Source organism: Streptomyces sp. NPDC006463 (genome assembly GCF_042870715.1).
GTDB lineage: Bacteria > Actinomycetota > Actinomycetes > Streptomycetales > Streptomycetaceae > Streptomyces.
Map to the genome: position 1 here is coordinate 1 of NZ_JBIAHP010000001.1, position 55,138 is coordinate 55,138.

Sequence of the window (55,138 nt, forward strand, 5' to 3'; positions counted from 1 at the left end):
CGCCCCGACCCCCTGGCAACGACCCCGCCTACTAGACACCCTCGCAGTCGGCCACCCGCACCGCTCCAAAGGGCCCGAACGGATCCGTGCAGGTGAGAACCGGTACATGGAGGCGATATCGGGCCTTTTGCAGGCTACTAGCCCGGCTCGTATGTGGCGTGGACCCTATGGGGCGAGTCACCACCAAGGGCCCCGAATCTCACGCCGTGTGACCACGCATACCCCTTCTGCGGGGTGGTCGAAATCGGACTAAACGCCTGAATCAAAGGAAACTGGGCATCATGGGCACCTTTTCGAGCGCCCCCTCGACCCGGCGAAGCGCCTGAGGTTCAGTGTTCGGCCCATCGTGCAGCCAATTCGGTTCGGTTGGCGTAGCCGAGCTTGGCGAGGACCTTGCGGACGTGGCTTTCCACCGTGCGTTCGGAAATGAACAGGTCGGCGGCGATCTGGCGGTTCGTACGGGCCCGGGAGGCAAGCTCGGCGATCTGGCGTTCGCGCGGCGTGAGCGGGTCGGTGTTGTCTCGCTGGGCGGCGATTTCGCCGATGAGGCGTACCGCGGCGGCGGAGGTGCCGGGCAGGTCGAGCTGGTCGGCGATCGACAGGGCCTCCCCGGCGAATGCGGCCGCATCCGCGAGGGCTCCCTTGTCGCGTTCGACTGCGGCGAGGTCCAGGCAGGTCAGCGCCACGTACGGCCGCGCGCCGAGGGCCCGGTTACGGATCAGCGCCTCGCGGAGCAGTTCCTCTGCTTGTGACAGCCGACCGGCGGTCAGGGCAAGACGGCCGAGGTCGCGGCTGACCGTGCCGGAGAAGTACGCCGTGGGCGTGCCGAGCGCTCCTGGGTACGGCTGGAACAGCGCGAGCTGGCCGTACACCAGCCGCGCGGCCTCCGCATCGCCGGCCAGGCCGATCAGGTCGACCAGGTTCAGCAGCACCGCAGGCCACGGCGGGTTCGTCATCGGGAAGGGAAGCAGCGGGCGCAGCCGGTCGTAGGCCTCCAGCGCCTCGTCCCGCCGCCCGGCGAGGAACAGCGCCCGTGCCCGCGCGGACAGGATCAGCGGGTGCCTCGGCGCCCGGTCGAGGTCAGGCCACATCTCCTCGGACAGTTCTGCCGCGTCGCCGCGCACCAGGGCCAGCTGTTGCTGCAGTACGTAGCTCAAGGCGGTCGCGGACTGGTCTCCGCCGGCCCGGGCGAGCTCGGTGGCCTCCTCGTTCCAGCGGCGGGCCTCGGCGAACCGTCCTTCCTGTACGGCCCGGGCCGCGCTGACGCGCAGCAGGTGCCAGCGGGTCAGCGGCAGCGGGGAACGGGCCACGACGGCCTCGATGCCGCGGATCGCGTCATCCACCAGGTCCAGCCGGCCCAGCAGGTATCCGGCCTGGACGCGCCACTGGTGGCCCAGAACGGCGGCGAGCGGGTCGCAGAGTCGCTCGGCGTGGGACACGGCCAGTTCGCCCAGGCGCAGGCGTTCGCCGGTGTCGTCCGGATGCGCCAGGGTCATCTGCACCGCCCGGGCGGCGTCGAGTCCGGCCCGCAGGTCACCGGTGGTCTCGGCCAGTTCGAGGGCGGCGCGGGCGTGCTCGGCCGCCTCCTCGGGTGCGTCGAGTTCGGCGGAGGCGGTGGCGAGCTGGGCGAGGAGCCGGGCACGCATCGCGTCCGGCAGGTCCTTGACTGCCAGGGCCACCCTGCACAGCCGGGTGACGGCCTGTGCGGCCTGGGGGAACGTGACGCCCTGCAGGACCAGGGCGACCTCGGCGAGCAGGGCCGGCCGGCCGTTCGCCCTCGCCGCGTCGGATGCCTCGTCGCAGTGGCGCAGGCTGGCGTCGTAGCGCCCGGCAAGGTATTCGGCGCGGGCCAGGTCGATGAGGGCCGGGGCGCGCTGCGGGTCCGCCGCATCGAGTACGGCGGCGGCGTCCGCCAGGTGGCGGGCGGCATCCGCGTAGGCGTGCCGTTCGCGGGCCAGGTCCGCGGCGATCCGTGACCAGTGCGCGGCGGCGGCGCGGTGCCCGGGCTCCGTGCCGGACCGTCGCCAGTGTGCCGCGATACGGGCCGCCTCGGCAGGGTTCCCGGCCTGCTCCAGCGCCCGCGCGGCGGCCCGGTGCAGGGCGCGGGCGGTCGCAGGGGTGGTTTGGCCCAGCACCTCATCGCGTACCAGATCGTGGGTGAAGCGGTAGGTGCGACCGGCATCGGTGGCCCTCGCCGCGGTGAGGACGCCGGCGTGCCATGCCGCTTCCAGCGCCTGCGCGACAGCTGTCTCGCCCGGTTCCGGCAGGACCGCGGCGAGCTGAGCGGCGTCCAGTCGCTCGCCGAGCACGGCCGCGGCCCGTATGACGTCGCGCTGCTCGGCGGTGAGCCCGGCCAGCAAGCCGCTGACGACCGTGTCGAGATTGCTCGCGTGTGTGCGCAGCGCGGTGACGAGAAGGGGCAGACCACCGGTCCGCCGGTATGACTCCGCCGCGTCCGCCTCGCCGACGCACCGTGCGACTTCCTCCCGAGTGAAGGGCGCCAGGCGCAGTGTGGCCGCCCCGTAGCGGCCCAGGTCCGCGAGCGCGCCGGCGTTTTCCTCGGGCACTGGTTCCCGGAAGGTGCCGAGGACGAACAGTCCCGACTCTGCGATCTCGCCGGTCAGTTGTCGCAGCAGGTCGAGGCTGGCGGCGTCGGCCCAGTGCAGGTCCTCCAGCAGGACGGCCAGGGGGCGTTCGGCGGCTGCCGTGGTCAGCGCCTCACTCATCCGGGCCAGCTCCAGGAAGCGCACCGCCGCCGCGTCGGCCGGCACCATCGCACCCCACGGCTGCTGTCTTCCCGTGCCCCCGGCCCCCGGCGGCTCGGCTGTCCGGGGGCCGGGGACCCCGGCGGTGACCCCCGCGAGGCGCAGCGCGCGCTGCCATGGCCACAGTGGCGGCGCCACGGCGTCCCTCGGGCAATTGCCCCGTACGACGGTGAAACGCGGGGCGGCGGCATGGCGGCGCAGCGCCTCGGCCGCAAGGGTGCTCTTGCCGATGCCCGCCGGTCCCGCGAGCAGCACCACGGATCCGGAGCCCCGCGCGGCGGCCCCGATCTCTTGGGCGAGGATCGCCAACTCGGCCGCCCGACCGACGAATTCGCTTTCCACCTCGGCAGTATCCCGCAGCGCGCCCCGTGCGGCCGACGGCTTCTGCGTACCACGGTTCAGTGGCAGTACTGATGTGCCGGGCGGTCTGCGGGGGCCACCGTTGGCGGTACGCACCTCACGGAACGCACCCGAAGGAGAACACCATGGTGAGGAACACCGTGCGGCGGACGGCCCGCGCGGCGGCAGGCCTCGGCGCCACACAGGCCGGTGCCCTCCGGGGTTTCACGGGCCCGGCCCGGGCAGCCGCAGTACCCGACGGCGTCACCTGCCTGATCAAGCCCGATCGCGCTCGGGGCCCCGTGTGCCTCGACGTCGCGAACCGGACCACGGCCCACGGCACGGACGTCCTCCAGGGCACGTGCTGGAACGGCCCCGACCGGCTGCGGCACGTCGACGTGCCGCGTTAGGAGGAGACACCACGATGCGAGCACACCTGACCGCCGTCCTCGCGGCAGCCGTCACGGCCCTCGTCCTGACCGTGGCCGGTTGTCAGATCACGGTCGAGGACGACAAGGCCCCGAAGGACCCGGTGCCCTCCGCCCCTCGCCCCGAAGGCCCGAAGAACCCCATCCCGAACAACCCCGTCCCCAAGGTCCCCACACCCAAGCCGACGTCCCCGCGGCCGTGGGTCCCGAAGGGGCCCGCCACCCTCATCGGGTGCGGCACCCACGCCTCGGGCTACCAGTGCTCGTTCCACGGGTACAACTTCAAGCCCGGAGAGAAGGTCCGCCTCACCCTGGGTTTCGGAAACGTCGGAGGTCACGTCTTCACCGCCGACGAGGACGGCGAGTTCAGCACCAACCCGGCCTCCAACACCCACTCGGGCACCTACACGTACGTCGCCCTGGGCCAGCAGTCGAATCGGCAAGCCAGCACCACGGTCCGGATCACCCCGGGCCTGTGGGGCTGAGCCCGGGCAGGCAGGAGGGGCGCGGGTCGCCCTGACCGTCCTCGTGCGCACCCTCGCCCGGCACCGGCAGGAATCCGCTCCCCCGGGTCGGCGAGGGTGAGTAGCCGTGTCGAGCACAGGATGTGAGGCACGATCAACTGCCTCTCGCGGCCAAGTCCCGAAACCGAGACCTCGCAGATCCTGCATAGCACCTTGCCCGGAAAGTATGATCCAGCAATGTCTGACACGACCGAGACCACGCCCGGCTGGCTGTCCACTGATGAGTTGGAGACGGCCCGGGCCCGGATGCCGATCCTGTACGTGGAGGCCGTGCCCGTACGCGTGGATGACAGCGGCCAAGTCATCAGCATCGGACTGCTGCTGCGCATCGGTCCGGACGGAACGGTCAGCCGGACCCTGGTGTCCGGCCGCGTCCTGCATCACGAGCGGATCCGTGACGCGCTGCTGCGGCACCTGGAAAAGGATCTCGGTCCGGTCGCCCTGCCCCGCGTTCCCCCCTCCCTGCAGCCCTTCACCGTCGCCGAGTACTTCCCCACGGTGGGTATCACCTCGTACCACGATCCGCGCCAGCACGCCGTGTCCCTCGCCTACATCGTGCCCGTGGCCGGCGACTGCCAGCCCAGGCAGGACGCGCTCGATCTGGTCTGGTTCAGTCCGCAGGAGGCGGCCTCCCAAGTCGTGCAGAGCGAAATGCCTGGCGGGCACGGGGTGCTGCTGAAGCAGGCACTGGCGCATGTGGGGCATACGTACTGAGGAACCGGCGGTCCGGGGGCTCTTCCGGAGTCCCCGTACAGCGGGGCGGCGACGCGTGGACGGCGCCGACGGACGGGTCGCGGGCACTTGGCGTGGCCCCGCCATCGTGACGGGGCGCGACGGTAGGGTGCCGCCCGTGTCCGAGCATCAGCGCGACCTCGTCGGCTACGGCGCCGAGCCGCCGCATGCCGCCTGGCCCGGCGGCGCCCGCGTCGCCGTCAGCCTCGTCCTCAACTACGAGGAAGGCGGCGAGCACAACGTCCTCCAGGGCGACCCCGCCTCCGAGGGCTTCCTACACGAGCTCGTTGGCACGCCTCCCGTGGTGGGGGGTCGCGACCTGAACGTCGAATCCATGTTCGCGTACGGGTCGCGCGCCGGGTTCTGGCGCATCCATCGCACGCTCGCGGCGCACGGCTCGCCGCTCACCGTCTACGCCGTGGGGCAGGCGCTCGAACGCAACCCGGACGCGGCGCGAGCGATGGCCGCCGCCGGGTGGGAGGTGGCGAGCCACGGCTGGCGCTGGATCGACTACCGCCACATGCCCGAGGACGCCGAACGTGCCGACATCGCGCGCTCGATCGCGACGATCCAGCGGCTCGTCGGACGCCGGCCCGTCGGCTGGTACACCGGCCGGACGAGCCTCAACACGCGGCGTCTCGTCGCCGAGGAAGGCGGCTTCCTCTACGACTCCGACGACTACTCGGACGACCTGCCGTTCTACGTCGAAGCGGCCGGCCGGCCGCACCTCGTACTGCCGTACGGCCTCGACGCGAACGACTTCAAGTTCCTGATCGTCCACGGCTTCACGACCGCCGACGACATGCTCGCGTACCTCGTGGACACGTTCGACACGCTCCACACCGAGGGCGCCGACCGCCCCCGCATGATGAGCCTCGGCATGCACTGCCGGATCATCGGACGGCCCGGCCGCATCCGCGCGCTCGACGGCTTCTTGAGACACGTGGCGCAGCGCGGCGGGGCGTGGGTCGCCACGCGCGAACAGATCGCGCGTCACTGGCTCGCCACGCACCCGCCGCTGCGCTGAGCCCTGGCCGTACCCACGTCACTGCGCCCGGTAGGGGCTGTCCATGGTGAGAAGGCTGACGTCGAGGCCGTCTTCCCCGCACGTGGCCTCCCGTACGGCTGCCAGCCTCGCCGCCCGACCTCATACCGCCGCTGAACAGCGGTTTCCAGGTTGGAAGGATTCGGAGCAGCTGCTCCGGGCGACAGACCCCGGCCTGGCCATCGCGCTGGAGAACCTCTTCCCGCCGCTACCCAGCGAGGTGACCTGCCGCTGACCGGCTTCGCCGCGGGACAGGGCGTACTGTCCGCACCACGCACGGCGATCCTCCGGCCCGGCTCACGCCGCGCGAGCGCAGTGTGCTGGAGGCGCTGGCTCAGCGGCACACGAACGCCGCCAACGAGTCGGCGGCCGCGCCGCACCGCGGGCCGGCCGAGGGGTCCCGGCCCGAAAGGGGCTCAACGAGCGAAGGTCTCGCGCGGTTTCACCCTCTGTGCGCGAAATACACCTATCATGTCACGCTGAGTGAGGATATGTCCGGTGTCCGTGCCTGTGTCCGTCACGAGGGAGCCGCTCGTCATGCCCATGCTGCTGATCAAGGGTTCGTACCATCTCATCGGAGGCCGCTCGGACGGGGACACCGTCCACTTCCAGCCGGACAAGAAGGAGGAGTGGAAGCTCGTCCCCGGCCCCCACGAAGTTCAGCGCAACGGGTCCGGTAAGGCCAAGCTGCGGCTGGACGCCATCGACGCGCTGGAGACCCACTACTCGCGCACCGGCCCCGAAGTCCACCAGCCGTTGCTCCACGCCCACGCCGCCCGGGACGAGTTGACGCGGTGGCTCGGCTTCACCGACGTACAGCGCGCGGCGGACGAGACGGTCACCGCGGCCACACCCATGACCGTGCCCGGCTGGATCCTCACCCGCGGCGCGGCCTCCGACCACCGCTGCGTGGCCCTCGCCGGCCGGGGCACGCCCCCGGGAACCAGCGGCACCCAGATCCAGGTCGACGAGGCGCTGCTGCGGACCACGTTCAACCACCACGTGCTGGCGGCGGGCCTGGCGTACCCGACGTACTACACCAACCTCTTCCCCGAACTGCGCAACGAGTTGACCGCCGCCGTGCACCAGGCACAGGCGGCCGTACCCAAGAAGGGTTTGTGGCCGGACGACGACACGCTGGACGGCGCGAGCGTCACCGGGATGTCCTCGCTCCAGGACGATGTGGTGATCCTGCCCAAGCTGTTCCGGCGGCTGGTGGACTACTTGAACCTCGGCGACAGGGACCTGGCCGGCTTCCCGGCTTTCCTGGCCCAGGCCGCGGACGAGTTCTGGATCATCTCCACCGGCCACTCCACCACCGGCCTCGACGCCGTCGTCGAAGTGATCGACAGCAAGGTGCGGATGACCCATCCGGCCGAGGACCTCGTCTTCGTCGAGAACTGAGCGGGACACGCCATGACCCACGCCGACGACTTCCTCGCCCTGTCCGAACTGCTCACCGGCGAGCAGCAGCTCCTCCCCGCCACCGCGGACGCCCACCGGCAGCGGCTGGCCCGCGCCTTCCCGAACGACCTGGACCGGTTGATCGACGCCTACCGGGACGCCGCGACCCAGCCCGATCCGGTCACGGCCCTGCGTACCGCCCTCGACGGTGATCCGACGCTGGCCCGGGTCGCCCGGGAGACCCTCGCGATCTGGTTCACGGCCCAGTTCACGCGGCCCGACAACACCCAGGACGCACCGGACACCCCGGCGAGCTTCCGCTCCGGACTCGTCTGGAAGGTCATCAAGGCCCATCCCCCCGCCACCGCCCCGCTTCCCGGCGGTTACGGCCACTGGGCCCGGCACCCCTGAGGCGAGGAGATACGCATGGACAAGTACGACGTCATCATCATCGGAGCCGGCGTGGCCGGGGCGCTGTGCGCCTGCCGGATCAAGGCGGCCAGGCCACAGGCCCGCATCCTCCTGCTGGAAGCGGGCAACAACACGCTCGACAAACCCCAGCGGGCCGCCTTCGTGGACGCCTACCAGGTCTCCTCGACCAAGAGCACGCCCTCCCCCTACGCCGACCTGCCCAACAACAAGGACGGCTACGCGCCCTCTTCGGACAACACCGGTGACCCGGTAGCGATGAACCGGTACTACGTGGAGACCGGCCCCGACCTGTACAAGAGCGGCTTCACGCGCATGGTCGGCGGCAGCACATGGGCATGGCGCGGCAACACCCCGCGTTTCCTGCCGAGCGACTTCGAACTCGCCACCCGGTACAAGCGGGGCGTGGACTGGCCGTTCGGCTACGACGAGCTGGAGCCTTACTACGGCAGCGCCGAGGTCGAGCTGGGCGTGTCCGGCAACGATGCCGAATGGACGGAGCTCACGCCGCGTAGCACCCCTTACCCGATGCCCGGCATCGTCGCGAGCTACGGCGACGAACGGGTCCGCGCCGCCCTCGCGTCCATCGCACCCATCGACGGCATCCCCGTCACCCTCCTGACCACCCCGCAGGCCCGCAACTCCGAGCCGTACGAGGAACGCCGCGCCTGCCAGGGGAACTCCAGCTGCATTCCCATCTGCCCGTCGGGAGCCAAGTACGACGCCTCCGTCCACGTCCGCAAGGCCCGCGACGAACTCGACGTGGAGGTGCGCACCGCGTGCACCGTCACCCGCCTCGTTCCCCGGCCCGGCAACACCTCCCCGACGGTGGTCCTCCGCGACTGGACGACCCCCGACAAGGCCGAGCAGCAGGTGAACGGCAACCACGTGGTGCTGGCCCTCAACGGAATCGAGACGCCCAAGCTCTGGCTCCTCTCCGAGCTGGACAACCGCAGCGACCAGGTCGGCCGCAACCTCATGGACCACCTCACCGAGGAGGTCGTGGGCCTGTTCGGCGAGCCCGTCTTCCCCTTCCGCGGCCCGCAGTCCACCCTCAGTATCGAGACCTTCCAACGACGGCCCGTTCCGCAAGGACACCGGAGCCTTCCGGTTGACCATCGGCAACGACGGCTGGGGCCGCTTCGAATCCCCGTCCGCGGCCCTCGACAAACTCATGTGGGATCCGAAGGCGAAGAAGCTCGGGCTCATCGGTGCGGAGCTGCAGGAGGCCCTCGCACACCGGGTCACCCGCATGGCGCGCATCGGCTACTCCACCGAGCAGCTCCCCGACCCCGCCAACCGGGTCACGCTCTCCGACCAGCGCGACGGTCTCGACGTACCGCGGCCCAAGATCGCGTACAAGATCGACGACTACTCCAAGCGGGCCCTGGCGTACGGCCATTCCGTCGCCCGCCGCATCTGGCAGCATCTGGAGAACACCGCCGGTGCCACGGAGGTCGCACCGCTGCAGCCGACGCTGAAGTTCAACGGCGCCGGCCACCCCATGGGCACCATGCGGATGGGCACCGAACGGGCCACCTCGGTCGTGGACGGCGACGGCCAGTCCCACGCGCACCCGAACCTCTGGGTCGTGGGCGCCTCCGTCTTCCCCACGGGAAGTACGGCCAATCCCGCGCTCACCCTGGCCGCGCTCGCCTGCGTACGGCCGACAAACTGGCCGCAGTGCTCTGAGCCGCACCGTGACCGTCACCACCCGGCTGGTCATCGCCCGGCACGGCGAGGCCCGGTGCAACACCGCCGGGCGCGTCGGTGGCCCGAAAACCTGCACCGGACTCACCGACGCCGGGCGGTTCCAGATCGAACGACTGGCCGCCCGGCTCGCCGCCGAGCAGGACGCCGGGAACCCGGTCGACACCGTGTACGCGGGGCCCCGCCGACGCCTACAGGAGAGCGGCCGCCTCCTGGCGGCCGGCCTCGGTCTGCCCCTCCTGACCGATCCCGGCCTGGACGGCCCCCGGCACGGCCAGGCGGACGGCATGCTCTGGCGTGAGGTCGAGGCCTCGTTCCGGGGAGCCCCGTACGCCCACCCGAACCGGCCGTACGCCCCGGACGCCGAACCCTGGAACAGCTATCTGACCCGAGCCACCCGCCACCTGGCCGGCCTCCTCGAACGCCACGACGGCAGGCACGTCCTCCTCGCCGCGCACGGCGAAACCCTCCACGCGGCCTGCCATCTCCTCCTCGGGATCCCCGTCAGCCGGAGCCCGGTCATGGGCTTCGGAACCTCCCACGCCGGCCTCACCCGCTTCGAACTGCGTCACGACGGTTACGGCAATGCGCGCTGGATCCTCGCTGTCCTCAACGACACGGCGCACCTGCGCGGGCCCGGCTGAGGACCCGTACGGCAGCACCAGGCACGCGCCAAGGGTCGGTGACGGCCCGATTGCGGCCTAGAAGGCCGAGTGGGCGAACCAGTGGGCGAGCAGGTCCTGGTCGCCGAGCAGGTGGAAGGAGTCGCTCCGGCGGTCCAGGCGGCCGTAGAGGAGCAGCAGGAGATCGGCGGCCGTTCCCCGGACCGTGGCGTCCGCAGCGCGGGGTTCGGCGCCGGCAGCCAGCAGGCCGAAGCCGTCGGGGCGCAGGCCGACCAGCCAGTCGCCGTCGCCGTCCGTGCAGCTGAAGCGGATGGTCCGGTCAGGGGCGCGCAGTTGGGCGGTCAGCGGCGCGAAGGAGGATGCGAACGGCAGGTTGGTGAGGAACTCGTCGATGCCGTCGACCGCCAGTACGCGGTCGACGTGCGGCGAGACCCCGAGTGCGAGTTGGGCGTCGGCCCGGTGGACGAGGGTCTCGAAGAGCATGCGCCGGACCCAGAACCGGGCGTGCTGGTCGACTCCCCAGGCCCACATCGGCGCGTCCAGGTCGGTGGCGGCGAACACCTCGGCGGCCTGCGCTGCGCTCGCGGAAAGCCAGTCCGGGAGGCCTCCGGGGTGCTCCGGCAGGCGCAGGTCCACCTCACGGCTGGTCGGCGGTTGCTGGATGCCCCGGCGAAGCAGTTCGCTGAACCACCGGTGCACGCTGCCGACGTGCTGTGTGAGGTCCCCGAGGGTCCAGCCGGGGCAGGTCGGCACCGGGGTGGAGAGGTCGGCTGCCGTGACCGTGGCGACGAATGCGGCGGTCTCGGCTGCGACGGCAGCTCCGTGCTGGGCGGGGTTCATGTCGGTGCCCTTCCTCTGATGGTCTGCCCCAGGCGGCGAGAATACTTAAGAGTATAGATGGTTAACATCCTTAAGTAATGGTGAAGGTAATTCGCAAGCGCCGAGGATGTCAACTTCCGGATGGTGAGAATCCGCCCGCGCAGCAGTACGTAGGTACGCACTGCCACCTGCCATGCATGCCCTTGTTGATCAGCTGGTTGGCCGGTGCGCTTCAGCGGCTGCTTCGGCTTCGGCCTTCCACACGGAGCGCAGCCGTTCGGCGGTGGCGGTCGCTTGGCCAAGGCCCGCCCGGTACGCCGGTTCCCAGTTCGCGAGGTCCTCCAGGTCGGAACCGAAGGCCCGCACCGCATCCGGATCCGGACCGACGGTCACGACAGTCTGCGCCCCGATCGCCGCCAGCTGCTGCTCAAGCGGCTCCCGGGGAAACATGTGGGCCAACGGCTCGATGACGACCAGCGTGCGGGCACCGGCCGCGAGGTCCGCGTTCGTCCCCGCGCGCAGGGCTCCGTCCATGTACCGCCGCCCCTGGATGGCGACGGGCGGCTCGGCCCCGGGAAAGGCACTGCTCGCGGCCACCGCGTGCACCAGCGGCACACCGCTCGCGCGGTCCCACACAACGGGCTCACCCGTGGCCACGTCCACGGCGGTGAGCATCAACTGCCGGTCCGGCCAGGCGATCGAGCCGATCAGGGCGCCCCGCCTCGCGAGCAGCGCCTGTTCGGCGTCGGAATCGGCGTGGTCGAGGGCGATCCGGCCGACCCGGCGCCGGGCTTCCCCGGGATCCAGCCCCTCTTCGCCGAGCACGGCGAACACGGAACCGAGCACGGCGGCATCCACTTCACTCCGTGGCGCCGCCGGACCCGGCCGGCCCGCCGGGGCGGCAAGCCGGTCGAGGTCCTGACCGGTAGCCAGCAGAGCCCCGACGATCGCACCGGCCGACGTGCCGATGGTCAGATCGGCTTCGCCGAGATCCACCCCACCGCGGCGCAGTCCAGCGGCCAGCCCGGCCATCCATGCCGTACCGACCGGGCCTCCTGGGCCCAGTACGAGTGCCCGGCCGAAAGTGGCTCCGGTACCGAGGTTCACGAGCTCGTCCCCTGTCATCAGGTGGTGATCAACATGATCAACGGTAGGACCTCAACCGGACTTCAGGTCAAGCAGGTTGCGGGGACAGCGCTTTACCGGCCGGCTGCTTCGAGCAGCAGTTTCGCGGCCACCGTCGCCCCGTCGGTGCGGATCGTGCCGGCCACGGCCCTCGCCCGTACTCGGGTCGCGGGGGTCAGGGCCGTGGTGAGCGCGGCGGACAGGGAGTCGAAGGTCGGCGTCAGGCCTTCGTGAGCCGAGCCGATGCCCAGCTCGGCCACCCGGGTGGCCCAGTAGGGCTGGTCCGCGATCCGGGGGACGACCACCTGGGGCGCGCCTGCCCGGGCCGCCGTCGTCGTGGTGCCCGCGCCGCCGTGGTGCACGACGGCGGCCACCCGGCGGAAGAGTTCCTGCTGGTTGACCTCGCCGACGACGAAGCAGTCGTCGGCGTCGTCGATGGGGGCCAGGTCCGCCCAGCCGCGGGCGAGGAGTACGCGGCGGCCTTGTGCACGGCTCGCTTCAATGGCCACCCGGGCAATGCCCTTCGGGGCGTGTGCGGCCATGCTGCCGAAACCCACGTACACCGGTGGTGCGCCCGCGCCCAGGAACGCCTCCAGCCCCTCCGGGAGCGGACGTTCGTCGGGCAGGATCCACGCCCCGGTCTGCACGATGTCGAGGTCCGTCATGCCCTGCGACGGGCACAGCGTCGCGTCTGCCGCCAGCCACGGCCGGCCGGTGAAGACGTGGTCGCGGACGCTGTCCACCGGCGGCAGGCCGATCGCCGCCCGATGACTGCCCAGCGCCTCGCCGTACAACGCGTTCACCCTCTGGGCGTCCTGCTCCCACAGCACCCGGGTGTCGGTCTCGTCCTGCGGGGACGGCTTGCCCGGCCGCGCCCCGGGACGGAAGTGCCGCGACGGCAGTCCGAAGATGTGGAAGCACGCGAACACGTAGGGGATGCCCAGTTTCTCGGCCACGTCCCGTGCGCCGGCGGGCATCAGGCCGGTTGCCAGCAGCGCGTCACAACCTTCCGCCGCCGCGGTGAGCGTGTCGAACCGCGCGGCGACCAGCTCGGGAGCGAGCCGGAACGCATCTTCCGCCGTCGGCGGCTTCGTGCCGGCGACCACCGAGCGCACCGTCGGGCCGAGCGGCACCAGCGGCACGCCGACACGCGCCAGCAACGCCGCGAACTCCTCGTCCGGCGGCGCGCACACCAGCGCTTCCGCACCGAGCTCCCGCAACGCCACCGCCAGTCCGGCCAGCGGTTCGACGTCCCCTCGCGACCCCCACGTCGACAACAGCACACGCACTGCGCATCTCCCCATTTCTGCAGATTCCGGCTCTGGGCCGACGATTCTGCGGTACAACCAGGGTCTTGCCGCAAGCCCCCCGGTGCGCTATAGGTTGATAGTGGCGAGGAGTTGGTTCTCCTTGCCCTTTCCTTTTGTCGTCCTCCGAGGAAGGCCGGAGGGGTCTGTACGGGGTCAGGGCTGATTCCAGGGCGTGGGGTCCGGGCGGCGATGCCACCACCAGCCGGCTGGGGTCGTGTCCGCGGGCGCGCCGGTCAGTTCCCTGCGCAGGTTCCCCGACGGATCTGCCTCTGTTGCCGCGGCGAATCGCCTGTCCAATTCCTCCAACGCTCCGTCGAGCAGCTCGGTGACGCTGCGTGGCAGGCGGGCACCGATACCGGCGAGTTCGTCCCGGGCTTCCAGCCGTTCGCGATAGAGGTCGGCCGGATACCAGCCCGATGGCGCCCATCCGGATTCCAGCTGCCTGATGACTCGCTCCCACACGACCATGTTGTCCCTCGCCGACCAGATGGGGCTGCCGGTGCCGTCGTCGAGGGACAGCCGTGCCAGGTCCGAGGCGGCCTGCCGCAGCTGTTCCACCGACGCCGCGAAGGCTTCGGCCACGGGGGTGTCCGGCCGCTGCTCCCGCACGATCTCGGCAAATCTCGTCACGTTCGCCCGGGGCAGCTGCGGGACCGGAGCCTCGACGGCGGTGACCTCGTAGAGAGGGGGCTCGTCGTCGGAGAGTTCGAGGCGGGCACGCGTGAGAAGCCCCTCCGGCGTCACTGCCCAATAGGCACTCGGAAGTGCTTCGACAGCGGGGAAGAGGGCTGCCGTCGTGGCGGCCTTCGCGAACCTTGCGGCGAACTCGGACTCACACGGCCGGTCAGCCACCTCGTTCTGGAGGTAGATGTCCAGCGACCACGCGATATCGCCATGGACTGCCCGGTGTTCGCATGAGACGGGCGCATCCCGGTTACGTAGGCCGGGGTCGCCGTCAGAATCGGCCACGTTTACATCACCCACCGCGACACCAAGGCTGCCGGCAACGGCGACGGCCATGGTCTCGGGGCTGACGGCGGCGACGGTAAGCAGGTTGTACGTCAAGGATCCGTCCCGTCTGTTCGGCACAGCTCCCCCGAAGGGACATCCGGGCGGATGCCCCGGCCCGCGAGACGGCTCACCCAGGATCGTCTACGAGGGCCGAAAAAGATTCGGCCGAAGATGTCGAGAACCCGTGGCTGGCTCCGTCCCAGCAGTGAACGCGACCAAGATGGGTCGCACCAGCACCGAGGAGAAACACCATGGCCAAGTACTTGCTGCTCAAGCACTACCGCGGCGCCCCGGCTCCGGTCAACGACGTGCCGATGGAGAAGTGGACGCCGGAGGAGATCTCGGCGCACATGCAGTACATGCGCGACTTCGCGACCCGGCTCGAAGGGACCGGCGAGTTCGTCGACGGTCAGGCGCTCGCCCCCGAAGGGACGTTCGTCCGGTACGACGGTGAGGGGCGCCCGCCGGTCACCGACGGCCCGTTCGCCGAGACGAAGGACCTCATCGCCGGCTGGATGGTGATCGACGTCGACAGCTACGAACGCGCCGTCGAGCTTGCCGGGGAGCTGTCCGCCGCCCCCGGGGCGGGCGGGAAGCCGATCCACGAGTGGCTAGAGTTGCGGCCCTTCCTCGCCGCGCCGCCCACCATCACGGAGTGACCCCTCCGATGAACGAGGCCCTGCTCCGGAGCCTCACGCCGAGCGTGCTCGGGATCCTCGTCCGCCGCGGAGCCGACTTCGCGGCGGCCGAGGACGCCGTGCAGGACGCACTGGTCGAAGCGGTCCGTGTCTGGCCGGCCGACCAGCCGCGGGACCCGAAGGGCTGGCTGGTCACCATGGCCTGGCGCCGGTTCCTCGACGCGACCCGTGCTGACGCCGCCCGCCGCCGGCGTGAGGACCTCGTCGACGAGGAGCCGACGCCCGGGCCCGCGCCCGCGGTGGACGACACGCTCCAGCTCTACTTCCTGTGCGCCCACCCGTCGCTGACACCGTCGTCCGCGGTCGCACTCACGCTGCGCGCCGTCGGCGGGCTGACCACCCGCCAGATCGCCCAGGCATACCTGGTGCCCGAGGCGACCATGGCGCAGCGCATCAGTCGGGCCAAGCGCACCGTCTCCGGCATCCGGTTCGACCAGCCCGGCGACGTCGCCACCGTGCTGCGCGTCCTCTACCTGGTCTTCAACGAGGGCTACTCCGGCGACGTCGACCTCGCTGCCGAGGCCATCCGGCTCACGCGGCAGCTCGCGGCCGCCATCGACCACCCCGAGGTGTCGGGGCTGCTAGCCCTCATGCTGCTCCACAACGCCCGGCGCGCCACCCGGATCGCGCCCGACGGCAGCCTGGTACCGCTCGCCGAGCAGGACCGCACCCGGTGGGACACCGAGTCGATCACCGAGGGTGTCGAGATCCTGCGGGCGGCCCTCGCCCGCGACCGGCTGGGCGAGTTCCAGGCCCAGGCCGCCATCGCGGCCCTCCACGCCGACGCGCCCACCGCCGAGGACACCGACTGGGTGCAGATCGTCGAGTGGTACGACGAGCTCGCGCGCCTGACCGACAGCCCGGTCGTCCGGCTCAACCGCGCGGTGGCCGTCGGCGAGGCCGACGGACCGCGCGCCGGCCTGGCGGCGCTCGCGGAGCTGGACGACTCACTGCCCCGCCACGCCGCGGTGGCCGCATACCTCCACGAACGCGACGGTGACCTGGCGACGGCGGCACGGCTGTACGCGGAGGCTGCCCAAAAGGCACCCAACCTCGCCGAGCGTGACCACCTGACGCGCCAGGCCGCCCGCCTCAACGCCCGCCGGCGTCCCTGACGGGTCCCGCTTGGACTTCTCCCCCAGGCCCCCAGACCCCCTGCTGCTCGCCGCGGCGCTCGGGCTCAGGACGGCCCTCAGCCGACGGCCGCGCGAAGCTCGTCGGCCAGGAGTGTGGCCGTGGCGTTCGCGGGGTCGACCAGCCGGGTGCGGGTGAGGGCGAAGGACAGGCCGCGCTCACGGTCGGCGAAGGCGATGCTGCCGCCGCTGCCGTGGTGGCCGAAGGCGGTCGGCACGCCGGCCATCGCCGGCATGCCCAGGAAGTAGCCGAGCCCCTTCATGTGGTGCCTGACCAGCATCCGGTCCTTGCCTTCCACCACGATCGCCGCGGCTTGCGCCAGCCGCTCCGGCGACAGCAACCGGACCCCGTCGACCTCGCCCAACAGCGCCGCGTACATGCGTGCGGCGGCGCGGGCGGTCATGGTCCCGCAGGCGGGGAGGTCGGCCCGCAGGTAGGCGGGGCGGTTGGCGAGGGCGGCGGTGGTCCACACTCCCCGGTTCGGCGCCACGAGCCGAGTGAAGGGCGCGCCCAGCGGGAGGCTGGCCAGGTACGCCTCCCAGTCGCCCTCCACCAGCGGTGCGACGCGGGGCAGTTCGGACTCCGGCAGGCCGAAGTACACCTCGTCGGCGATCCCGAGGGGCTCGGCGATGAACTGGCGCAGGGCTTGCCCGGGAGTCAGGCCTGTGACGCGGCGGATGGTCTCCCCGAGGATCCACCCGAACGTCCAGCCGTGGTAGCCACTGCCGGAGCCCGGCTCCCACAGAGGCCGCGCCCCGGCAACGATCCCGCACATGGTGTCCCAGTCGCACAGCTCGGTAACGGTGAGCGAGCGCGGGAGCTGAGGGATCCCGGCGGTGTGGGTCAGGGCGTGCCGGACGGTGATCCCCCTCTTTCCGTGCGCCCCGAACTCCGGCCAGTACCGCGCGACCGGAGCCTCGTAGTCGATCAGTCCGCGCTCCGCGAGCATGTGCACCAGGGTCGCCGTGCAGCCCTTGCCGGTGGAGAAGCTGTGGATCAGCGTCCCGGGCCCGGGCACGCCCGCGTACGCCTCGGCGAGCGGCTCGCCGTGCAGGTACGCGGCGACCTGGAGCCCGCTCTCTGCGCCGGACGCGACGAGCGCGTCGACCGCCTTCTGAAGATCCATGCGGGCCCCGCTTCCGGTAGAGCGCCCACGCTAACTACCGCCCCACCCTGCGCATTCGAACGGCGCGGCGGAACAGGGAGGGCGGGTGGCAGGTTCCGCCCTTCGGCGGGCATGAACCGGTCCGCCGGTGGCTCTTGAGCGGGCGGCTCGTGTTCGATGCCCTGACGGCCGACAAGACCCTGCCTCGCCCCGACATCTCCTCCGCCGACCCGCGCGGCTGTGACCGGTACGCGCAGCCGAGGGGCCCGGGTCGCCGGGGGTCAGGGCGCCCACTCGCGTGAGATCACCCAGCCCGCGAAGGCCTCGACCCCGTCCACGACCGCCTCGAAGCGCAGCGAGTGGAAGAGGTCGAAGGCGTGCTGGGCGCCCGGGAGTTCCGCGTACACCACGGTGCCGACGGAGACCTCCCGCAGGTCGGCGGCGAAGCGTCGGGCGATGTCGACGTGCACCATGGTGTCCCGATCGCCGTGCACCAAGAGGAAGGGCGGCGCGTCCGCGGTGATGTGCGCCGAAGGCGAGGACTCCGGTCCCTGGCCGTAGTAGGGGCCGTAGTAGCCGTTCAGTCCGATCACCGCGGTGACCGAAGTGTCGGCGGTCTCGAAGCCCGGTTGGAGAGACGGGTCGCCGGGGGTGAGGGCGGCCAGCGCCGCCAGATGACCACCGGCCGAGCTGCCCGCCATGAACAGTGTCGAGGGGTCGGCTCCGTAAGCATGGCCGTGCTCGCGAACCCAGGCGATCACGCGCTTGGCGTCGATCAGGTGCTCGGGGTGCCGGACTTCCGGCCGTAGGCGGTAGTTGGCGCTGACGCACACCCAGCCGCGGCTCGCGAGCCGGTGCAGCAGCGGCAGGGACTGGCTGCTCTTGCGGCCCCCGCGGTAGCTGCCGCCGTGCAGGTGGACCAGGACGGGGGCGCCCGCAGGCCGCACGCGGTGGTGGTAGACGTCCAGCCGGTGGCGCCGGCCGCCGGCACCGTACCGCAGGTCCGCCACCCGAACCACGCCGCGGGGGCGGAAGGCGAACGGCCGGAACAGGATGCGGGCCAGCGGCCTGCGACCGCGCAGCCCGACAGTCACGTCGGAGGCGATCGCAGCCCGCCAGTCGATGCCCAAGCCCTCGGCCAAGGCCCGCTCGACCTCAGTCCGGCCGCGCAGCCCGCGCCGGACGACCAGTACGAGCCCTGCTGCGGTGATCGCAGCCAGCGCGACGGCCGCCCAGCTGCCGGGCGTGTCGATGTCTCCCTGAGCTAAGGCCACCGCCGTCCAGAGCAGGAGCCAGGTCAGGGCGACGAACGGCAGCTCGCCGATCACCAGGCCGATGCGGAAGCTCAGGCCGGCAAGCGGCCGTGGTCGGCGCACCGGGGCGAGGGCAAACAGCGTGCCCGCGGCAACGAACACCACGGTCCACAGGTAGCCGACAGGCACGGGCTCCCCCTCCGCATCACAGCCGCCACGGACCACGCCCGCGACGGTGGTACCCCATCCGTGGTACCCCAACTGTGGTACCACGGATGGGGTGCAACGGCAACACGAGGAGGGTCCCGAGGCACTCGTGCAAGTCTCCGCAGAGGAGCTCGTCCAGCAGCGCGGACGGTTCGTCACGCCGTGCGGTCGGACACGCGAACAAGTCGCTCCGGAAGAGGCGCCCGCGACGAATGGCGCTCTTATCGCGCCGGCATGGCCGGCCCCGCCGAGAACAGGCCCGCCCGGCACTGTCAGTGTCGGGTGCAACGATCTTCCGCATGAACCTCGGAACCATCGACCTACGACAGGTCACAGCCCCAGGTCACGTCACTCCGGAGCTGAGGCAGGCACTCATCGAATGCTGGATCGAGATCACCAACGCCGGCGGGGCAGCGGGATTCCCCTTCCCTCCCATCGACGCGAGCCAGGCCGCCCCTGCGGTCGACTCGCTCGTCTCGGCCCTTGCTCCTGAGACGAGTCGTCTGGTGGTCGCGTCGATCGACGGCCACCTCGTCGGGTGGCTGAATGTTCGGCGTGACCCCTTCGAGCTCATCACGCACTGGGGAACGCTCCACCACGTCCAAACGCGGACCGGCCTGCGCGGCCGGGGCATCGGGGCTGCTCTCATGAATCACGTTCGTGAGATCGCCCGAGACGAGATGGGGCTGGAGCAACTCCGCTTGGCCGCGCGGGGCGGCGTTGGGCTGGAGGACTTCTACAGCCGCCTCGGCTGGCAGGAAATCGGCCGCTGGCCGGGTGCCCTTCGTCTCGCCCCCGGAGACGATCGCGACGAAGTCCTGATGATCCTGGCTCCGCTTTGACGACGGGCGAGTGACCATCTGAAGTCCGTACACGCGGCGCCGCCGTCGTGACCCTGGCGGCCGCCGTAACGGATCCGCAGGCGTCGTCCAGGACCGCCCGAGGAAGTGACCCGGCAGGTCTCACTGACCTGCCGGTATTACGCGATCAGCCAGCTCGTGTGACCAAGTTCCGGCAGATAAGGATCTGGAACAGGCCGACAGCGAGAGTCTCGACCTCCGCGACGTACTCGCCCGGCGAGGCTCGTCACGGCAGGAGCCGCCCGCCTGAACCAGCGGAAAGGGAGTGGCGGCAGGTCCGCGTGGTGCCGGAGGATCAGCATCGTAGAAACAGTGATGCAGTGGGTTCGCACGTCTTGGACCAAACAGTCCCGTGGAGGGATTGAAGCCTCCCGCGCAACGCGGCCCCCATCGCTTTCCCCCTGCCGCCCATCTCACCGCCGTTCGTACACGAGGTCCTGCTGCACGAAGCTGACGGGTTCAGGCCTCGGTTCGAAACCCACGATGTCCTGCCCGACTCCGTTGCAGGCACCTCCGTACTGCTCCAGGAGGAAGACGGCCTGGTGCGGATCCAACTGGCCCTGACGCCATTCGGTATGCCGCGCAGATGGCGGCGTCCACCAGCAGTCCGGCTCGCCTGCGGCGAATGGCTGCGTTGGCAGGTGAACCACCGCTTCGCGGGCTCACACGGCGATGCGTGGACCTACCGCCTCGACACCTTCAACATCGCCCACGGCCCGGCGCAGACCGAACTCTTCATGGGCACTCCAACCCACTACGTCAACGAACTCGCCGCATTGCGCTGACGCCACCCGCAGCTTGGCTCGTGCAGCTCCGGGTGGCCATGGACACGATCTCCGCGAGCATCGCCCGGTCATCGCAGCGACGCCGACCGACACCCCTCGCACGCACGCGCCTCGGGTGCCGCGCGCTGAAACAGCCCCACGACTCGTCCGGCACCGGCCGCTCGGCCACTCCCATGCCCGAGACAACGAGCAGCCGCCAGTCAAGCCACCGTCTCGTCGTGCTGTCGGCGCACCATCTCGGTGATCCAGACGGGCGCGTAGGGAGACGTGCAGCCCGGGGAAGTCGGGTAGTCCTTGAGCACCTCCAGGCGCTCACCGATGTCGATCGCACGGGCACGGTACTCGGCGTGCTCGATACCGATCTGAGCCAGGCAGTGGTTCATCGCCCACTGCAGGCGGTCCGGGGCGTCTTTCATCTCCGCCTCGATGACATCGAGCAGCCCCGCGAGGTCGAGGCCCTCGGGCTTCTTCGTCACGCGTTCGGTGGTCAGTGCCCAGCCGGCACTGGCGACCACCGGATCCGGATCCGCGGACCAGGCCACGCGCAGCTCTTCGGAGTGCGGGCTCTTCTTCACCACGTAGTTCACGAGCCAGTCGTGCACCTTGGGTGTGCGTGCCTCGCGCACCATGGAGTCCAACTCGTCACGCTCGAACGCCTTGGGGCGGCAGATCAGGAGCGCCAGGAGTCTCGCCGCGGTGTCATCCGTCTCCCAGAGCCGGCACGCGAGCTCCTGCTGCGTCTTCAGCCGCTTCGCGAGGGCACGCAGCTTGCCGAGGTTCACACCGTGATCGTCACCGTGCTTCTCGTTCACCTCGCGTGCCTTCGGGTCCTCGAGTTCGGCGAGCTCGGCCATCACCTCGGCCACCGTCGTCCCGGCCACCTCAGCCTCCTGTCCATCACGTGCGGGATTCAGCCTACGACGGACGTCAGCCTCCTGCCGTACACGCCGGTTCGGCGGGATCCAGGCGCGATGTCCACTCGCTCATGGTTGTGCGGGCTCCAACTCATCACCCGGCCAAGCCGCCTGCTCCGAAGCGGCTGCGATCCAGCGCACGGACACCACGATCAGCGGGCCGCCCGGCACTGCCGATCGAAACGTCTCTTCAGCCCTTGCCCTCGTGGGCGCCGACCTTCTGGGAGACCGCGTCCTGGAGCGGTTTCATGCGGTCCACGAGCTTCTGGAAGTCGGCGGTCCGGCCATCGGACCACTGGCCCATGGCGACCACCATGACCCGGCCGTGGCCCGTGAAAGCCTGCACCAGCCCGCTGTCCGCGGGCAGAGGCGGCAGACCGGATCCGGCAGGCGGGGCCTGCACAGCGACCTGGTAGTCGTCGAAGGCCATCGCCAGCTCGGTCACCAGCTTCAGAGTGTCCTGCGGGTCCTTCATCGTGAAGACGGCCACGTTGAACTGATTGTTCCGGTCATCCTTGTAGAAGGCGATCTGCTCGCCGACGCAGCCCGCACTGTCCTCGATCATGGCAGCCAGCCGGGGTCCGACCCCGTCCGGCTCCGTGCAGGACTCCATCACGGTCGAGCCCAGCCGGGTGAAGGTGGCGCCGGATGCGCCCTTGACGTCGGCCGGGAAGAGTTCGGCGAGCGGCATCATCGGCCGAGTGCCGCCGGCCGCGGCCACCGTGCCCCGCGACGGCGCGATCGACGGCGCGGCGGAGGTAGTAGCCCTGGCGGGCGCGGACGCGGCCGGAGCAGGCGCGGCGGTGCCGTCGTCGGCTGACGCTCCGGTGTACTTCAGCACGACGAAGGCGGCGCCCGCCGCCATCAGCGCCAGCCCCAGGTTCAGCGGCCAGACCCGCCGGGCCCGGGGCGGGGGCTGCAGACCGGACTCTTCCGCTTCGAACCGCCGGACGAAATCATTCCACTCATCGTCCGGACCGCTCGGGCCCGCGGGTATCTCATGGTTGTTCGGCACGCTCGAACCCTAATGATCAGCGCCGCTCAACTGAATAGCCGCAGGTCACAGCCTCATTACTCTGTCAGTCAAAAGGGGTTCGGGCCGAGGTGTCCGGGCGTGTGGCGGCTTTCAGCGGGCACGCCTGGGGCCGCCGCGGTGCGGGCGGCGCCGGGATACGGCTTCGGGCGCGGCCTCGGGGGACGAAAAGCCGCCCGCCACGGCCGCACGCGCCGGAACCGGTGAGGCGGGGACCGGCGTAGCGGGGCCCGATGCCTCAGCGGTACGAGAAGCCGACGGCCGCTGGGCGCGACCGAGGACTGCAGTGTGGGAGATGAGAGGTGCGCAGGCCTGGCAGATCTCGGCGAGGGTCCAGACCTGCCCGATGGCCGGGTTGTGGATGAGGACCAGCAGCGGAGTACCGGTGCAGGAGGCCCTGGTGTCCTCGTGGAATCCGCACTCGGCTGCCCGGCAGGCGCACGCGGCGTGGGGGCGGACAGTGGCGAGCCGGGCGTGCGCGCGGGCGTGCTCGGCTGCGAACCGCCGCATGGCGGCCGTGTCCTTGGACCGGGGCGGCATGCGGCACGCCTCGGTGCTGCATGTGACGGAGACGGTGTGGTCGCCGTGGCCGGTCAGACGGACCGTCCAGGTCCGCCCCGGAACACGGGATCCGGGAATCGTGGTCAAAGGAGAGTTGTCCGTTCGCGTATACGGTGTTGTGCCTACTGTTCGACAGTCTCACGTGTGGCGACAGTGAATTTCACGCGGCCAAGCGCCGGCGCGGGCAGGCATTGGACGGCCGGTCACGAGGAGAACCGCACCTCAGACGAGGCGACAGTGGCCGAACACGCCCTGCAGCTCTTTTTCGCACGCCGTTCGGCAAGTGTCAACGACATGGCGCCACACCTAGGCCGTCGGAACAATCCCGGGGCCATACGCCCCACTGCAGATGGACTGCGACCGCGCCATCCACCCCTTAGGCGTTTCGGGTTGAAACCGGACTTTCCGGGACGGCCACAACCGGGCAGGGTGCCAAGGCCTGCTGCCTGTCTGCCTGCTTGCCTGCTTGCCTGCTTCATGGCGGAACGGCTCCGTGTCGCGGCCGGCTGTGTGTGAGGCGACGCCACCCCCGGAATCGGCAGACATGCGCGGGCCGAGCATCGGGCGTCCGGCAGTATGACCCCGTGGCCCTCATACCCGGAAGCTGTGACCGTGCCGCCGCCGACGACCCGGTACGGACCCGTCTGGCGGCAGCGGGTGCCGCAGTGGTGATCGTCGGCGTGGGGCTGGGCCTCAGGGCCGTGACGGCGGGGAGCGTGGCCAAGTACGGCGGAGACGCGCTGTACACCGCCCTGATCCTCGCTCTTGTCGTTGTCGCCGCGCCACGGGTGACACCCCTGAGAGCCGCCGCAAGTGCACTGACCATCAGCTGGGTGATCGAGTTCTTCCAGGTCAGCGGAGTCCCGGCGGAGCTCTCCCGGCGCAGTACCGTCGCCCGCCTCGTGCTCGGTTCCACCTTCAACCCACCCGACCTGTTCTGGTACGCAGTCGGCGCGGCCGCCGGATGGCTCATCCAGGCCACAGTCACGACCCGACATGGCCGAGGAAGCGGATCCTCCACCCGACGCGCGGCCGGGCACCGTACGCCGAGTGCCACCTCGGCCCTCCGGCGAGGCACAGCCGGTCCGGCCGGCGCACCGCACGACGAGCAGCACCAGAACCTCAGCTGACCTGACATCACACCCGCCCTGCGAGGCGCATTCAGCTTGCGAGCGGGGCCGCGCCCTGGGCATCTTCACTGCGAAGGGGGCTGGCATCGTACGGGACATGGGAGAAGCAGGAACGACACGGGAACGGGAAGCCCCGAGGCAGGGCGGCGGCATGTCCCTGCGTGAGGCGGCCTGGCGCTATCAGGCGGACGAGATCTATCCGGAAGACCTGCCGATGATCGCCGCTGAGGCGCTCGCCGCCGGGCCGGACACCCCGATGCTGTGCGAGCTCGCCGGTCTGCCGCGCAACGCTGATGCCCGCGATATCCACGATGCCTTCGAGGAAGCTCTCTGCGAGTCGGGAATCGAGTTGCCCGATCCCGTCCTGGCGCGGCGCCACGCTCTGCGCCGGCTGGCGGCGAAGTTCGTTGACGGGGAAATCGCTCTCGCCGAACTGGCAGCGGGCAACTGGTGGGAGACGGAGGTCGAAACCGACGAGGAGCGAGCGTTCGTGTCGCTGATCCCGCAATGCGAGTGCTGCATCGAGTACACGTTGGGGTTCGACCAGCGGACGTGGGCAGCAAGGATGCGGATCGCCGCACTCGCCCTGACATCATCTCCACCACTGGGATCCAGCTGGTGACCCGGCCGCGAAGGCATGACGCTCACCCGACCGCCTACTCACCGCAGCAGGGCAAGATCCGTCGGCGGCCTGCGGCCCACGGCCCCGATCAGGAACCCGGACGCATCGAGCGCAGCCGGGCCGGCCACGTCATAGACGGTCAGGCGCAGGGCGCGGACGTCGGTGATCAGGTCGGGCCACGGCTCGAACGCCGTGTCGACGTCCTTGCTGCCCGCCAGTAGGCATCGAGGTCGTCGGTCACCGGCGCCGGGGTGTTGACGCGGTGGGGGGGGCGACCACGGCGACCACGGCGACCAGGCCCGAGTAGTCCGACTTCCAGCTCTTTGCCGAACAGTTCCTCCTGGCGGTCCAGGAGCCACCGGATGTCGATGCGCAGCTCCGAGGTCCGGCCGCCCGGTTCGTGCCCGCAGACGTCGGCAGCCGCTGAGCTCACGGTCGAAGGCCTCCGCGATACCCGGCTGGGCGACGACCTCACGGAACACGGCGGTCGCCCTGCCCGGGGAGCCGGTTCTCTTCTTCGATGCCAGCTCCGCCAGATGATCGTGCACCTGAAGGACTGGAGCGTCCTTCACCTGCCCGACAAGGGACTCCGACCTTGCGGTGCGATGGCTGACGCCGACCAGCTCAAGATCCAGACCGCGCTCGGCGCAGTCAGTGATGTCGTCGCCGCGGCCCTGCGGGAACACGCCCTGCGCACCCGGCTGGCCGCCGTCGATGACGGCGCCGGCTTCAGCGCCTTCACCAACCTGGGTCGCGGTACCCCCTCAACCCGAGGTCATCCGCCGGATGGTCGTCAGGACCCGGCCGGTCCCGTCGTCGGCCGCCATCCGCCGCGAGATCGACTCGGCGGCGCGGGCGTACGACTGCTGCTGGGTGACACGGACCAGCGCGTCGGCGAGCCGTTCGGCTGTCAGAGAACGGAACGGGATCGGATCCGCCGCGGCTCCGGCCGCTGCGAGCCGCGCGGCCCAGAAGGGCTGGTCCGCGGCCACCGGCACGGGGACCGCGGGAACCCCGGCGCGCAGCGCGGCCGCAGCGGTACCGGCGCCCGCATGGTGGACCACCGCGGCCAGCCGCGGGAAGAGCAGGCTGTGCGGGACGTCTCCGACGGTGAGGACGTCGTCCCCCTCGGCCGCGAGGCCGAGGTTGCCGGCCTGGAGGATGCCGCGCAGGCCGGCACGCCGCAGGGCCTGTACGGCGATGCCGCTGACGCGCTCCGCGTCGCCGGCCGCCATGCTCCCGAAGCCGACGAAGACGGGGCGGGGACCAGCCCGCAGGAAGCCCTCCACCTGGGCCGGAAGGTGCTCGTCAGCGCCCTGGTGGGGCCACCACGTGCCCACGACCTCCAGTCCCGGACGCCAGTCGGACGGGCGGGGAACCAGTGCCGTGCTGAAGCCGTACAGGACGGGCCAGTTCGCCCGTTCCTGTCGTCTGCGCGTAGCGGAGGCGGAGAGCGGGGGCAGCCGGAGTCGGCGGCGCAGCCCCTCGACCGCCCCCTCGTACACCCGGTCGGTCATGGCCAGGGCGAAGCGCCCTGCCGCGCGGTTGCCGATGCGGCCCAGCGAGCGCCCTGCCGTGACCGTGGGCGGGAAGTCGCCGGTGGGTTCGGTGGGCTGGAGGTACACGCCCAGGCTCGGGATGCCCGCGGCCTCGGCCAGGTGCCAGCCGAGCGGGGCGGTGGTGGCCGACAGCAGCAGCAGGTCCGGTCCGTCGTCCACGACTTCGGCGAACCCTTGGCCCATCTCGGTGACGAACGCGGCAGCGGCACGCATCAGCTCCCGCCTGCCGCCGACCTCGCGGTGGGCCCGGGTGTCGCCGTGGAGCCTCCGGAATTCCAGCCCGGCGGCGCGGACGAGCGGCGCGAACGCCTCCGTGGTGGCCAGGGCGACGTCGTAGCCCGCGCGGCGCAGCTCCGCGCCCAGGCCGGTGTACGGCGCGACGTCTCCGCGCGACCCGGCCGCAGCCAGCAGAATTCTCATCGTTCTTCCCCGGAGTCGGTACGGAGGGTGATGGGGCGAGCCGCGTTGGCGTGGATCGCCGCGCACAGGTGGGCGGCAAGGCCCGGGCGTTGCTGGGACGGCGGTACGACGAGAGCGAAGGCCCGGCGATCGGCGACGAAGTCGTCCGCGATGCGCTGGTGCATGGCGGGCGGGCAGTCGGTGAACCAGCGTGTGAGGTGCCGGCGGTGTTCCTCGGCGAGGTCCATCAGCCGTTCGCCGTCGGCCGGCTCTCCGTCGTCGAAGGCAGCCAGTAGCTCGGCACGCCAGACCGCCGCCTCGCGCATGAGCTGCCGCCAGTCCTCCTTGCTGTAGGCGTCCGCGCGCCCCATGGCCTCCTGGTGCGCTGCCGAGTGCCGCCACTTGACCTGTGCTTCGGTCGCGTAACTGAGATCGAAGGTGACCTCGCCGAAGACCTCGAAGCGCTCCTCGGGAGTGAGCGACACCCCGGTCTGCTGCACCTCGATCGCCCGCTCCGCGACGTCGGCCAGCTGCTGCAGCCTGACGATCTCCTGGCTCAACTGCTGCTGTCGTGCTCGCAGGTGCTCCAGAGCGTTCGCGTTGGGATCCTGGAGTATCGCGGCGATCTCGTCGAGGGGAAAGCCCAGTTCCCGGTAGAAGAGGACCTGTTGCAGACGGGTCAGGTCCGCCTCGTCATAGAAGCGGTAGCCCGCGTGGCTGCGGCCGCTGGGTGAGAGCAGCCCCACCTTGTCGTAGTGGTGCAACGTGCGTACGGTCACCCCGGCGTACGCGGCCACTTGTCCTACGGAATACCCCATGTTCCCGTTCCTGCCTTTCGTCCGGCAAGCCACATCCTGTGGCCTGACGTAAGGGGAGGGTCAACACACGCATCGTGCACCTCTGGGGAGAGGTCGTGGTGGGGCGCCGGCAGGACCGCAGAGCGTCCTGCGGGAGGTAGCCGCCAGGGCCCGGCATCCGGCCGGGCTGGCCGTTGTGAGAGGGTCGGGCCCGGTTCAGGGCGGCCGGCCGGGACCGGGGCCACGAGGAGGGCAGTGTGGGAGGCAGCACGACCACGGCAGTGGTGCTGGTGGCGGACGACGACGCCGCCATCCGGCGCTCGCTGGAGCGCGGGCTGCGGCTGAGCGGTTTCACCGTGGTCCTCGCCGAGGACGGACCCGGCGCCCTCGCCGCGCTCGCCGCACGAATACCCGACCTTCTCGTCCTGGACGTGTCCATGCCGGGACTGACAGGTACGGAGGTGTGCCGGATCCTGCGGGATCGCGGGGACGAGACCCCCGTCCTGATGCTGTCGGCCCTGGACGAAGTGGCCGATCGGGTCGCCGGGCTCCAGGCCGGCGCCGACGACTACCTCGTCAAACCCTTCGCCCTGGAGGAACTGGTGCTGCGCCTGCACGCCCTGCTGCGGCGCAGCCCGGCGCGCAGCGCACAGGACGTACTGCGCGCCGGACCGCTGGAGATGGATCAGGCGACCCGCCAGGTGCGCCACGGCGGGACGGAGGTCCACCTCACCCGGCGGGAGTTCGAACTGCTGGCCACGCTGGTGCGCAACGCGGGCATCGTCCTGACCCGGGACCAGCTGCTGGACCGGGTGTGGGGATACGACTTCGAGGTGCGCACCGATGCGGTCGACACCTTCGTCAGCTACCTGCGCCGCAAGCTGGAGGAGGGCGGACGCCCCCGGCTGATCCACACGGTGCGCGGGGTGGGCTTCGTGCTGCGCGTGCCCGACGGGAGCGGATCGTGAAGCTCGCCACCCGGATCGCGCTCTCGGTCACCGTGGTCACGCCCTTGCTGGTGGTCGCCGCGGGGCTGCTGGTGCTCGGGCTCGTCGGCCGCGACCTGCGCCAGCAGCAGGACGTACGGCTGAACGACCGGGCCTCGGCCGTCCTGCCCGACGTACGGGCCCTGCTCACCGCCGACCGCAACGGCCGGGCGAAAGCGGAGCAGAACCAGCACCGCAAGGTGCTGGGCGACGTCCTCGACGCCGGGATCCGTGTGCAGAGTGCGGACGGGGCGACCGTCCTGCAGGGAGGGCCGCAGCCGGCCGAGGCGGCGCAGCTGCCCGAACGGACCCCGGACGGCCCGGTCACGGTCCACGTCAAGGGCCATGCCTGGCGGGTGCTGAGCGTGTCCGTGAGCGGCCCCGCGCCCGGGAACCTGTGGATCTACACCCCGGCCTCGGCCACCGACCCGCAGCTCGCCGCCGTGCGGCGCCGGGTGCTGCTGGTTGCCCTGCTGGCCGCCCCGGTCTCCGGGCTCCTCGCGTACGGGCTGGCGGGGCGCGCCACCGCCTCCGTGCGGCGGCTGAGCCGCCGGGCCGCCGAACTCGACCCGGCAGCCGGGGCCGCGGCCTTCGTCGGCACGCCGGTGAACATCGCCGAGGTGGACGAACTGTCCGCGGCGATCGGCCAGCTCCTCGCCCGCTACGACGAGCAGGCCGCCCGGACCGCGCAGGCGCTGGACACCGCCCGCTCCTTCTCCTCCGCCGCCTCGCACGAGCTGCGTACGCCGCTGATGAGCATGCAGACCGACCTGGACGTCCTCGCCGCCCACCCCGACCTCTCCCCCGCTGAAAGGGCCGAGGTGGTGCGGGACCTGCGAAGCGACCACGCCCGGCTGCTGGAACTGCTGACGGCGCTGCGGATGCTCGGGCTCGGTGACCTGGTGGAGGTGTCCGCGTTCGCGCCGCTCGACCTCTGCGAGCTGGTGGACGCGGCCGTCGGGGAGGCGGCGCGCCGGCACGGGGAGGCGGAACTGGACGTGGAGCTGCCGACGGAACTGCGGGTGTTCGGCTGGGACTCCGGGCTGAAGATCATGCTCGCCAATCTGCTGCGCAATGCGGTGGTGCACGGTCACCGGCCGGGAGTGCCGCCTCGGATCGCGGTCCGGCTGCGCACGCAGGGCGCTTTCGCGGTGCTCACCGTGGACGACGAGGGGCCCGGCGTGCCGCCCGCCGAACGCGAGGCCGTCTTCCGGCGGTTCCACCACCGGGCCGGCAGCCCGGGCTCCGGCCTCGGGCTCACGCTGGTGGCCCAGCAGGCCGCACTGCACCGGGGCACGGTCACCCTCGGCGACGCCCCCGGCGGGGCGGGTGCGCGTTTCGAGGTGCGCCTGCCGCTGGCCTCGGCGGACGAGCCGACGCTGCGCCTGCCCGCACGGCGCGACTGGATCTCCCGGGGCGACTGAGCGGGGCCCGGGGCCGGGATCGGAATCGGCGGCCGTGCGGCAGGGCGGAGTGCGGCAGGTCGCACGGTCACAAGGAATCCACAAAAACGCTCCCTAGCGTCCTGTCCGGCCGGCACGCCGTTGCACCGGCCCGTCGCACCGAAAGGGATACCACCATGTTCCGCAACCGCAGGACCGCCGCTGCGATCGGCGCCGTCGCCCTGGCCGGCGCACTGCTGTCCGCCGGCCCCGCGCAGGCCGACGGCGCTTCGCCGGCCCCCGCCGCGTCGGCCAAGTCCGCGCCGAAGGGCGACGGGGCGAAGGCGATCTGCAAGCGCCTGCCGAAGACCGAGGCCCGGATCAGCGCCGCTCTCACCCGGCTGAACGGCGACGCCACCGTCGCGGGATCGGTCGCCCGGCTCGAGCAGCGCGTCGCCGAAGCCAAGAGCGCCGGCCACACCGAGATCCACACCTACCTCAACGGCCGCCTGGCCTTCCGCAAGAGCCTGGTGCCGACCCTCCAGCAGCGCCAGACGGACCTGAAGGCCGTCTCCACCTGGTGCGCCGCGCAGGGGTCCAAGTGATCTCCACCCGCCGCGGCGCCACCGCGCTCGCCGCCCTGGCCGCGGCAGCGGTCCTGCTGCTGACCGGCTGTGGGGGCGGCGCCGACGCCCACCCCAAGGCGGAGCAGTCCGCGGGCGCAGACAGCCAGGCCGAGGAGATGCAGGCGAAGCTGGACGCCGCCGAGAGCGCGGCCTCGCAGGCGGACGCGGACGCCTCGCAGAACAACTGACCGCCCTCTGTCTCGACGGCCCGCCCGGTCCCCCGGGGCGGGCCGTCGCCTCGTGCGCGTCCGCCGCCCACGAGGAGGCCCGGGCCGGTGGCGCGCCCATACGGAACCAGCCTCATATACTGACAACAGGTTCACGGACTGACATCACATTGTCGGTTGGGAGGGGATGGGTCGCATGCCGGACGAGATGGCCTTGCTGGTGGCTGACGTGTTCGAGGCGGCGGGACTGCTGCGCAGGTCAGGGGAGGCGATCGCCGCGACCGAGGGGCAGACTCAGGCCCGCTGGCAGCTACTGAGCGTGGTCTCAGAGGAGTCCCTGACCGTCGCCCAGGCGGCCCGCCGCCTGGGCATCTCACGCCAGGGGGTGCAGCGCGTCGCCAACGATCTCGTCCGCGAGAACCTGGCCGCCTTCGAGCCCAACCCCGAGCACCGCGGCTCCCCACTCCTGGCACTCAGCCCCAGCGGGCACCGCGTCCTGAAGAAGATCACCGCCCGCGCCACCGAAACCCATCGCGCCCTGACCGTCGGCATCCACGGCGACGACATCGCCCAGACCCGCGACCTTCTGCACCGCCTCATGGAACAGCTGCGCCACCACGAAGCCGACGGGCAGACCCCCTCCGGGTAAGCCCCGCTGCGAGGGTCGACCGGCAGGCCACGGATGGGACGGACGACCACTCGTCCAGGCGATGTGAGCAGCCTCAGATTTCTTGCTGCCCAGCGCGCCGAAACCGTGCCGCTCGTAGAAGCGCCGTGCCGACTCGTTGACCTGGAACGTCCGCAGCGCCAACCCGGCCTGACGACGCTGCTTCGCCGAGTGCACGAGGCGGCCACCCAGCGGCAGAGGTGCTGGCGGAGACGCTCGCGGTGGCATCCGGGACGGGGGCCCGGGACCGGGTTCACCGGTGGCAGTTCGGGCTTGCCGTGTGCGCTGATGATGTGGTCGTACATGGGAGCCCTGGACGGCCTGGGCGTCTTCTTCCTCTCGGTGCCCCTGATGTGGCTGGCCGCTTTTGCCGACCCGCGCCGCAGGCCCGCGTCCGCGGCCGTCATGGGCGGCGCCGGAGCGCTTGTGATGGCGGCGATGGCAACCGTGCCCGGCTTCTGGTGGCGCGCCTGACCCGGACAGGGCCCCGGCCTGTGCCGTCGTCCCGGGTGGCCCGCACGGGCAGGGTGGACGCGAGTGTGGGGCCCGAACTCGTCGAGTTCGGGCCCCGCACTTGCTTCCTGCCTGCTGATCAGGCGGGGCGGCCGCCGAAGGGAACGTCCGGGCCGTAGTACGTACCCAGTTCCTCGCGGTACCCGGCGTCGCCGAGGTGCTTGTCGCGATGGAACTCGGGGGCGTTCTTGATCTGTTCCTTGGTCCGGTCGACGTAGATCTTCTCGTCGTTCGGTTCGATCCGGATCACCGTGCTCGCGGGCAGGAGGACCTCCTTGCCGAAGATCCACACCCCGGTGTCCACGACCAGGTAGGCGTCACCGACCTCATCGGAGTGCTTGTCGACCTTGCCGATGCTCCCGTCGACCGCCTCGACCTTGTAGCCGGTCAGGTCGGTACCGGCCAGGTGGCCCGAGGTCGACTTGTAACTCCACACATGCTCAGTCACGCGAAAACAACTCCTCCGGTAATCAGAGGGCGACAGGATTTCCCGCCGACCTTCCTTTTTCCGTATCGTGCCCGGCGGTCTTCGTGTTCCGCCTCAACTCCGCCTGCCCCGCCGTCGGCTCCTCATGCACGTGCTCCGGAACCGTGCAGAGGGAAACGTGGCGGTGGCCCGCCCGGCACCGGGCAGGCCACCAACTCCTCCGCCCCGCACCAAGGCGAAGACCGCTGCTACCAGCGGTACCAGCGGCCGCTGCCGCTCTTCGGGCGAGCGACGAAACCGAGCAGCCAGATCACCAGAACGGCGATCGCGGCCCACCAGAGAATCTTCAGCGCGAAACCCGCACCGAAAAGAACCAGGACCAGCAGCAGAACAAGAAGCAGGGGAACCATAGTTATCAACCTCCGAACAGACGTGTGCCCCAATAGCTCCCGCACACACCTGCGCCCGTCCGGTCCACAGCGATCCGAAAGGGCGGAATGCGGACCGCACCTGCGATTAGGCGGAAATCATGGACACTACAGAAAAGGCGCGGGTCGAGACCTGGCCGACCGGCGCAGCGTGCGCTCCCCGTCCACGCCATCGCCTCACGCCGGGCGAAGAGATGCGCCCAGTCGCGGTCCCGCTGTCGTGTCGCACGGCACGGCACGGCCGTGAGCGGGCAGTGCCGAGAAGGGGTGGGCGGGGTGATCTCCTGGTAGCCCCCCGCGGTGATCGTCCGCGGCCGTTCGGGGGACCCGTGATCCACCCCGGCGGTTTTCCCACACAGCGCGGGCATCGCTTGATGAAACGAGGGAGAGACACGATGCCGCTCTATCTGTCGCGATTCAGCTACACGCCGGAGACTTGGGCCAGGCTGATCAACCACCCCGAGGACCGCGCAAAGGCCGCGCAGTCGTACATCGAGTCCGTCGGTGGGAAGCTGCACGGCTTCTGGTACGCCTTCGGCACCCACGACGGCTACAACCTGTGGGAGGCTCCGGACAACGTCTCCATGGCCGCGGTTGCTCTGGCCATCAGTCAAGGCGGTGCGCTCAGCTCGTTCGAGACGACGGTTCTCCTGAGCATCGACGAAACGCTGGATGCACTGCGCACAGCCCAACAAGTCCAGTACCGGGCTCCCGGCACACAGCGGTGAGGCGCGCTGGTCAACCGTGTCGGACCGTAATCCGCAGGCGCGGGGCAACGAGGATGGGCGCATCAAGGCGGTGGGTGAGGATCGAGGTGCGCGCGGTGGAACGTGAGGGTGCGGGAGCGGGCCGGCGGTGACGGCGGACGAGGCGGCCGGCGCGTCGGCGCCGGAGGGGCTGGGGCCTGTTCTGGCGTGGCTGCTCGAGCGGTCCCACGGAGCGTCCGCGGTGGAGTTGGCCGATCTGATCGGTCAGGCCGCCCGCCGGCTCGGCATCACGCGGACCCGCCTGTATCTGACGGACATCCAGCAACGGCGGCTGGCGCCGCTGCCCCAGTCCGACCTCACGGTGGAGGAGCAGGACGGTCTCGACGTCGACGGGTCCCTGGCCGGCCTGGCCTACCGGACTCAGCACGTCCAGCAGTCGCGTGGCGAGGACACCGTCTGGTTTCCGATGGTTGACGGCGTCGAGCGGATCGGGGTCATGCAGACCACCGGCTCTAGGCTGGACGCCAGTCTGCTGGAGGGGGGCCGGGCGCTGGCCAGTCTGGCCACGCTGCTGGTGGTATCCAAGTCCTCGCACCACGAACTGCTCATCCAAGGCGAGCGGGGGCGGCCGATGAGCCTGCAGGCCGAATTGCTGTGGGGGTTCCTGCCGCCGCGGACCATCGGCACCGACCGGGCGACGTCGGCCGCTGTGACGGAGCCGGCCTATGACATCGGTGGTGATGCCTTCGACCACAGTTTCATAGACGGCGTCCTGCACCTGACGCTGCTGGACGCGATGGGTCACGACCTCGCCTCCGGAGGAGCGAGCGCCGTCGGCCTGGCCGCCTGCCGCTCCACCCGACGCTCCGGCGGCACCCTCCGCGAGATCGCCAGCACCATCGACCGCACCCTGGCGAAGTGGATCCCTGAGCGGCTCATGACCGCGGTCATCGCCGAACTCGACACCCTCCACGGGGACTTCACCTGGATCAACTGCGGCCACCCGCCACCGCTCCTCATCCGCGACGGCCACGTCCTGCCCGGCGCCCTCGAACGAGCCGCCCGCCTCCCCCTCGGTTACGGGTTCCACACACCCCACCCGCCGGCCGAGCACCACATCCGGCTCCAGCCCGGCGACCGTGTCCTGATCTACAGCGACGGCATCACCGAAGCCCGCTCCCCCGATGGGGACCTCTTCGGAGAGCAGCGCCTGGCCGACACGGTCATCCGCTCCACCGCCACGGGCGACAATGCCCCCGAAGCACTACGCCGCCTCATCCAGAACCTGATCATCCACCAGGACCACCGCCTGCGCGACGACGCGACCATCCTCTTGGCGGAATGGCACCCCACGCCCTGACCGCCCCCGCGGCTTCCCGGCGGGAACGGGTCGGCATCAGCCGGGCCGTGAGCGACCGGGGACGGCCAGCCCGACGGGCCCAAGCCACCGGGACCGACCAGGCGCCCCGCTGCCCGGAGCGGTGCCTACCTCACCAGGGCTCAGGCGGCGCGGCCGTACGACCCCGATCATCCGCTCGATCCCAGCCCGGCCCTTTCCCAGCTGGGGAGGTCGTGGCAGACGGACGGCCGCGTGGTCGGCATCGTCACCAACGCCACCGCCGAGGTGGAAGACGTACGGAGCGCGCGCCAGGCCGTGCTGGACGCGGGGATGCGGCCACTGGTCATCGCACCCGGTCGCCGTCCAGCGGGCCTTCGCCAAGGCGCGGTCCGTCGAGTACGACGCACTCATGGTCGTCGGCGCGCCCGCGCAGGGATGCGACACCGACGGCGCCCGGGACGGCCGACCGCCACGGCAAGGCCATCGGCGCGTGGAACGGTGCTCGGCGACTCGGCGACTCCTCCAGATCACCGGGGCCTGGCGGATGCGGTCCGGACGTTAGGCCCTCGCGCGACCGGGCAGGCGCTGGGAGACGAAACGTTCTGGGACGCGAGGGAGGCACATCTGATGACCACTGCCCGCGAGATCATGACGGAAGGCGCCGAGTGTATCGGCGCCGAGGAGACCATCCTCGAAGCGGCGGAGAAGATGAAGAGGCTGGGTGTCGGGGCGCTGCCCATCTGCGGCACCGACAACAGGCTGAAGGGCATGCTCACCGACCGCGACATCGTGGTGAAGGTCCTGGCGGAGGGCAAGGACCCCGCTCAGTGCAAGGCCGGGGAGTTCGCCCAGCGCGAGGCCGTGACCATCGGGGCGGACGACGACGCCGCGGAGATCCTGCGCACGATGGCCCGGCACAAGGTACGCCGGCTGCCGGTCATCGACGGCCACGACCTCATCGGCATGGTGACCCAGGCCGACGTGGCACGCGCCCTGCCCGACGCCAAGGTCGGCGACCTGCTGGAGACCCTGTCCAGCTGATCCGTCCGGGCCCGCCCGGGAGGCCGCTGCGGTGGCTTTCGGGACGTGCCCGGAACGCTCGCCTGCTCCCCCGTCAGACTTCGAGACGTTCGAGGAGCAGCGGGCGGTGGAGTTCCGCGACCGGGGCCAGCAGGTCCGGATGCCGGAGCAGTGCGGCCGCCCGGTGGTCGTCCGGGCCGGGCTGGGTCAGCCGGCGGAACGCGACGGGCACCGTACCCGCGTGGTCGGTCCCGTTCACGGCCAGCGCCGCCTGCACGGCGAGGGCCGGCGCGCTCAGCAGGCACGCGGCCCAGCTGGCGACGACCTCGTCCACCCAGGTGCGCCACGCGTGGTCCGGCGAGTCCGCGGTCACCTCCGGGTGGTCCGCGTCGGATCCGGCGATCCAGTCGAGGCGGTCCGACCCTCCGGGCCCGGTCAGCGCGACCAGCTGTACGTCGAGGGCCGTCGGGTACCGAAGCCAGGCGGCGAGGGTGACGGCCTGGTGGGACTGCGCTTCGGCGAGGCTGCGCTCCAGAGCACCGCGACCGGAAGGGTAGGCGCGGGTGAGCCACTGCGCCGTGGCCGCGATGAGCGGAGACAAGGAGATGTCCGTGGGCACGGCAGCCCTCCAGGGCGGGACGGGAGACGGGACATCACCGTAACGGCGCTATGACCGGTATTGGAATGGAAAGGCGTGTCCTGTCCTGGTGGCATCGGCCACAGCGGGACCGACACGCGGACCACGAATCGAGGAGGACACCATGGGACACGGCGGCGACGTCATCGCAGAGCTGACCACCGACCACCGCGAAGTGGAAGAGATCTTCGGCAAGATCGAGGCACTCCCCGCCGGAGACGCCCGCAGGAAGGTCAAGGCAGACCAGGCGATCATGGAACTGGTCCGTCACTCCGTCGCGGAGGAGTCGTACCTGTATCCGGCCGTACGGAAGTACCTGCCGGAGGGCGACAGCCTGGCAGACAAGGAACTCGAAGACCACGCAGCGGCCGAGCGCACCATGAAGGATGTGGAGGGCTGCGACGCCGACGACCCCCGCTTCGACGCGCTGATGACGAAGCTGATGGCGGAGATCCGCGAGCACGTCGCCGACGAGGAGGGCAACCTCTTCCCGAGGCTCCGTGCCGCATGCACCGCCGAGGTCCTCGGCGAGCTGGGCGACAAGGTCCGAACCGCGAAGAAGACGGCTCCGACCCGTCCGCACCCCTCGGCCCCGGACACCCCGCCCGCCAACAAGCTCCTCGCCCCCGGGGTGGGCCTCGTCGACCGTCTGCGCGACGCGATGAGCGGGCGCGGCAAGGAATCCTGACGGATCCCGGCCCCTCCGGCGCCGGTGGCGCGCCAGGGGTACCGAGCACGGCAGCCCGAGCCCCCTGCTAACTGCCCGGCCGGGCCGGCGACGATCGGGGACGCCGCTGACCCGGCCGTGAGGATCCGTCGGGCGGGGCCATGAGCGCGGCCGTCGTGGGTAGGCGCGGGACAGCGACGGCACCACACCGGGGCGCGACAAGAACATCGCACCGGCAGAAAGCGGCCCCAGTTCTCCCGTCCCCTGGAGGCACGAGACCCATGACGTCCTTCGGTTACTTCCTGGCATGCGAGGAATTCACCCCCAGCCAGCTCTTGGACCAGGCTCGCCGAGCCGCCGACGCCGGGTTCACCCGCCTGGCGATCTCCGATCACTTCCACCCCTGGAACGACGCACAAGGCAACAGCCCGCTGGTCTGGTCCATGATCGGAGCCCTCTCACAGACGGTCGACCTGCCCGTCACCACGTTGGTCACCTGCCCCACCACGCGCCTGCACCCCGCTGTCACGGCCCAGGCCGCGGCCACCTCCAGCAGGCTGCTCGACGGCAGGTTCACCCTGGGCGTGGGAACCGGCGAGGCGCTGAACGAACACGTCCTCGGCGACCGCTGGCCGCCCTTCGCGGTACGCGCCGAGATGCTCGAGGAAGCCGTCGAAGTGATGCGCGAGCTGTTCACCGGCCGCCAGGTCAGCCACCACGGGCGCCACTACACGGTGGAGACCGCCCGCCTCTACACCACCCCGCACGGGCCGCTTCCCGTATACGTGTCGGCCTTCGGACCGAAGGCGGCGGAGCTCGCCGGACGGATCGGGGACGGATGTGTCCTCATGGGCCCCGACGAGGAGGCCATAGAGACGTTCCGGGCCGCGGGCGGCGAAGGCAAGCCCGTCATCGGCGGCCTCAAGGTGTGCTGGGGAGCGGACCGGCAGAAGGCCGTGGAGACCGCGCACCGGCTGTGGCCCACGGAACAGCTGCCCGGTGAACTCAACCAGATCCTGCCGACCCCCGCGCACTTCGAGCAGGCGAGCACCCTCGTCACCCCCGGTCAGGTGTCCGAGAACGTTCCCTGCGGTGACGACGCCGAGGAGCACGTGGCAGCCGTACGGGCGTACGTGGACGCGGGCTTCGAGGAGGTGTACATCGGGCAGATCGGCCCCGACGACGAGGCGTTCTTCGCGGGATACCGCGAGAAGGTGCTACCGGCCCTCAGTGGATGAGGGCCCCGCATACGAGGAGTGGTCATGAGCGACGACAGCGGGCCGAGCATGCGGGCCCAGGAGATGCGCGACAAGGCTCAAGAGCTGGAACAGGCTGCACAGCGGGCAACCGACCCTGCGGAGCGGCAGCGGCTCACGGAGAAGGCCCTGCACATACGTGAGAAGAGCGAACAGGAGAACGGCCCCGGCAGCGGAACCATGGACCCCATGTAATTGGCCTCAGGTGTAATTGGCCTCAGGGCCTGCGCCTCAAGGCACCGGTGGTCGTGACTGCGCGCCGGCCGCACAGCGACGGCCCCACAATCCACAATCACCGTTTCGTGCCCGGCGCAGGCTTCCTGGCCCGCCACACCGACACTGCGAGCCCGCCAGCGGCGAGCAGTAGGAGGCCTCGGAGGACCATCGGCTGTTCCAGGAGGGCCTGCCCCGGTGGCGCTCCGGTCGTGCTCCAGGGCGGCCTACCAGCGGCACCGGTCAGCTGGTCGGTGACGAGCAAGGCTTTCAAACGCGCGGATTGAGCCGTCGTGGTCGTGTCCTTGCCGGCCATGTCCTGGCTCCTCTCGTGCACGCGCGGAGGGTGCCACGGCCGGGCAGGGCGCGATCACGGCTTTCCCTTCGTGAGCCGGCCCTGTCCTGCCGGTGGCGCTGGGTTCCTGTTGCCACGAGGTCAGCCGACCCTCCGCTTACCGGGAGGGTCCTGCGGATCGACGCCGGTGACCGCCGATGCATCCCGCGTACCACTGGGACGACGCGACGCACCCTGCGGCCCCAGATCACGCATTCCCTTCTCGCTCTTCGAGCCCGAGGCCTGCCGCTCTCCTCTGCGGCCTTCGCTCTTGCCCACGTCGACGCCGGAACCCTCGGATTCCTCCTTGGACACCTTCCGTCCGGGACCCGGGGCGGGAGCATGCTTTTCCGCCTCGAAGGAACGCTTGGCACTGGGGTTCTCCTGCTGACGTGTAGCGTCCACGTCCGGCGACCAGCCGTGCTGCTGACCGGAGTGCCTACTGATCGCTTCTTCTTGGGTCGGCTTGCGCTGTTTCGCCATGGCCTGTCTGCCCTTCCTCAGCCGCCCGGGCCGACCGGCCCGGCGGACTCTTCCATGCTTGATGCCCCTACCCACCTATATCCGGACAACCCAACAGGCTGGACCGGACTCCCGGAGGCATGTCGGCGGGGAAACGGACGTGGGCGCGGGCCGGGACCGGGTGGACCGCGGCCCGAACTGTGTTCCGCGGCCCCCGACATGTGGATCGAGGTCTCCGCCGCCGATGCTGCGGCGGCCGGCATCGAGGAAGGGGACCTCGCGCGGGTTTCCACGCGGCGGGGGAACGTCCGGGCGCGGGTCCGCATCGCCTTGGCCGCCCGCCCGTTCCGGCCCCCCGCACCCGCGAGCGCCGCGTCGTAACCGGTCGCACCCGTCCGTGGGGAAGCGGCGGCGGCCCGCCCTTCTCAGCCACCGGCGTGCGCCATGAAACACCCGGAGCCGGGTAGGCGCGGCGCATGAACCCCTCTCCTCAGCTCGCAGCTTCCGGTTCGGCGTCCCTCTTCTTGATCCTGGCTGGTGTCGTCGTGGTCGTTCTCCTGATCGCGGCGTTCTGGTACGGAAGCCGACGCGCCGCAGCCCGCAGGGACCCCGGTGCCCAGCCGGCGGACCAGAGCCCACAGGCGCGTACCCGGCAGGAGTCCTGGCAGACCCCCGACGAACCCGACGGGCCGCCCCGTCGGTGACCGCTGATTCGCGGCGCCCTGAGGCGGGCAGCGGCTGGAGGCGTTCGGGGCGCGCCCTGGATCGGAGGTACAGCCGTGCACGACGCCAAGCCCCTGAGCCCGTCGGGGCTTCCCTCCTCACCGTGTACCTGAACGACCACCTCACCGGCTCGGGTGCCGGTGTACGCCTGAGCCGGCGGATCGCGGACCGGCACCGTCGTACGGGTTCGGGGCCGGAGCCGGCCGCTCTGGCGGGGCAGATCGAAGAGGATCAGCGGAGCCTTCGCCGGATCATGCGCGACCTCGGTGTTACCGTGCGGCGGCTGCGCGAGGTGGCGGGCCGGATCGGGGAGGAGGCGGGGCGGCTCAAGCTGAACGGCAGGCTACTGTCCCGTTCCCCGCTCAGTGACCGTGCTGGAGCTCGAAATGATGCTCTTGGGCGTCGAGGGCAAGGCCGCGTGCTGGCGGGCGCTGCGTGCGCTCGCCGCGACCGACACCCGTCTGGACGCCTCCGACCTCGACCGGCTGCTCGCCCGGGCGGACGCACAGACCCGCACCCTGGAGGACCTGCGCCGACGCCGCGCGGCCGAGGTCCTCACGGCGGAGCTCGCCGCCGTGAGGACCGGCCCGTCCGCAGGCCGGTGACGCCCACCGGCCGGGCGCGGCGCAGGACCTCGGCCGCCGGGTCGTGCGCACTGACATGACTCGCGCCGAACTGGAAAGCCGCACGGTATGACACGCATCTCCAAGACAGACCTCGGAGGCGAACACGAGCCTCCGAGCACCGGAAGCGACGCGGGCGGGGCGGGACCCGGCGCGGGCGTCGAAGAGCGGGCCCCCGATCAGCCCTCCGAACTGACCCGACGGTCATGGTCGGCCGTGCTGCACGGGACGGTCAGGGAGTTCAGGAACGACGAGCTGGCCGACCGCGCGGCAGCTCTGACCTACTACGGGGTGCTGGCGCTCTTCCCGGCGCTCCTGGTTCTCGTGTCCCTGCTGGGGATGGCCGGCGAGTCGGCGACGCAGCGGGTGCTGGAGGACTTGCAGAGGCTTGCTCCCGGCTCGGCCCGGGACGTGCTCAGCGACGCTGTGGAGCAGTTGCAGGTCCACAGCGGCGTCGGCTCGCTGCTGGCGGTCGTCGGTCTGGTCGTGGCGCTCTGGTCCGCCTCCGGCTACGTCGCCGCATTCATCCGCACTTCGAACGCCGTCTACGACGTGCCCGAGGGCCGGCCGCTGTGGAGGGTCCTGCCGCTGCGCCTCGCGCTGACCGTATCGCTGCTGATCCTCGCCTGCGCCAGCGCGCTCATCGTGGTCTTCACCGGCGGCCTGGCACAGCGGGCCGGTAGGGCCCTGGGCATCGGTGACACCGCACTGACGGTGTGGTCGATCGCGAAGTGGCCGGTCCTGGTGCTCCTTGTCACGATCATGATCGCGCTGCTGTACTGGGGGGCGCCGAACGCCAAGGGCCGCGGATTCAAATGGGTGACCCCCGGTAGCTTCCTGGCGCTGCTGATCTGGATGCTCGCCTCGGCCGGCTTCGCGTTCTACGTCGCGAACTTCGGCTCCTACAACAAGACCTACGGCACGGTCGCAGGTGTGATCGTCTTCCTGGTCTGGTTGTGGATCACCAACCTCGCCATCCTCCTGGGACTGGAGTTCGACGCGGAGATGGCCCGCCAACGCGCGATCGCCGGCGGACTGCCCGAGGACGAGGAGCCGTACGTCGAGCCCCGCGACACTCGTGCCTGGAGCGAGGACGAACGCCGACGTATGGAATGACCCGCGCGACCGCGGTCGCCCCCGACAGCCTCAGGGGCCGAGGTCCAGGTCGAGCAGGGCTTCCGAGACGGACTCGGTGAGCGCGGGATGGATCCAGTAGGGAGTCCGTGCCAGGGTGGCGGCGCCGATCCCCAGACTCATCGCCACCACCACCGGCTGGATCAGGGTGGCGGCCTGCGGCCCCAGGATGTGGGCGCCCAGCAGCAGTCCGGTGCCGCGGTCCGCGAGCACCTTGCAGAATCCCGTCCCGTCCTCCAGCGCCCACCCGTACGCGGTGTCCGAGAACCGGCGTACGGCGACCGCGTAGTCGAGGCCCTCCTCCCGGCACTGCTGCTCGGTCCGGCCCACGTGTGCGATCTGGGGGCGGGTGAATACCGCTGCGGGGACGGCACCGTGATCGGTACGGATCAGGTCGTCGGCGTGCAGCAGGTTGTGCGCCACCACCCCCGCCTCCCGGTTCGCGACGTGCTTGAGGGGGAAGGGCGTGCACACGTCACCGAGGGCGAAGACGCTGGGGGCAGTGGTCCGCTGGAAGCCGTCCACGACGACTCGCCCGTCGTCGTGAACGGCGATCCCGGCCCGGTCGACGTGGAGCCTGTCGCCGTTGGAGGTACGGCCGACGGCGACGAGCAGGGTCTGCGCCTCCACGGTCGCACCGTCGTCGAGTACCAGCCGCAACCGCCCCGGCGCGCCCTCGACACGGGTCAGCGCCGTGCCCGTGCGCACGTCGTAGCGGTCTCCGGCGATCTCGGTGTAGGCGGCGGCGACGTCCTCGTCCAAGTCGGCGAGCAGCGTGTCCTCCTGCTCGATGACGGTGACGCGGCTGCCCGCGGCGTGGAAGACGTGCGCGAGCTCGGCCGCGATGTAACCGCCGCCCAGCACCGCCAGGTGCCGTGGCGGGCCGTCCAGGCGCATGACCGTGTCGGAGGTCTCGTACGGGAGCCCGGAGGCCGCGACCGGTTCCGGCACGGCGGGACGGCTGCCGACGGCGACGACGACCTGCTCTCCACGGATCGTGACGGCGCCCTCGCCGGTCCCGATCATGAGAGTCCGGTCCGCGGTGAAGCGCGCGGGCCCCTTGTAGACGTGGACGTACGGGGACCCGCGCCGGCCGTCCTCGCCCTCGGCCGCCTCCCGGCCCACGCGCCCGAACACCCTCGCCCGGACGTCGGCCCAGCGGACGCCGTGCAGCGCCGCGTCCACGCCGAGGCGGCCGGCTTCACGGACGCCGTCGGCGACGTCCGCCACGTGCACCAGCATCTTGCTCGGGATGCATCCCCGGTTCAGGCAGGTACCGCCGAAGGGCCCTTCGTCGATGATGGCAACGTCCAGGTGGGAGAACCGGTCGTCGACGATGGCGTTGCCGGAACCCGCCCCCACGATGACGAGGTCATGAGTACGCATGCCGCGGAACGTACCCCCGTATCGCGGGCGTACCGCCGGGCACGCGCGGCCGGGGCACAGGTACGCCCGTACGGGCCCGGGCGCCGCGGCCGGGCCCTCGGCGCCCGGGCCCGTGGCCGGCAGGTGCTCAGTGGTCCGTACCGTCCTCCGGGCCGGCCTGGTGCTCCCCGGCCGCGGTGACGGGTGGGGGCGCCGCGTCCGGCGCCCCGGCGGCGGGGTGGGCGCGGAGGTAGCCGACCACCGTGTTGCTCACGGCGACGAGCGGCACCGCCACGACGGCTCCGCCGATGCCCGCGATCGCGCCGCCGGTGGCGACGGCCAGTACAACGGCCAGCGGATGCACCCGCACGGCCCGGCCCAGGATGAACGGCTGTAGGACGTGTCCTTCGATCTGCTGGACCACGAGGACGACCATCAGCGCCATCAGCGCGGTGAAGACCCCCTCGGTGACGAGCGCGACGACGACCGCGAGCGCTCCGGAGACGACCGCGCCGACGAGGGGCACGAAGGACGACAGGAAGATCACCACGCCGATGGGGACGGCGAGCGGTACGCCGAGGAAGTAGATGCCCACGCCGATGAAGACCGCATCGATCAGCGCGACGATCATGGTGCCTCGCACGTAGGCGGTGAGTGTCCGCCAGGCGCGCGGGCCGGCACCGGCGACCCCGGGACGGGCAGCGACGGGGACGAGTTTGAGGGTCCACAGCCAGATGCGCCTGCCGTCGTACAGGAGGAAGAGCGTGGCGAACATGGCCAGGAGCAGACCGGTGATCACCTCCACCAGCACGGTCACGCCTTGCAGGCCGGTGGAGGTGATGTCCTTCGTGCTGGTTCCGATGGTGTCGCTCAGGGTGTCGGCGATGTCGTTGATCTGTTGCTGCGTGACGTGGAGCGGGCTGTCGATCAGCCACTGTTTGAGTTCCTCGATGCCTTCCTGAACGCGTTCGGAGAGGTTGCCGAGGTTGTCGAGCACCTGCCAGACAATGAACCATCCGACCAAGCCGAGCAGCACGAATCCGCAGGTCGCGGTCAGCGCCGTCGCCGCGCCCCGCGAGAGTCCGCTTCGGTGCAGCCGGGCGACCGTCGGCTGGAGCAGCGCGGTGACCAGGAGCGCGACGACGAAGGCGAGCACCACCAGCCGTACCGCCCCGATCACCCTCATCAGCACCCAGAGGGTGGCGGCGAGCACCAGGAACCGCCAACCGGCCTCCGCGGCGACCCTCACCGCCCAGGGCACCGCCGCAGCCGGGTTCCTCGGTCCGGGACCGGCACCGGCACCGGCATCGGCACCGGGTCGCGCGTACGGAGGTTCCGAGTCCTCCCACGCTCCGGCGTCTTCCGCGTCACGTCGGGCCCGGAGCAGCGCTCGGCGCTCGCTGAGCCCAGCGGCCCTCTTCTTCAGGCGCCCGAGCCATCCAAGCGAACCGGGCTGTCCGTTTCGGTCCACCGCACAGTCCCTCCGAGTGGTTTTCGTACGAGGGCGCCTTCCAGGCTGGCGGCTGCTCCGCCCTCCGGCACCCCGGGCACCCGGGCGCTGCCCCTTCGCCTCCGGGCCTCGGACGCGGCGCAGCTTCGCCACCCGGGAGGGTTCGCGCAGGAGCGAGCAGGTGCTGATCTTCTGGGCCCGGCATCTGTCGCGGGCCAGGATGCCGAGCACCCCGGCGGCCACGGCCGGCCGGGGCGTCAGGCAGCCGGGTCAGACCTGGCCACGCCACTCTCCGCCGGCCGTACCGCGGTCCTCGATGAAGTGCTTGAACCGCTTCAGGTCGCCCTTGACCTGCCGGTCGACGAACCCGAGCTTGTCGCCGAGGTTCTCCGCCATACCCTCCGGGTCGAAGTCCATCATCAGCGTGACCTCGGTGTGGGCGGGGTCGATCGGGCGGAACGTGACCAGGCCCGACTGCTCGGTCTCACCGCCCACGGTCACCCAGGCGACCTTCTGGTCCGGAACCTGCTCGGTGATCTCCGCGTCGAACTCCCGCTCCACTCCAGCGATCTTCGTCACCCAGTGCGTGAGGGTGTCCGAGCGCTGCTCGATGCGCTCCACGCCGACCATGAACTGCGGAAACGATTCGAACTGCGTCCATTGGTTGTAGGCCGTCGTCACCGGCACATCAACCTCGATCGATTCCTTCACCTGCGACATCAAAGAAGTCCCTTTCGACTACTGTTCCGCGGCCGTGTCCCGCGGCTGTCGGTTCATCCCTCCCCCGGACCCACTCGCATGCCCAAGTTCCGGCACGCCAACCACCCGCGGGGAAGGGCGCGCGCGGCGTGTCGCCGCAACCAGCCCAGCCCAACTGGCGGCAACGCCACGCGGCGGGCGAGTGCCCGCATGACGGGCTTACCGGGAGCAGGCGGACCCTGAGCCGTTCGGGCCCCGATGGTGCGGGGTGCCCCGGTCACGCACTCTGGAGGCATGGCGTCGATCATCGTGCTGTTCGAAATGGAACCGGACCAGGCCATCGGACCGGACGGCGTGGAACCGGTCGTGGTCGCCGTGCACGCCGCCGGCGCGGACCCCGAGGTGCCCGAAGACCCGCTCCCCCGCACCCTCTGCGGCCTGGACACCGACGAGATGGAACACTCGCACTACAGCCCGGCCGGGCCCGGCGAGCCCTGGTATCCCCCCTCACTCCACGAGCGACGGTGCCCGCGGTGCGACACGGGACTCCACACCCTTTGACGTGCTTCCCGCTCGCACCGTGCAGGAACGGCGCGCGTCACCCCGCGGTCCGGTACGGCTCAGGTCAGTCCCACTGCTGGTCCGCGAGGGAGCTGACCGGCTGCGGCTTGCCGATGACGGCCAGGGCTATGAAGAAGTTGATCTGGCCGATCGCGATGGTGAGGGTGGCCAGCGCCCTCTCGTCGTAGTGCTTCGCCACCTCGGCGTACAGCTCGTCCGACACCCGCTCCTCGCCGCGCGGGGCGGGCTGGAGGGTGGCCTCCACCAGGGCGAGCGCGGCACGCTCGGCACCGGTGAAGTACGGGGCGTCCTGCCAGGACGAGACGGCGGTGATGCGCTCCTCGGACTCCCCCGCCTTGCGCAGGAAACCCGTGTTCAGAATGGTCAGGTAGGTGTTGCCGACGATCTGCCCCGCACGCAGGTGGACAAGACTCATCGTGGTACGCGGCACCGAACGGTTGCCCGTGGCCCGGAACAGGGCGGCACTGATGTCCTTCAGCTCGGGCACGAACTCGCCCGGGTGGGACATCCGGGAGATCGAGGGGTTCGTCATGACTGCACTCCTTCACATCGGCCAGGTCGGCGTCTTCACAGCACTGACGGATGGGCTCACGAAGATGTGACAGGAACCGGGAAGAATCTTCCTCCAGCGCTCTGCGGGAACAGCGCAGGACCGTCAGTGTGGCTCCGCCCAGCCGTGCCGGACGGCGTAACCTCCGAGCTGCATACGGGTCCGGACCCCGGCCAGGTCCATGAGGTGGCGCAGGCGCCGGTGCAGCGTCCGTGGTGACAGACCGAGTTGAGTCGCGGCCGTCAGGTCGGTCAGGCCGGCCAGGAGGAGCGCGAGGATCCTCCGGTCGAGGTCGGTCGGGCCCTGCGCACCGAGCTCGACGGCGGGTTCGGCCCCTCCGCCAAGGCCCGCCAGTTCGAAGGGGTGGGCGGTTCTCCATACCGTCTCGAACAGCGCGTCCAGCGCGTCCAGCAGGCCGCTGCGGTGCAGCAGCACGGCGCCGGGCTCGCCGTCCGGCGTGACCGCGAGCGGGACCAGGCCGAGGTCGGCGTCGGCCAGTACGAGTTTCATCGGCAGCTCGTCGGCGACACGCAGTTGCACGCCCTTGCGCAGTGAATCGATCGCATCGTCGATGATGCCCGGCTCTCCCAGCACGGCCCGGTCCAGTACCGCCCGGAATTGCACCCCGCGGCCGATGGCCACGGGCTCGGCCGTGTTCTCGTCGGGCGGCAGAGCGACGAACGGTGCGGTGATGAAGCTTCGGACCTGCGTGCGGGCCGCCTGCTGCACCTGGAGGAAGCGATGACGGATGGCGTCGACGCCCGTGACGACCTCGATCAGATCGCTGATGCTGTTCCCGGTCATCGCCGCCCGGTGTTCCTCGGCGAAGGTCACCAGTGCCTGCTCCGCCATGCGCAGCCCGTCCCGGCGCTGGCTGATGAGGGCGCCGAGGGCCACGGCCGGCGGCGCGGCGGTGAACTGTTCGTCCGCCGACCTGGTCACGAGGCCCCACCCGACGAGGCGGGACAACGTCTTGTCGACGTGGGCCGGTGGCAGGACGAGCACGTCCGCGAGCAGGGTCGCGGTGGAGTTCGGCCGTCCGAGCAGCGCCCGGTAGACGCGCTCGTCATCGGGTTCGAGGCCCAGGACATCCAGCATCGGCGACCGACCCTCTTTCCCTTGGCGCAGCGGGGAGAGTATGCGCCATGGCGGCAGACCCTGAATAGTGCCTGCTGGGAGCACATATGACGGGAAAGGCCCCGGGAAGTCGCCTCCCCGGGGCCCGACACTGCGGTTCATCGCAGGCCGTACGCCCGGATGATCTCGTTCTTGACGCTGAAGCCGCTGTCCGTCTCGGCGCTCGCGCGCAGGGAGACGAAGCCGCCGGGCTTCCCGGCCGTCGTGAACGAGCCCGTCCAGGAGCCGTCGGCGCCCTTGCCCAGGGTCACCTTCTGCCAGGTGGCGCCGTCGTCGTAGGAGACGTCCAGCGTCACCGTGGTAACGGCGCCCGGCACGGTACCGAGGTCCATGGACACCGGCTTGAGCGCGATCTGCTGCCTCGCACCGGCCTTGAGGTCGCCGTGCAGGTCCGACTCCAGCTTGTAGTCCAGGTTCAGCACCGAGAACGGCTGGAAGGAGTCCGAGTCGACGGTGTCGGACATGAAGGTCCACGCGGTGTGGGTGCGCGTCGACAGCCGGAAGACGTCACCGGGCCGCTCCACGTCGAGGACGGCGCGGTAGGGCAGGTTGCCCGCCGGCACCTCCTGCCACTGCATGTCTCCGCCGACCGGGTTGTCGTGGATCAGCGTGTCACATTGGAACACCTGCAGGTGGGAAGGAGTCTCACCCCACGGCAGGTAGCCGCCCAGCCGCATGGTGTCGCTGGCGGAGGCCCACGCCTGCACGTTCCAGGTCATGTGGTTCTGCCAGCGGGAGTTGTACACGCCGAAGGACTCGCTCTGGCCGGGCCTGGTCGCCGGGGCGAACCAGTCCAGCCGGGTGGTGCTGCCCTTGGCGTACGTGTTGTCGCCCGACACCATCGACCACGGCAGGGCTCCGTCGACGCCCTGCGTGTGGAACTCCCTCCAGACCTGGCCCGGAGTCACCCACTCGGTGCGGGTGCCCGGGTGCCACTCGCGCTCGGGAAAGTTGAACGACGGGCTGAGCGTGAAGTCGGACCGGTAGCCTTCCGCCGACCGGCCGCCCGTGGCGGAGTAGTAGCGGGCGTCGATCCGGGCGAGGTCACCCTTGGCCGGCTTGTAGACCAGAGCCCGGTCCGGCACCTGGCCGGGGTAGTCCCGGGTCAGGTCGTAGACGAACGGCGTGTACTCGGTCTGCCTGACGGTCAGCTTGTGGATGCCGGTTCTGGTCATCGAGACGAGGGCCTTGCCGGCGTCGCGGTGCACGGTGGCGACCGGGATGGCCGACTCTCCGACGTACTCCATCAGGGCTCCGACACCGTCGTTGACCACGATCAGCGCCTTCGCACCGGCCGCGACCGCGGCCTCGGTGCGCTGCTGCGGCGAAACCCCGTCGCTGCGTTCGACGACGACCACCCTGCCCTTGGCCTTGACCTTCTCGTACGCGGCCGCCGCGCCGTTGCCCGCGTAGACGGCGTCCAGCCTGTCCGTGGCTGTGCCCAGGGAGCTGCCGGCCTGCACCAGCGCGTCGAGCTGGAGGCGACCGTCCGACGTGCTCAGGCCGAGCTGCGGCTCACCCTTGCGCCAACGGGTGGTCAGCATGAACTCGCCCTGTTTCATCGGCTCCGTGGGTGCGACGTAGACGTCGTCGTACGTCGGCGGCAGCACGTACGCGCCGCGGTAGTCCATGTACGGGTCGAAGCCCTTGTAGTGGACGTTGAAGTCGACCTTGCGCTGGCGGTCCTGGGTGCGCTCCGGCGCCTCGGTCTGCAGCAGGTGTGCGCGGCTCGCGTCCAGCACCACGTCGGCGGAGCCGTCCTTGAGTACGGTCTCCGGGTCGACCAGCACGGCCAGACCCGAGCGGTCCGCCTTCTCGCCGGCCACGTCGAGGTACCCCGCGACGGTGTACGTGCCCGGTGCCATGCGCATGGTGGTCGATCCGTCGACGTAGACCGACCACGGCGAGACGTCGCCGGCGAGGTTGATTCCGACCCAGCCGGCGGCGGGGTTGCCGTCCCTGCCGACCAGCTTGATGTTCAGGTCGTGGCGCTCCTCCTCCTTGAGGAGCGCCACGGAAGTGCGGGTCACCGGCTGTCCGGTGGCCGCGTCGGTGGCTGTCACGTAGCCGGCGTGCCGGCCTGCCGGGGCGGTTTGCGGGTCACCGGTCACCGGGACGGCGGCGGTGCCGCCCGCCGGGACGGTCACCGTGGTGGCTCCCAGCGTGAACGGGCCGCCGCCGGTCAGCGCCAGGTTCAGCGTGACGGCGGCGGGGCCGGTGTTGGTGAAGTCCAGGTTCTTCGTGACGGCGGCGTCACTCGGCTCGTGCGGCCACGTGTAGTTGCCGAAGAAGAGCGATCCTGTGCCGCGGACCGTGGTGTGCACGGCGGCGGCCACGTCGAGACGGCCGGTACCGACCTCGTACGGCGAGTACCCGCTGTCCAGGCCCTTCGCAGTGCTCATCAGGTGTTCCTTGAGCTGCGCGCCTGTCCAGTCCGGGTGCTGCTGGGCCAGGACCGCCGCGGCGCCGGCCACGTGCGGGGTGGCCATCGAGGTGCCGCTGAGGGTGCGGTAGGGGCCCTCTCCACCGCCGGTCATCTGCGATGAGCGGGCCGCGGTGATGTCCACGCCGGGCGCCGCGATGTCCGGCTTCATGCCGCCGGAGTAGGCCAGCGGGCCGGTGCTGGAGAAACTCGCGAGCCGGTCCTGCTTGTCCGTGGCGGCCACGGTCAGCGCCGAGCCGGCCGCGCCCGGAGCGGAGATGCTCTCCGGGCCCGCGTTGCCGGCGGCTATGACGAACAGCGTGCCGTACTGCGCCGACAGCGCGTCGACCGTCTGCGACATCGGGTCGCTGCCGTCCGTCGGGTAGGAGTCGCCGAGACTCATGTTGACGACGTCCGCACCGGACTCCGCGGCCCACTGCATGCCGGCCATGACCCAGGAGTCCTGGCCGTACCCCTCCGCGCCGCCGAGCACCTTGCCGACGAACAGGTCGGCGCCGGGCGCGACGCCCTTGTTGTCACCTCCGGAGGCTGCGCCCGAGCCGACGATCGTGCCGGCCACGTGCGTACCGTGCCCGTTGACGTCGGTGACGGCCTCGTCCGGCACGAAACTGGCCGTGCCGTCGATCAGGCCTGCGAAGTCGGGGTGGTTCACGTCGATGCCGGTGTCGAGCACCGCGACCTTGACGCCCTTGCCGGTGTAGCCGGCCGCCCATGCCTCGGGCGCGCCGATCAACGGCACGCTCTCCTTCAGATTGGCCTTCACCCGACCGTCGAGCCACAGCTTCGCCATACCGGCGCCCAACGTCGTGCTGCCCTGCGGCGCGACGGAACTCCAGAAGGTACGGGCCTGCGTCTTCTCGGTGCTGAGCACGGCACCGTGGATGTCCTTGAGCTTGCGGGTCAGCCTGCTGCCTTGAGGAGCCGTGGGCTCGATGGCCGCACCGGACCTCGGCTGGGCGTACGTTGCGATCAGCGGGACAGCGGCCGACTTCGCGTCGTCGTAGCCCATCTCGATCAGGTCGGTGACGTTGAACAGCCGTCGGTCCAGTCTGTCCGTGCCCAGCAACGGCACGGCCTCGTCCGGGACGACGAACAGGTCACCCTTGATCTGCTGGATCTTCACGCCGCCGACGGCGCTGTCCGGCCGGTCGACGTCGGCGATCTGCTTGCCGTCGGCCGTCGTGGTGACCGTGACCACGTCGCCGGTGACCAGGGTGACCTTGTGGGTAGCCGAGGGCTTGGCGGGGACGGTGGGCTTGCTCGGAGCGGCTTGTGCGGGCGCTTGCAGAACTGCGAGCCCCGACGCCAGCAGCGGCAGCGCGGTAGCGGCCGAGAGCAGCTGCCGGCGCCTGCGCCGGAAGGCGGAAGACTGAGAGGAGGAGGACATGCCACGGGTCTATCGGCCAAGTAGCGCCGAGGTGAAGGCCAGGGGGCGGCAAGTCCTCGCCATGGCAAGCATTTGTCAGCCGTAAACCGCGCGAATCCAGGCAAGGTTGCGCTGTGCGAGTGGGCGGGCGTGCAAGGTCCGTCCCGTGCTCCGCTCCGGGCCCCGGACACTGCGGCGAACGCGGCAGCCGGCACCCGCCTGCCGACGGACGCGGTGACTCACGTAGCCTCCAGATCCCCGCATCACCTCAAATCCGGACGGCCCAACAGTTGTGAGCACACCCTTCAGCGCCGAGTACAGAACGGAACGGCCACAGGACACCGGGGCGGTCACCGTCCAGGTCGACGTGCAACGCGCCCGCCGCCGCGTGGCGCCTCAGGGAATCGTCGATCTGCGGGGGCGGAGCGACCAGGACATCGAGCTGTCCTACCCGTCCCACGCAGCGGTCATCGTGGCCGGCCTTCCCGGCAGCGGGAAGAGCACCCTCCTGCGGGCCTGGTCCACGGCCGCCACCGTCGTGGATCCCCGCGCCACCCGCACCGCGTACGAGGCACGGATGCCAGTGTGGCTTCCCTACGCGGTCTACCGGCCGTGGGCACGGCTGAGACACTTGCAGTGGACGCGTTCCGAGATCCGGCGCGGCCAGCCCCTGCTCATCCACGACTGCGGCGGGAGGGCATGGATGCGCCGATGGCTTGCGCACACGGCCCGCCGAGCCAGACGCCCCTTGCACATGGTGGTGCTCGATGTCGGCCCCCAGGAGGCACTGTCCGGCCAACACGCCCGCCGTCGGCTGGCTTCGCGTCGGGCCTTCGAAACCCACCAGCGGGGCCTTACGGAACTGCTCTCGCGCATCGAGGACGACGGCCTCACCGCACGTATGGGCATCCGCTCCCTGGTTCTCCTCGACCGCGGCCTCCGAGACCGTGTCACCTCGGTGCGGTTCGGCCCCTCCCAGGACTGAGGAACCCAGACCCCCCGGGGGAACGAAACCCGGCCCGCACTGGGGCAGTACCGCTGCGACAGGACCGTGACAGGGACGTAGCGAACCATGATCATCCAGCGGGATAGGTTCGCCGTACTGGTCGGCGCAGGGGCGCGGCCGGTTGCGGGACATCACGAACCTCTGGGGAGTCGCATCATGCTGACCAACCGTCTGCTCCGAACTGCCGCGCCGATAGCGCTGGCTGCCTTCGCGCTCACCGCCTGCGGGCCGGAGAACAGCGACCCGGCCGCCACGGCGAAGGGGACGTTCGCCGAGCCTCTCGCCCTCAAGACGTCGGCGGACGTGTCCGAGACCCACTTCCCGGACAACGCGAAGACCCAGCTGAGCGTCACCCCGGCCTCGGTCGTCAAGGGCGACAAGGCCGCGGTGGACAAGCTCGGCGTCGGGCTGCTGGATGGCAAGACGCCCTACTACGTCACGACCACGTACACCCACAAGGGTGGTGCGCAGGACGCCGGCGGCAGCTTCAACCACAAGCTGCTGCTGCACGGCACCGACCCGCAGCGCGCGTACTCGTTCGCCCCTTCCTGGGGGGCCAAGTTCGAACCCTGCCAGGAGGCTTCCGACACCGACCTGAAGCTGACCGAAGGCAAGTCCGTCACCACTTGCGAGATCTACCTGGTGCCGGAGAACGTGCAGCCCCTGTTCGTCGGCTTCCAGGGCGACCGCGACGCCGGCTCCCCGAGCAACGAGACCGGCACCGCGCCCGAGGTCGTCTGGAAGGTGGGCTGACCGACCATCCGGGCGGCCGGCAGCGGCCCCTGGGGGCGCTGACCAGCAGTCCCGCCTTCCGCTCCGGCAGGACCTCCTTCACCAGCGACCTGAACCCGGGCGTTGGCGCCCGGGTTCGACCGCCTCGCCCACCGGCCCCGGCACAGGCCTCATAGCCTGCGCGGGGCACAGCACCCGGAGGGCCCGAGGACCCGGTCCGGGGCCGACCCCGCGCAGGCCGACCAGGCCCGTCGTATGCGACACCGAACCGTTCCCCACGGCTGCGGCCGGACCTGGAACTGTCATGCCTTTGGACCGCGATGCCACCTCCCGCGATGCCGGGACCAGGTGTTCGCTGCGCCAGAGGAATACAGCGGATCTCGCCGGGAGGGAACTACGGGCGGGTGTTGGTGGGTAACATCCCGCAGCAACACCGTGAGGTATGAGGAGAGTGAGCCGCAAGTGACCAACGACCCGGACACCACGCCCATCCACAACGTGTACGCGCTGCGGTTCGCCGCCGATCTCGAGACCAACCGCAAGGAACAGGATCAGGTCTCCGCGCAGATCACGGAACTCGAGGAACGCCTGAAGCAGTTGAAGGCCGACGAAAGCTGGCTTCACGGCATGCAGGGTTCACTGCCCCCCGCCGAGGACGGGGCCGTGGCCTCCGGCGGCCAGGTGACAGCGCAGCCCAGCCAGTCCCCCACACATGACACCGCGGCCGTTCCCTCATCCGCCGAGGCGGCGGCGGGGGCGGCGGCGGCCGTTCCCCAGCCCCGGAGGGCGAGGAAGAGCACCGGCCGCGCGGCAGGAAGGAAGACGGCACAGCCCAGGAAGACCGCGGGTGTCGCATCCGGCGCGAAGGCCAAGACCGCCACAGCCACCGTGAAGAAGACCACCGAGACGAAGACGAACAAGACGACGGAGCCCCCGCTGCGCGAACTCGTCCTGGCCCTCCTCGTCAACGCCGCTGAACCCCGCATGGTCAGCGAGGTCGCCACCGAACTGGCCCAGGCACACCCGGGCAGGCCGGCCTCCGGCCAGGTCGTCCGCAACGCCCTCGAAGCACTGGCCAGGAAGAACCTCATCGAGAAGGAACACAAGCAGGGCTCGGTCATGTACTCCGCGCCCGACCGGCCCGCGGTGAGCGAGCAGCCGTCCACGGCGGCCCCGACCACCGACACGACTGACGACAAGGAACCGGTAACGGCCTGACCGTCACCCCCACTCCGTAGGCCACCCGAACCCCGCCTGCTCCGGTCCCGTCCGCGGCCGCCTGCCCCGTGGACGGCCCGGCCGGGATACAGGGGCGGGTGGCCGGACGGGGTGTCGGGGCTGCGCAGACGGCAGGTAGGGCCGTGACGTGGGCTACCTGACCCACCCGGCCCACCAGCATCGGCCCGCGTCGAGCCTTGGCGTGCGGCGGACGGAACGTGGCGCCGACCGGATCGTCAGATTTCGACGGCAGGGTAGCTCTCGACGTAGCTCTCGCCGCGGGCTCCGTAGTAGGTGCAGTTCCGCGCGTCGAGGTCGACGTCGTACCAGACGATGCCTGCGTTCCAGCAGCCCTGGACGAACTCGGCGAAGGTGGTCTGGCCCGCCTGGTCGGCGCGCAGCGCCGTGACGAGTGCCTGGCGGTCGAACGGCATGACGTCGAGCATGCCCGTGACCAGCGGTTCGCCCTGGACGGCGACGGGTCCTGCGTCGGTGAGGTAGAGCATGGCGTTCGACGGTACGGCCATCCGGCAACGGGTGACTCCGGCCCGACGCAGGGCCTCGGCGAGGTAGGGGAAGCCGCCGACCTCGGGCCGGATGGTGGCCGCGTGCTTCAGGGCGGCCTGCAAGTTGGTCGTCGCGGTACTCATGGGTGCTCCGAGGGGTGGGGAGGCGGTGCGGAACCGGCCTCATATCTGACAACAGATTTACGGACTGGAAACATGTTGTCAAATGAGGGGGAGTGGCGCCTGCGCCCGGAACCTGGACCTCGGCGGCGGGGCACGCACGTCAAGGCACTCAGCAACATCCCGTCGCGACGGAATCGCTACGTTCCGCGCATGGATGCCTGGAATCGGGAGAACTGCGGAGCCCGCAGGCCACGGCTGCTTTCGCCCCGGGGTCACGGGGCAGGCAGCGTGCTCTCGTCCCTGCCCGGGCCCGCCGACTGACCGTGGCG

General features: G+C 70.8%; 56 protein-coding genes and 5 pseudogenes (1 of these 61 cut by a window edge). 36 read left to right on the forward strand and 25 right to left on the reverse strand.

The window, feature by feature from the left end; translation table 11 throughout:
- Positions 1–329: 329 nt before the first annotated feature.
- Complete coding sequence (locus tag ACFYOB_RS00005; RefSeq protein WP_388552145.1) at positions 330–3,107, reverse strand: ATP-binding protein; 2,778 nt, start codon at positions 3,105–3,107, stop codon at positions 330–332.
- 143 nt (positions 3,108–3,250) lie between these two features.
- On the opposite strand from ACFYOB_RS00005, the gene ACFYOB_RS00010 reads away from it, so the two are divergent.
- The 10 genes and pseudogenes from ACFYOB_RS00010 (at position 3,251) to ACFYOB_RS00055 (ending at position 10,020) form a co-directional block, all read left to right on the forward strand.
- Positions 3,251–3,514, forward strand: coding sequence for a hypothetical protein (locus ACFYOB_RS00010; RefSeq protein WP_388552148.1), 264 nt, complete (start codon positions 3,251–3,253; stop codon positions 3,512–3,514).
- Positions 3,515–3,528: 14 nt separating this feature from the next.
- Positions 3,529–4,017, forward strand: a complete 489-nt coding sequence (locus ACFYOB_RS00015) for a hypothetical protein (protein ID WP_388552151.1) — start codon at positions 3,529–3,531, stop codon at positions 4,015–4,017.
- 216 nt (positions 4,018–4,233) lie between these two features.
- The gene (locus tag ACFYOB_RS00020) at positions 4,234–4,770 is read left to right on the forward strand and encodes an NUDIX hydrolase family protein (protein ID WP_388552153.1); all 537 of its coding nucleotides are present in this window, start codon (positions 4,234–4,236) and stop codon (positions 4,768–4,770) included.
- Between the two features lie 136 nt (positions 4,771–4,906).
- Positions 4,907–5,815, forward strand: coding sequence for an allantoinase PuuE (gene puuE / locus ACFYOB_RS00025; protein ID WP_388552156.1), 909 nt, complete (start codon positions 4,907–4,909; stop codon positions 5,813–5,815).
- Positions 5,816–5,858: 43 nt separating this feature from the next.
- Positions 5,859–6,100 (forward strand): annotated as a pseudogene (locus ACFYOB_RS00030) (hypothetical protein); the annotation flags it as partial.
- A 270-nt stretch (positions 6,101–6,370) separates the two neighbouring features.
- The gene (locus ACFYOB_RS00035; RefSeq protein WP_388552159.1) at positions 6,371–7,237 is read left to right on the forward strand and encodes a nuclease; all 867 of its coding nucleotides are present in this window, start codon (positions 6,371–6,373) and stop codon (positions 7,235–7,237) included.
- 12 nt (positions 7,238–7,249) lie between these two features.
- Positions 7,250–7,648 carry a hypothetical protein gene (locus ACFYOB_RS00040; RefSeq protein ID WP_388552162.1) on the forward strand — a complete coding sequence of 133 codons (399 nt, stop codon included), beginning with the start codon at positions 7,250–7,252 and terminating at the stop codon, positions 7,646–7,648.
- 546 nt (positions 7,649–8,194) lie between these two features.
- A pseudogene (locus ACFYOB_RS00045) lies at positions 8,195–8,644 on the forward strand (GMC family oxidoreductase N-terminal domain-containing protein); the annotation flags it as partial.
- Positions 8,645–8,918: 274 nt separating this feature from the next.
- Positions 8,919–9,263: pseudogene (locus ACFYOB_RS00050) on the forward strand (GMC family oxidoreductase); the annotation flags it as partial.
- A gap of 103 nt (positions 9,264–9,366) precedes the next feature.
- Positions 9,367–10,020: a histidine phosphatase family protein gene (locus tag ACFYOB_RS00055; protein WP_388552165.1), complete on the forward strand. Its 654-nt coding sequence runs from the start codon at positions 9,367–9,369 to the stop codon at positions 10,018–10,020.
- Positions 10,021–10,077: 57 nt separating this feature from the next.
- Here the strand turns inward: ACFYOB_RS00055 and ACFYOB_RS00060 are convergent, their stop codons facing one another.
- The 4 genes from ACFYOB_RS00060 to ACFYOB_RS00075 form a co-directional block, all read right to left on the reverse strand.
- Complete coding sequence (locus ACFYOB_RS00060) at positions 10,078–10,839, reverse strand: maleylpyruvate isomerase family mycothiol-dependent enzyme (RefSeq protein WP_388552168.1); 762 nt, start codon at positions 10,837–10,839, stop codon at positions 10,078–10,080.
- Positions 10,840–11,028: 189 nt separating this feature from the next.
- The gene (locus tag ACFYOB_RS00065; RefSeq protein ID WP_388552171.1) at positions 11,029–11,943 is read right to left on the reverse strand and encodes a patatin-like phospholipase family protein; all 915 of its coding nucleotides are present in this window, start codon (positions 11,941–11,943) and stop codon (positions 11,029–11,031) included.
- 74 nt (positions 11,944–12,017) lie between these two features.
- Positions 12,018–13,232 (reverse strand): glycosyltransferase, encoded by a 1,215-nt coding sequence (locus ACFYOB_RS00070; protein ID WP_388552174.1) that lies wholly within the window; start codon positions 13,230–13,232, stop codon positions 12,018–12,020.
- 174 nt (positions 13,233–13,406) lie between these two features.
- Positions 13,407–14,318 carry a hypothetical protein gene (locus ACFYOB_RS00075; RefSeq protein WP_388552177.1) on the reverse strand — a complete coding sequence of 304 codons (912 nt, stop codon included), beginning with the start codon at positions 14,316–14,318 and terminating at the stop codon, positions 13,407–13,409.
- A gap of 197 nt (positions 14,319–14,515) precedes the next feature.
- Here ACFYOB_RS00075 and ACFYOB_RS00080 point away from each other — a divergent pair, with 197 nt between their 5' ends.
- A complete protein-coding gene (locus tag ACFYOB_RS00080; protein WP_388552180.1) occupies positions 14,516–14,923 on the forward strand; it encodes a YciI family protein in 408 nt (135 codons plus the stop codon).
- Between the two features lie 8 nt (positions 14,924–14,931).
- Complete coding sequence (locus ACFYOB_RS00085; RefSeq protein ID WP_388553948.1) at positions 14,932–16,077, forward strand: RNA polymerase sigma factor; 1,146 nt, start codon at positions 14,932–14,934, stop codon at positions 16,075–16,077.
- 77 nt (positions 16,078–16,154) lie between these two features.
- Here the strand turns inward: ACFYOB_RS00085 and ACFYOB_RS00090 are convergent, their stop codons facing one another.
- Together ACFYOB_RS00090 and ACFYOB_RS00095 are read right to left on the reverse strand one after the other, a co-directional pair.
- A complete protein-coding gene (locus tag ACFYOB_RS00090) occupies positions 16,155–17,222 on the reverse strand; it encodes a serine hydrolase domain-containing protein (RefSeq protein ID WP_388552183.1) in 1,068 nt (355 codons plus the stop codon).
- A gap of 260 nt (positions 17,223–17,482) precedes the next feature.
- Complete coding sequence (locus ACFYOB_RS00095; RefSeq protein ID WP_388552186.1) at positions 17,483–18,643, reverse strand: alpha/beta hydrolase; 1,161 nt, start codon at positions 18,641–18,643, stop codon at positions 17,483–17,485.
- A gap of 317 nt (positions 18,644–18,960) precedes the next feature.
- On the opposite strand from ACFYOB_RS00095, the gene ACFYOB_RS00100 reads away from it, so the two are divergent.
- Both ACFYOB_RS00100 and ACFYOB_RS00105 read left to right on the forward strand, forming a co-directional pair.
- Positions 18,961–19,503 (forward strand): GNAT family N-acetyltransferase, encoded by a 543-nt coding sequence (locus tag ACFYOB_RS00100; RefSeq protein WP_388552190.1) that lies wholly within the window; start codon positions 18,961–18,963, stop codon positions 19,501–19,503.
- A gap of 560 nt (positions 19,504–20,063) precedes the next feature.
- Complete coding sequence (locus ACFYOB_RS00105) at positions 20,064–20,306, forward strand: hypothetical protein (protein WP_388552193.1); 243 nt, start codon at positions 20,064–20,066, stop codon at positions 20,304–20,306.
- A 200-nt stretch (positions 20,307–20,506) separates the two neighbouring features.
- On the opposite strand, the gene ACFYOB_RS00110 is transcribed toward ACFYOB_RS00105, so the two are convergent.
- The 3 genes from ACFYOB_RS00110 to ACFYOB_RS00120 all read right to left on the reverse strand — a co-directional run bounded on the left by ACFYOB_RS00110 (position 20,507) and on the right by ACFYOB_RS00120 (position 22,901).
- Positions 20,507–21,160 (reverse strand): DNA alkylation repair protein, encoded by a 654-nt coding sequence (locus ACFYOB_RS00110; protein ID WP_388553950.1) that lies wholly within the window; start codon positions 21,158–21,160, stop codon positions 20,507–20,509.
- 250 nt (positions 21,161–21,410) lie between these two features.
- The gene (locus ACFYOB_RS00115) at positions 21,411–22,235 is read right to left on the reverse strand and encodes a hypothetical protein (protein WP_388552196.1); all 825 of its coding nucleotides are present in this window, start codon (positions 22,233–22,235) and stop codon (positions 21,411–21,413) included.
- Between the two features lie 111 nt (positions 22,236–22,346).
- A complete protein-coding gene (locus tag ACFYOB_RS00120) occupies positions 22,347–22,901 on the reverse strand; it encodes a hypothetical protein (protein ID WP_388552199.1) in 555 nt (184 codons plus the stop codon).
- A gap of 506 nt (positions 22,902–23,407) precedes the next feature.
- On the opposite strand from ACFYOB_RS00120, the pseudogene ACFYOB_RS00125 reads away from it, so the two are divergent.
- Positions 23,408–23,785, forward strand: a pseudogene (locus ACFYOB_RS00125) (DUF2809 domain-containing protein); the annotation flags it as partial.
- A gap of 310 nt (positions 23,786–24,095) precedes the next feature.
- Positions 24,096–24,566 carry a hypothetical protein gene (locus tag ACFYOB_RS00130; RefSeq protein WP_388552202.1) on the forward strand — a complete coding sequence of 157 codons (471 nt, stop codon included), beginning with the start codon at positions 24,096–24,098 and terminating at the stop codon, positions 24,564–24,566.
- Between the two features lie 764 nt (positions 24,567–25,330).
- Here the strand turns inward: ACFYOB_RS00130 and ACFYOB_RS00135 are convergent.
- Together ACFYOB_RS00135 and ACFYOB_RS00140 are read right to left on the reverse strand one after the other, a co-directional pair.
- Positions 25,331–26,545 (reverse strand): glycosyltransferase, encoded by a 1,215-nt coding sequence (locus ACFYOB_RS00135; protein WP_388552205.1) that lies wholly within the window; start codon positions 26,543–26,545, stop codon positions 25,331–25,333.
- Positions 26,542–27,342 (reverse strand): MerR family transcriptional regulator, encoded by an 801-nt coding sequence (locus ACFYOB_RS00140; protein ID WP_388552208.1) that lies wholly within the window; start codon positions 27,340–27,342, stop codon positions 26,542–26,544. Before ACFYOB_RS00140 ends, ACFYOB_RS00135 begins: the two co-directional genes overlap by 4 nt.
- A gap of 236 nt (positions 27,343–27,578) precedes the next feature.
- Between ACFYOB_RS00140 and ACFYOB_RS00145 the strand changes: the two genes are divergently transcribed.
- The 5 genes from ACFYOB_RS00145 (at position 27,579) to ACFYOB_RS00165 (ending at position 31,131) form a co-directional block, all read left to right on the forward strand.
- Positions 27,579–28,289 carry a response regulator transcription factor gene (locus ACFYOB_RS00145; protein ID WP_388552211.1) on the forward strand — a complete coding sequence of 237 codons (711 nt, stop codon included), beginning with the start codon at positions 27,579–27,581 and terminating at the stop codon, positions 28,287–28,289.
- A complete protein-coding gene (locus ACFYOB_RS00150) occupies positions 28,286–29,731 on the forward strand; it encodes a sensor histidine kinase (protein WP_388552213.1) in 1,446 nt (481 codons plus the stop codon). The genes ACFYOB_RS00145 and ACFYOB_RS00150 overlap by 4 nt, the downstream gene beginning before the upstream one ends.
- Before the next feature lie 155 nt (positions 29,732–29,886).
- Positions 29,887–30,294: a hypothetical protein gene (locus ACFYOB_RS00155; RefSeq protein WP_388552216.1), complete on the forward strand. Its 408-nt coding sequence runs from the start codon at positions 29,887–29,889 to the stop codon at positions 30,292–30,294.
- Complete coding sequence (locus ACFYOB_RS00160; RefSeq protein ID WP_388552218.1) at positions 30,291–30,503, forward strand: hypothetical protein; 213 nt, start codon at positions 30,291–30,293, stop codon at positions 30,501–30,503. Before ACFYOB_RS00155 ends, ACFYOB_RS00160 begins: the two co-directional genes overlap by 4 nt.
- Before the next feature lie 175 nt (positions 30,504–30,678).
- Positions 30,679–31,131: a MarR family winged helix-turn-helix transcriptional regulator gene (locus tag ACFYOB_RS00165; RefSeq protein WP_388552221.1), complete on the forward strand. Its 453-nt coding sequence runs from the start codon at positions 30,679–30,681 to the stop codon at positions 31,129–31,131.
- Between the two features lie 99 nt (positions 31,132–31,230).
- Here the strand turns inward: ACFYOB_RS00165 and ACFYOB_RS00170 are convergent.
- Positions 31,231–31,341: pseudogene (locus ACFYOB_RS00170) on the reverse strand (GNAT family N-acetyltransferase); the annotation flags it as partial.
- A gap of 111 nt (positions 31,342–31,452) precedes the next feature.
- Here ACFYOB_RS00170 and ACFYOB_RS00175 point away from each other — a divergent pair.
- Complete coding sequence (locus ACFYOB_RS00175) at positions 31,453–31,623, forward strand: hypothetical protein (RefSeq protein WP_388552224.1); 171 nt, start codon at positions 31,453–31,455, stop codon at positions 31,621–31,623.
- A 118-nt stretch (positions 31,624–31,741) separates the two neighbouring features.
- Here ACFYOB_RS00175 and ACFYOB_RS00180 read toward each other — a convergent pair whose 3' ends face one another.
- Together ACFYOB_RS00180 and ACFYOB_RS00185 are read right to left on the reverse strand one after the other, a co-directional pair.
- Positions 31,742–32,110: a PRC-barrel domain-containing protein gene (locus ACFYOB_RS00180; RefSeq protein ID WP_388552227.1), complete on the reverse strand. Its 369-nt coding sequence runs from the start codon at positions 32,108–32,110 to the stop codon at positions 31,742–31,744.
- A 227-nt stretch (positions 32,111–32,337) separates the two neighbouring features.
- On the reverse strand, positions 32,338–32,499 hold the full coding sequence (locus ACFYOB_RS00185; protein WP_388552230.1) for a hydrophobic protein: 162 nt from the start codon (positions 32,497–32,499) through the stop codon (positions 32,338–32,340).
- 413 nt (positions 32,500–32,912) lie between these two features.
- On the opposite strand from ACFYOB_RS00185, the gene ACFYOB_RS00190 reads away from it, so the two are divergent.
- From ACFYOB_RS00190 to ACFYOB_RS00200, 3 genes are all read left to right on the forward strand, one after another.
- Positions 32,913–33,245 carry a GYD domain-containing protein gene (locus ACFYOB_RS00190; protein ID WP_388552232.1) on the forward strand — a complete coding sequence of 111 codons (333 nt, stop codon included), beginning with the start codon at positions 32,913–32,915 and terminating at the stop codon, positions 33,243–33,245.
- A gap of 127 nt (positions 33,246–33,372) precedes the next feature.
- A complete protein-coding gene (locus ACFYOB_RS00195; RefSeq protein WP_388552234.1) occupies positions 33,373–34,584 on the forward strand; it encodes a PP2C family protein-serine/threonine phosphatase in 1,212 nt (403 codons plus the stop codon).
- Positions 34,585–35,190: 606 nt separating this feature from the next.
- Positions 35,191–35,604 (forward strand): CBS domain-containing protein, encoded by a 414-nt coding sequence (locus tag ACFYOB_RS00200; protein WP_388552237.1) that lies wholly within the window; start codon positions 35,191–35,193, stop codon positions 35,602–35,604.
- 73 nt (positions 35,605–35,677) lie between these two features.
- Here ACFYOB_RS00200 and ACFYOB_RS00205 read toward each other — a convergent pair whose 3' ends face one another.
- Positions 35,678–36,202 (reverse strand): hypothetical protein, encoded by a 525-nt coding sequence (locus ACFYOB_RS00205; protein ID WP_388552240.1) that lies wholly within the window; start codon positions 36,200–36,202, stop codon positions 35,678–35,680.
- A 142-nt stretch (positions 36,203–36,344) separates the two neighbouring features.
- Here ACFYOB_RS00205 and ACFYOB_RS00210 point away from each other — a divergent pair, with 142 nt between their 5' ends.
- The 3 genes from ACFYOB_RS00210 (at position 36,345) to ACFYOB_RS00220 (ending at position 38,338) form a co-directional block, all read left to right on the forward strand.
- Positions 36,345–36,908 carry a hemerythrin domain-containing protein gene (locus ACFYOB_RS00210; protein ID WP_388552243.1) on the forward strand — a complete coding sequence of 188 codons (564 nt, stop codon included), beginning with the start codon at positions 36,345–36,347 and terminating at the stop codon, positions 36,906–36,908.
- Positions 36,909–37,168: 260 nt separating this feature from the next.
- Complete coding sequence (locus ACFYOB_RS00215; protein ID WP_388552246.1) at positions 37,169–38,125, forward strand: TIGR03557 family F420-dependent LLM class oxidoreductase; 957 nt, start codon at positions 37,169–37,171, stop codon at positions 38,123–38,125.
- Between the two features lie 24 nt (positions 38,126–38,149).
- The gene (locus tag ACFYOB_RS00220; protein WP_388552249.1) at positions 38,150–38,338 is read left to right on the forward strand and encodes a DUF6381 family protein; all 189 of its coding nucleotides are present in this window, start codon (positions 38,150–38,152) and stop codon (positions 38,336–38,338) included.
- 454 nt (positions 38,339–38,792) lie between these two features.
- Here the strand turns inward: ACFYOB_RS00220 and ACFYOB_RS00225 are convergent, their stop codons facing one another.
- Positions 38,793–39,173: a hypothetical protein gene (locus ACFYOB_RS00225; RefSeq protein WP_388552252.1), complete on the reverse strand. Its 381-nt coding sequence runs from the start codon at positions 39,171–39,173 to the stop codon at positions 38,793–38,795.
- Positions 39,174–39,227: 54 nt separating this feature from the next.
- On the opposite strand from ACFYOB_RS00225, the gene ACFYOB_RS00230 reads away from it, so the two are divergent.
- The 4 genes from ACFYOB_RS00230 (at position 39,228) to ACFYOB_RS00245 (ending at position 41,614) form a co-directional block, all read left to right on the forward strand.
- Positions 39,228–39,533: a molybdopterin dinucleotide binding domain-containing protein gene (locus ACFYOB_RS00230; protein ID WP_388552255.1), complete on the forward strand. Its 306-nt coding sequence runs from the start codon at positions 39,228–39,230 to the stop codon at positions 39,531–39,533.
- A 95-nt stretch (positions 39,534–39,628) separates the two neighbouring features.
- Positions 39,629–39,856, forward strand: coding sequence for a DUF6479 family protein (locus tag ACFYOB_RS00235; protein WP_388552258.1), 228 nt, complete (start codon positions 39,629–39,631; stop codon positions 39,854–39,856).
- Between the two features lie 405 nt (positions 39,857–40,261).
- Positions 40,262–40,480 (forward strand): hypothetical protein, encoded by a 219-nt coding sequence (locus ACFYOB_RS00240; RefSeq protein ID WP_388552260.1) that lies wholly within the window; start codon positions 40,262–40,264, stop codon positions 40,478–40,480.
- 87 nt (positions 40,481–40,567) lie between these two features.
- Positions 40,568–41,614, forward strand: a complete 1,047-nt coding sequence (locus ACFYOB_RS00245) for a YihY/virulence factor BrkB family protein (RefSeq protein WP_388552268.1) — start codon at positions 40,568–40,570, stop codon at positions 41,612–41,614.
- Between the two features lie 30 nt (positions 41,615–41,644).
- Here the strand turns inward: ACFYOB_RS00245 and ACFYOB_RS00250 are convergent, their stop codons facing one another.
- The 3 genes from ACFYOB_RS00250 to ACFYOB_RS00260 form a co-directional block, all read right to left on the reverse strand.
- Positions 41,645–43,018: a mycothione reductase gene (locus ACFYOB_RS00250; RefSeq protein WP_388552271.1), complete on the reverse strand. Its 1,374-nt coding sequence runs from the start codon at positions 43,016–43,018 to the stop codon at positions 41,645–41,647.
- A 127-nt stretch (positions 43,019–43,145) separates the two neighbouring features.
- Complete coding sequence (locus tag ACFYOB_RS00255) at positions 43,146–44,468, reverse strand: AI-2E family transporter (protein WP_388552273.1); 1,323 nt, start codon at positions 44,466–44,468, stop codon at positions 43,146–43,148.
- Positions 44,469–44,717: 249 nt separating this feature from the next.
- On the reverse strand, positions 44,718–45,167 hold the full coding sequence (locus ACFYOB_RS00260; protein WP_388552276.1) for an SRPBCC family protein: 450 nt from the start codon (positions 45,165–45,167) through the stop codon (positions 44,718–44,720).
- Positions 45,168–45,440: 273 nt separating this feature from the next.
- Here ACFYOB_RS00260 and ACFYOB_RS00265 point away from each other — a divergent pair, with 273 nt between their 5' ends.
- Entirely contained in the window at positions 45,441–45,707 is a 267-nt protein-coding gene (locus ACFYOB_RS00265; RefSeq protein WP_388552279.1) for a hypothetical protein, read from the forward strand.
- Positions 45,708–45,771: 64 nt separating this feature from the next.
- Here the strand turns inward: ACFYOB_RS00265 and ACFYOB_RS00270 are convergent, their stop codons facing one another.
- From ACFYOB_RS00270 to ACFYOB_RS00280, 3 genes are all read right to left on the reverse strand, one after another.
- Positions 45,772–46,260 carry a carboxymuconolactone decarboxylase family protein gene (locus ACFYOB_RS00270; protein WP_388552282.1) on the reverse strand — a complete coding sequence of 163 codons (489 nt, stop codon included), beginning with the start codon at positions 46,258–46,260 and terminating at the stop codon, positions 45,772–45,774.
- Positions 46,261–46,383: 123 nt separating this feature from the next.
- Positions 46,384–47,376, reverse strand: coding sequence for a helix-turn-helix domain-containing protein (locus ACFYOB_RS00275; RefSeq protein WP_388552285.1), 993 nt, complete (start codon positions 47,374–47,376; stop codon positions 46,384–46,386).
- Positions 47,377–47,513: 137 nt separating this feature from the next.
- Positions 47,514–51,245 carry a S8 family serine peptidase gene (locus ACFYOB_RS00280; RefSeq protein WP_388552288.1) on the reverse strand — a complete coding sequence of 1,244 codons (3,732 nt, stop codon included), beginning with the start codon at positions 51,243–51,245 and terminating at the stop codon, positions 47,514–47,516.
- Positions 51,246–51,516: 271 nt separating this feature from the next.
- Here ACFYOB_RS00280 and ACFYOB_RS00285 point away from each other — a divergent pair, with 271 nt between their 5' ends.
- The 3 genes from ACFYOB_RS00285 (at position 51,517) to ACFYOB_RS00295 (ending at position 54,180) form a co-directional block, all read left to right on the forward strand.
- The gene (locus tag ACFYOB_RS00285) at positions 51,517–52,209 is read left to right on the forward strand and encodes an AAA family ATPase (protein ID WP_388552291.1); all 693 of its coding nucleotides are present in this window, start codon (positions 51,517–51,519) and stop codon (positions 52,207–52,209) included.
- Between the two features lie 177 nt (positions 52,210–52,386).
- On the forward strand, positions 52,387–52,983 hold the full coding sequence (locus ACFYOB_RS00290; protein WP_388552294.1) for a hypothetical protein: 597 nt from the start codon (positions 52,387–52,389) through the stop codon (positions 52,981–52,983).
- 441 nt (positions 52,984–53,424) lie between these two features.
- Positions 53,425–54,180: a hypothetical protein gene (locus ACFYOB_RS00295; RefSeq protein WP_388552296.1), complete on the forward strand. Its 756-nt coding sequence runs from the start codon at positions 53,425–53,427 to the stop codon at positions 54,178–54,180.
- A 236-nt stretch (positions 54,181–54,416) separates the two neighbouring features.
- On the opposite strand, the gene ACFYOB_RS00300 is transcribed toward ACFYOB_RS00295, so the two are convergent.
- A complete protein-coding gene (locus tag ACFYOB_RS00300) occupies positions 54,417–54,830 on the reverse strand; it encodes a DUF1398 family protein (protein ID WP_388552299.1) in 414 nt (137 codons plus the stop codon).
- A 251-nt stretch (positions 54,831–55,081) separates the two neighbouring features.
- Positions 55,082–55,138, reverse strand: partial view of a potassium channel family protein gene (locus ACFYOB_RS00305; protein ID WP_388552302.1) — the final stretch only. Its footprint extends 456 nt past the window's final position; only the last 57 of its 513 coding nucleotides appear in the window; its start codon lies off the right edge, out of view; it ends in the stop codon at positions 55,082–55,084.

Bases quoted from the DNA above. Each gene is read 5' to 3' on its own strand.
- ACFYOB_RS00010 (WP_388552148.1), top strand. From the start codon at position 3,251: ATGGTGAGGAACACCGTGCGGCGGACGGCCCGCGCGGCGGCAGGCCTC.
- ACFYOB_RS00015 (WP_388552151.1), top strand. From the start codon at position 3,529: ATGCGAGCACACCTGACCGCCGTCCTCGCGGCAGCCGTCACGGCCCTC.
- ACFYOB_RS00020 (WP_388552153.1), top strand. From the start codon at position 4,234: ATGTCTGACACGACCGAGACCACGCCCGGCTGGCTGTCCACTGATGAG.
- ACFYOB_RS00035 (WP_388552159.1), top strand. From the start codon at position 6,371: ATGCCCATGCTGCTGATCAAGGGTTCGTACCATCTCATCGGAGGCCGC.
- ACFYOB_RS00040 (WP_388552162.1), top strand. From the start codon at position 7,250: ATGACCCACGCCGACGACTTCCTCGCCCTGTCCGAACTGCTCACCGGC.
- ACFYOB_RS00060 (WP_388552168.1), bottom strand. From the start codon at position 10,839: ATGAACCCCGCCCAGCACGGAGCTGCCGTCGCAGCCGAGACCGCCGCA.
- ACFYOB_RS00065 (WP_388552171.1), bottom strand. From the start codon at position 11,943: ATGACAGGGGACGAGCTCGTGAACCTCGGTACCGGAGCCACTTTCGGC.
- ACFYOB_RS00080 (WP_388552180.1), top strand. From the start codon at position 14,516: ATGGCCAAGTACTTGCTGCTCAAGCACTACCGCGGCGCCCCGGCTCCG.
- ACFYOB_RS00085 (WP_388553948.1), top strand. From the start codon at position 14,932: ATGAACGAGGCCCTGCTCCGGAGCCTCACGCCGAGCGTGCTCGGGATC.
- ACFYOB_RS00090 (WP_388552183.1), bottom strand. From the start codon at position 17,222: ATGGATCTTCAGAAGGCGGTCGACGCGCTCGTCGCGTCCGGCGCAGAG.
- ACFYOB_RS00100 (WP_388552190.1), top strand. From the start codon at position 18,961: ATGAACCTCGGAACCATCGACCTACGACAGGTCACAGCCCCAGGTCAC.
- ACFYOB_RS00110 (WP_388553950.1), bottom strand. From the start codon at position 21,160: ATGGCCGAGCTCGCCGAACTCGAGGACCCGAAGGCACGCGAGGTGAAC.
- ACFYOB_RS00130 (WP_388552202.1), top strand. From the start codon at position 24,096: ATGTCCCTGCGTGAGGCGGCCTGGCGCTATCAGGCGGACGAGATCTAT.
- ACFYOB_RS00135 (WP_388552205.1), bottom strand. From the start codon at position 26,545: ATGAGAATTCTGCTGGCTGCGGCCGGGTCGCGCGGAGACGTCGCGCCG.
- ACFYOB_RS00140 (WP_388552208.1), bottom strand. From the start codon at position 27,342: ATGGGGTATTCCGTAGGACAAGTGGCCGCGTACGCCGGGGTGACCGTA.
- ACFYOB_RS00155 (WP_388552216.1), top strand. From the start codon at position 29,887: ATGTTCCGCAACCGCAGGACCGCCGCTGCGATCGGCGCCGTCGCCCTG.
- ACFYOB_RS00165 (WP_388552221.1), top strand. From the start codon at position 30,679: ATGCCGGACGAGATGGCCTTGCTGGTGGCTGACGTGTTCGAGGCGGCG.
- ACFYOB_RS00175 (WP_388552224.1), top strand. From the start codon at position 31,453: ATGGGAGCCCTGGACGGCCTGGGCGTCTTCTTCCTCTCGGTGCCCCTG.
- ACFYOB_RS00185 (WP_388552230.1), bottom strand. From the start codon at position 32,499: ATGGTTCCCCTGCTTCTTGTTCTGCTGCTGGTCCTGGTTCTTTTCGGT.
- ACFYOB_RS00190 (WP_388552232.1), top strand. From the start codon at position 32,913: ATGCCGCTCTATCTGTCGCGATTCAGCTACACGCCGGAGACTTGGGCC.
- ACFYOB_RS00200 (WP_388552237.1), top strand. From the start codon at position 35,191: ATGACCACTGCCCGCGAGATCATGACGGAAGGCGCCGAGTGTATCGGC.
- ACFYOB_RS00210 (WP_388552243.1), top strand. From the start codon at position 36,345: ATGGGACACGGCGGCGACGTCATCGCAGAGCTGACCACCGACCACCGC.
- ACFYOB_RS00215 (WP_388552246.1), top strand. From the start codon at position 37,169: ATGACGTCCTTCGGTTACTTCCTGGCATGCGAGGAATTCACCCCCAGC.
- ACFYOB_RS00220 (WP_388552249.1), top strand. From the start codon at position 38,150: ATGAGCGACGACAGCGGGCCGAGCATGCGGGCCCAGGAGATGCGCGAC.
- ACFYOB_RS00225 (WP_388552252.1), bottom strand. From the start codon at position 39,173: ATGGCGAAACAGCGCAAGCCGACCCAAGAAGAAGCGATCAGTAGGCAC.
- ACFYOB_RS00230 (WP_388552255.1), top strand. From the start codon at position 39,228: ATGCTTGATGCCCCTACCCACCTATATCCGGACAACCCAACAGGCTGG.
- ACFYOB_RS00235 (WP_388552258.1), top strand. From the start codon at position 39,629: ATGAACCCCTCTCCTCAGCTCGCAGCTTCCGGTTCGGCGTCCCTCTTC.
- ACFYOB_RS00240 (WP_388552260.1), top strand. From the start codon at position 40,262: ATGATGCTCTTGGGCGTCGAGGGCAAGGCCGCGTGCTGGCGGGCGCTG.
- ACFYOB_RS00245 (WP_388552268.1), top strand. From the start codon at position 40,568: ATGACACGCATCTCCAAGACAGACCTCGGAGGCGAACACGAGCCTCCG.
- ACFYOB_RS00250 (WP_388552271.1), bottom strand. From the start codon at position 43,018: ATGCGTACTCATGACCTCGTCATCGTGGGGGCGGGTTCCGGCAACGCC.
- ACFYOB_RS00260 (WP_388552276.1), bottom strand. From the start codon at position 45,167: ATGTCGCAGGTGAAGGAATCGATCGAGGTTGATGTGCCGGTGACGACG.
- ACFYOB_RS00265 (WP_388552279.1), top strand. From the start codon at position 45,441: ATGGCGTCGATCATCGTGCTGTTCGAAATGGAACCGGACCAGGCCATC.
- ACFYOB_RS00270 (WP_388552282.1), bottom strand. From the start codon at position 46,260: ATGACGAACCCCTCGATCTCCCGGATGTCCCACCCGGGCGAGTTCGTG.
- ACFYOB_RS00275 (WP_388552285.1), bottom strand. From the start codon at position 47,376: ATGCTGGATGTCCTGGGCCTCGAACCCGATGACGAGCGCGTCTACCGG.
- ACFYOB_RS00280 (WP_388552288.1), bottom strand. From the start codon at position 51,245: ATGTCCTCCTCCTCTCAGTCTTCCGCCTTCCGGCGCAGGCGCCGGCAG.
- ACFYOB_RS00290 (WP_388552294.1), top strand. From the start codon at position 52,387: ATGCTGACCAACCGTCTGCTCCGAACTGCCGCGCCGATAGCGCTGGCT.
- ACFYOB_RS00300 (WP_388552299.1), bottom strand. From the start codon at position 54,830: ATGAGTACCGCGACGACCAACTTGCAGGCCGCCCTGAAGCACGCGGCC.